53 protein-coding genes and 2 pseudogenes (2 of these 55 cut by a window edge) are annotated in these 57671 nt (G+C 60.6%); 28 read left to right on the top strand and 27 right to left on the bottom strand.

The genetic code is table 11. From position 1 onward, the window contains the following. The 7 genes in view from HHL24_RS05815 to HHL24_RS05790 are tightly spaced (at most 40 nt apart) and all read left to right on the top strand, a layout consistent with a single transcriptional unit that may run on beyond the window. Positions 1-61, top strand: the final stretch of a protein-coding gene (locus HHL24_RS05815) for an ABC transporter substrate-binding protein (protein WP_169484556.1). It extends 1586 nt beyond the left edge of the window; the window shows 61 of its 1647 coding nt (coding positions 1587-1647); the start codon falls outside the window, past its left edge; its stop codon occupies positions 59-61. A gap of 3 nt (positions 62-64) precedes the next feature. After that, a complete protein-coding gene (locus tag HHL24_RS05810; protein WP_329606590.1) occupies positions 65-1642 on the top strand; it encodes an ABC transporter substrate-binding protein in 1578 nt (525 codons plus the stop codon). Continuing rightward, complete coding sequence (locus tag HHL24_RS43860; RefSeq protein ID WP_230417348.1) at positions 1599-1742, top strand: hypothetical protein; 144 nt, start codon at positions 1599-1601, stop codon at positions 1740-1742. The genes HHL24_RS05810 and HHL24_RS43860 overlap by 44 nt, the downstream gene beginning before the upstream one ends. Positions 1743-1782: 40 nt before the next feature. Beyond that, positions 1783-2820 (top strand): ABC transporter permease, encoded by a 1038-nt coding sequence (locus tag HHL24_RS05805; RefSeq protein ID WP_169484555.1) that lies wholly within the window; start codon positions 1783-1785, stop codon positions 2818-2820. Positions 2821-2834: 14 nt separating this feature from the next. After that, a complete protein-coding gene (locus HHL24_RS05800; protein ID WP_169484554.1) occupies positions 2835-3704 on the top strand; it encodes an ABC transporter permease in 870 nt (289 codons plus the stop codon). After that, the gene (locus HHL24_RS05795) at positions 3701-5428 is read left to right on the top strand and encodes a dipeptide ABC transporter ATP-binding protein (protein WP_169484553.1); all 1728 of its coding nucleotides are present in this window, start codon (positions 3701-3703) and stop codon (positions 5426-5428) included. The genes HHL24_RS05800 and HHL24_RS05795 overlap by 4 nt, the downstream gene beginning before the upstream one ends. 30 nt (positions 5429-5458) lie before the next feature. Continuing rightward, a complete protein-coding gene (locus HHL24_RS05790; protein WP_169484552.1) occupies positions 5459-6796 on the top strand; it encodes an LLM class flavin-dependent oxidoreductase in 1338 nt (445 codons plus the stop codon). 70 nt (positions 6797-6866) lie between these two features. Here the strand turns inward: HHL24_RS05790 and HHL24_RS05785 are convergent, their stop codons facing one another. Then, complete coding sequence (locus HHL24_RS05785) at positions 6867-7766, bottom strand: hydroxymethylglutaryl-CoA lyase (protein ID WP_169484551.1); 900 nt, start codon at positions 7764-7766, stop codon at positions 6867-6869. Next, entirely contained in the window at positions 7763-8620 is an 858-nt protein-coding gene (locus HHL24_RS05780; protein ID WP_169484550.1) for a pirin family protein, read from the bottom strand. Before HHL24_RS05780 ends, HHL24_RS05785 begins: the two co-directional genes overlap by 4 nt. A 42-nt stretch (positions 8621-8662) precedes the next feature. Between HHL24_RS05780 and HHL24_RS05775 the strand changes: the two genes are divergently transcribed. Next, a complete protein-coding gene (locus HHL24_RS05775; RefSeq protein ID WP_169484549.1) occupies positions 8663-8932 on the top strand; it encodes a LysR substrate-binding domain-containing protein in 270 nt (89 codons plus the stop codon). Positions 8933-9129: 197 nt separating this feature from the next. On the opposite strand, the gene HHL24_RS05770 is transcribed toward HHL24_RS05775, so the two are convergent. Together HHL24_RS05770 and HHL24_RS05765 are read right to left on the bottom strand one after the other, a co-directional pair. Continuing rightward, positions 9130-9555, bottom strand: a complete 426-nt coding sequence (locus tag HHL24_RS05770; protein WP_169484548.1) for a DoxX family protein — start codon at positions 9553-9555, stop codon at positions 9130-9132. A gap of 51 nt (positions 9556-9606) precedes the next feature. Next, positions 9607-10305 (bottom strand): pirin family protein, encoded by a 699-nt coding sequence (locus HHL24_RS05765; protein WP_169484547.1) that lies wholly within the window; start codon positions 10303-10305, stop codon positions 9607-9609. A gap of 189 nt (positions 10306-10494) precedes the next feature. Here HHL24_RS05765 and HHL24_RS05760 point away from each other — a divergent pair, with 189 nt between their 5' ends. Continuing rightward, complete coding sequence (locus HHL24_RS05760) at positions 10495-11412, top strand: LysR substrate-binding domain-containing protein (protein WP_169484546.1); 918 nt, start codon at positions 10495-10497, stop codon at positions 11410-11412. 42 nt (positions 11413-11454) lie between these two features. Here HHL24_RS05760 and HHL24_RS05755 read toward each other — a convergent pair whose 3' ends face one another. The 4 genes from HHL24_RS05755 to HHL24_RS05740 form a co-directional block, all read right to left on the bottom strand. Then, a complete protein-coding gene (locus tag HHL24_RS05755) occupies positions 11455-12432 on the bottom strand; it encodes an alpha/beta hydrolase (protein ID WP_169484545.1) in 978 nt (325 codons plus the stop codon). Between the two features lie 164 nt (positions 12433-12596). Then, positions 12597-13196 carry an NAD(P)H:quinone oxidoreductase gene (wrbA, locus tag HHL24_RS05750; protein ID WP_169484544.1) on the bottom strand — a complete coding sequence of 200 codons (600 nt, stop codon included), beginning with the start codon at positions 13194-13196 and terminating at the stop codon, positions 12597-12599. A gap of 407 nt (positions 13197-13603) precedes the next feature. Continuing rightward, positions 13604-13888: a DUF4148 domain-containing protein gene (locus HHL24_RS05745; RefSeq protein ID WP_169484543.1), complete on the bottom strand. Its 285-nt coding sequence runs from the start codon at positions 13886-13888 to the stop codon at positions 13604-13606. A gap of 339 nt (positions 13889-14227) precedes the next feature. Further along, positions 14228-15310 (bottom strand): porin, encoded by a 1083-nt coding sequence (locus tag HHL24_RS05740; protein WP_169484542.1) that lies wholly within the window; start codon positions 15308-15310, stop codon positions 14228-14230. 557 nt (positions 15311-15867) lie between these two features. Here HHL24_RS05740 and HHL24_RS05735 point away from each other — a divergent pair. From HHL24_RS05735 to HHL24_RS05710, 6 genes are all read left to right on the top strand, one after another. After that, positions 15868-16329: a bacteriohemerythrin gene (locus HHL24_RS05735; RefSeq protein ID WP_169484541.1), complete on the top strand. Its 462-nt coding sequence runs from the start codon at positions 15868-15870 to the stop codon at positions 16327-16329. 25 nt (positions 16330-16354) lie between these two features. Further along, positions 16355-17347 (top strand): PDR/VanB family oxidoreductase, encoded by a 993-nt coding sequence (locus HHL24_RS05730; RefSeq protein WP_206002741.1) that lies wholly within the window; start codon positions 16355-16357, stop codon positions 17345-17347. A gap of 45 nt (positions 17348-17392) precedes the next feature. Then, positions 17393-18694 (top strand): Rieske 2Fe-2S domain-containing protein, encoded by a 1302-nt coding sequence (locus HHL24_RS05725; RefSeq protein WP_169484540.1) that lies wholly within the window; start codon positions 17393-17395, stop codon positions 18692-18694. Positions 18695-18719: 25 nt separating this feature from the next. Continuing rightward, positions 18720-20012, top strand: a complete 1293-nt coding sequence (locus HHL24_RS05720; protein ID WP_169484539.1) for a Rieske 2Fe-2S domain-containing protein — start codon at positions 18720-18722, stop codon at positions 20010-20012. After that, the gene (locus HHL24_RS05715) at positions 19999-20826 is read left to right on the top strand and encodes an SDR family NAD(P)-dependent oxidoreductase (protein ID WP_169484538.1); all 828 of its coding nucleotides are present in this window, start codon (positions 19999-20001) and stop codon (positions 20824-20826) included. Before HHL24_RS05720 ends, HHL24_RS05715 begins: the two co-directional genes overlap by 14 nt. A gap of 110 nt (positions 20827-20936) precedes the next feature. Then, positions 20937-21662, top strand: a complete 726-nt coding sequence (locus HHL24_RS05710) for a MarR family winged helix-turn-helix transcriptional regulator (protein WP_169484537.1) — start codon at positions 20937-20939, stop codon at positions 21660-21662. Positions 21663-21698: 36 nt separating this feature from the next. On the opposite strand, the pseudogene HHL24_RS43855 reads toward HHL24_RS05710, so the two are convergent. The 4 genes and pseudogenes from HHL24_RS43855 to HHL24_RS05695 form a co-directional block, all read right to left on the bottom strand. Then, positions 21699-21812: pseudogene (locus HHL24_RS43855) on the bottom strand (DUF4148 domain-containing protein); the annotation flags it as partial. After that, entirely contained in the window at positions 21799-22485 is a 687-nt protein-coding gene (locus HHL24_RS05705) for a TetR/AcrR family transcriptional regulator (RefSeq protein ID WP_169484536.1), read from the bottom strand. The gene HHL24_RS05705 and the pseudogene HHL24_RS43855, both read right to left, overlap by 14 nt. 67 nt (positions 22486-22552) lie before the next feature. Next, the gene (locus HHL24_RS05700; RefSeq protein WP_169484535.1) at positions 22553-23563 is read right to left on the bottom strand and encodes a zinc-binding alcohol dehydrogenase family protein; all 1011 of its coding nucleotides are present in this window, start codon (positions 23561-23563) and stop codon (positions 22553-22555) included. 73 nt (positions 23564-23636) lie between these two features. Beyond that, positions 23637-24271: pseudogene (locus HHL24_RS05695) on the bottom strand (aldo/keto reductase). Positions 24272-24650: 379 nt separating this feature from the next. Here HHL24_RS05695 and HHL24_RS05690 point away from each other — a divergent pair. Genes HHL24_RS05690 through HHL24_RS05665 form a run of 6 tightly spaced genes read left to right on the top strand, consistent with a single transcriptional unit; the run spans position 24651 to position 30654 of the window. Then, complete coding sequence (locus HHL24_RS05690; protein ID WP_169484534.1) at positions 24651-25439, top strand: enoyl-CoA hydratase/isomerase family protein; 789 nt, start codon at positions 24651-24653, stop codon at positions 25437-25439. Between the two features lie 34 nt (positions 25440-25473). Beyond that, entirely contained in the window at positions 25474-27135 is a 1662-nt protein-coding gene (locus HHL24_RS05685) for an AMP-binding protein (RefSeq protein WP_206002729.1), read from the top strand. Between the two features lie 58 nt (positions 27136-27193). Continuing rightward, positions 27194-27559, top strand: a complete 366-nt coding sequence (locus tag HHL24_RS05680) for a VOC family protein (protein WP_169484533.1) — start codon at positions 27194-27196, stop codon at positions 27557-27559. Positions 27560-27608: 49 nt separating this feature from the next. Next, positions 27609-28631, top strand: coding sequence for an LLM class flavin-dependent oxidoreductase (locus HHL24_RS05675; RefSeq protein WP_169484532.1), 1023 nt, complete (start codon positions 27609-27611; stop codon positions 28629-28631). Further along, complete coding sequence (locus HHL24_RS05670) at positions 28628-29737, top strand: flavin reductase (protein WP_169484531.1); 1110 nt, start codon at positions 28628-28630, stop codon at positions 29735-29737. The genes HHL24_RS05675 and HHL24_RS05670 overlap by 4 nt, the downstream gene beginning before the upstream one ends. Positions 29738-29787: 50 nt before the next feature. Next, on the top strand, positions 29788-30654 hold the full coding sequence (locus HHL24_RS05665) for an alpha/beta fold hydrolase (RefSeq protein WP_169484530.1): 867 nt from the start codon (positions 29788-29790) through the stop codon (positions 30652-30654). Between the two features lie 59 nt (positions 30655-30713). Here HHL24_RS05665 and HHL24_RS05660 read toward each other — a convergent pair whose 3' ends face one another. Continuing rightward, positions 30714-31490, bottom strand: coding sequence for an IclR family transcriptional regulator (locus HHL24_RS05660; protein ID WP_268966685.1), 777 nt, complete (start codon positions 31488-31490; stop codon positions 30714-30716). Between the two features lie 282 nt (positions 31491-31772). On the opposite strand from HHL24_RS05660, the gene HHL24_RS05655 reads away from it, so the two are divergent. Both HHL24_RS05655 and HHL24_RS05650 read left to right on the top strand, forming a co-directional pair. After that, a complete protein-coding gene (locus tag HHL24_RS05655) occupies positions 31773-32864 on the top strand; it encodes a porin (protein ID WP_169484528.1) in 1092 nt (363 codons plus the stop codon). 245 nt (positions 32865-33109) lie between these two features. Continuing rightward, positions 33110-33949 carry an aldo/keto reductase gene (locus HHL24_RS05650; protein WP_169484527.1) on the top strand — a complete coding sequence of 280 codons (840 nt, stop codon included), beginning with the start codon at positions 33110-33112 and terminating at the stop codon, positions 33947-33949. Between the two features lie 63 nt (positions 33950-34012). Here the strand turns inward: HHL24_RS05650 and HHL24_RS05645 are convergent, their stop codons facing one another. From HHL24_RS05645 to HHL24_RS05615, 7 genes are all read right to left on the bottom strand, one after another. Then, entirely contained in the window at positions 34013-35164 is a 1152-nt protein-coding gene (locus HHL24_RS05645; protein WP_169484526.1) for a porin, read from the bottom strand. Positions 35165-35250: 86 nt separating this feature from the next. Then, positions 35251-36870 carry an FAD-dependent monooxygenase gene (locus tag HHL24_RS05640; RefSeq protein WP_169484525.1) on the bottom strand — a complete coding sequence of 540 codons (1620 nt, stop codon included), beginning with the start codon at positions 36868-36870 and terminating at the stop codon, positions 35251-35253. 545 nt (positions 36871-37415) lie between these two features. Further along, positions 37416-39644: a xanthine dehydrogenase family protein molybdopterin-binding subunit gene (locus HHL24_RS05635; RefSeq protein ID WP_169484524.1), complete on the bottom strand. Its 2229-nt coding sequence runs from the start codon at positions 39642-39644 to the stop codon at positions 37416-37418. Beyond that, complete coding sequence (locus HHL24_RS05630; RefSeq protein WP_169484523.1) at positions 39641-40105, bottom strand: (2Fe-2S)-binding protein; 465 nt, start codon at positions 40103-40105, stop codon at positions 39641-39643. Before HHL24_RS05630 ends, HHL24_RS05635 begins: the two co-directional genes overlap by 4 nt. A gap of 136 nt (positions 40106-40241) precedes the next feature. After that, positions 40242-41615: an MFS transporter gene (locus HHL24_RS05625; protein WP_329606589.1), complete on the bottom strand. Its 1374-nt coding sequence runs from the start codon at positions 41613-41615 to the stop codon at positions 40242-40244. A 22-nt stretch (positions 41616-41637) separates the two neighbouring features. Next, the gene (locus HHL24_RS05620) at positions 41638-43107 is read right to left on the bottom strand and encodes an aldehyde dehydrogenase family protein (RefSeq protein ID WP_169484522.1); all 1470 of its coding nucleotides are present in this window, start codon (positions 43105-43107) and stop codon (positions 41638-41640) included. A gap of 23 nt (positions 43108-43130) precedes the next feature. Next, complete coding sequence (locus HHL24_RS05615) at positions 43131-44102, bottom strand: amidohydrolase family protein (protein WP_169484521.1); 972 nt, start codon at positions 44100-44102, stop codon at positions 43131-43133. Positions 44103-44391: 289 nt separating this feature from the next. On the opposite strand from HHL24_RS05615, the gene HHL24_RS05610 reads away from it, so the two are divergent. Continuing rightward, on the top strand, positions 44392-44850 hold the full coding sequence (locus HHL24_RS05610; protein WP_329606588.1) for a MarR family winged helix-turn-helix transcriptional regulator: 459 nt from the start codon (positions 44392-44394) through the stop codon (positions 44848-44850). A 265-nt stretch (positions 44851-45115) separates the two neighbouring features. On the opposite strand, the gene HHL24_RS05605 is transcribed toward HHL24_RS05610, so the two are convergent. Then, positions 45116-45445, bottom strand: a complete 330-nt coding sequence (locus HHL24_RS05605; protein WP_169484700.1) for an aldehyde dehydrogenase family protein — start codon at positions 45443-45445, stop codon at positions 45116-45118. Positions 45446-45690: 245 nt separating this feature from the next. On the opposite strand from HHL24_RS05605, the gene HHL24_RS05600 reads away from it, so the two are divergent. The 4 genes from HHL24_RS05600 (at position 45691) to HHL24_RS05585 (ending at position 49388) form a co-directional block, all read left to right on the top strand. Beyond that, on the top strand, positions 45691-46614 hold the full coding sequence (locus tag HHL24_RS05600) for an amidohydrolase family protein (RefSeq protein WP_169484519.1): 924 nt from the start codon (positions 45691-45693) through the stop codon (positions 46612-46614). Between the two features lie 33 nt (positions 46615-46647). Beyond that, positions 46648-47532 carry an intradiol ring-cleavage dioxygenase gene (locus HHL24_RS05595; RefSeq protein WP_169484518.1) on the top strand — a complete coding sequence of 295 codons (885 nt, stop codon included), beginning with the start codon at positions 46648-46650 and terminating at the stop codon, positions 47530-47532. A gap of 27 nt (positions 47533-47559) precedes the next feature. Further along, a complete protein-coding gene (locus tag HHL24_RS05590; protein WP_169484517.1) occupies positions 47560-48633 on the top strand; it encodes a maleylacetate reductase in 1074 nt (357 codons plus the stop codon). Between the two features lie 71 nt (positions 48634-48704). Further along, the gene (locus HHL24_RS05585) at positions 48705-49388 is read left to right on the top strand and encodes a TetR/AcrR family transcriptional regulator (protein ID WP_169484516.1); all 684 of its coding nucleotides are present in this window, start codon (positions 48705-48707) and stop codon (positions 49386-49388) included. 105 nt (positions 49389-49493) lie between these two features. On the opposite strand, the gene HHL24_RS05580 is transcribed toward HHL24_RS05585, so the two are convergent. The 6 genes from HHL24_RS05580 to HHL24_RS05555 form a co-directional block, all read right to left on the bottom strand. Next, positions 49494-51248 carry an FAD-dependent oxidoreductase gene (locus HHL24_RS05580; RefSeq protein WP_169484515.1) on the bottom strand — a complete coding sequence of 585 codons (1755 nt, stop codon included), beginning with the start codon at positions 51246-51248 and terminating at the stop codon, positions 49494-49496. 120 nt (positions 51249-51368) lie between these two features. After that, positions 51369-53105 carry an AMP-binding protein gene (locus HHL24_RS05575; protein ID WP_169484514.1) on the bottom strand — a complete coding sequence of 579 codons (1737 nt, stop codon included), beginning with the start codon at positions 53103-53105 and terminating at the stop codon, positions 51369-51371. Between the two features lie 128 nt (positions 53106-53233). Further along, the gene (locus HHL24_RS05570) at positions 53234-54022 is read right to left on the bottom strand and encodes an enoyl-CoA hydratase/isomerase family protein (protein WP_169484513.1); all 789 of its coding nucleotides are present in this window, start codon (positions 54020-54022) and stop codon (positions 53234-53236) included. Positions 54023-54086: 64 nt separating this feature from the next. Next, on the bottom strand, positions 54087-55826 hold the full coding sequence (locus HHL24_RS05565) for a CocE/NonD family hydrolase (protein ID WP_169484512.1): 1740 nt from the start codon (positions 55824-55826) through the stop codon (positions 54087-54089). 278 nt (positions 55827-56104) lie between these two features. Further along, complete coding sequence (locus HHL24_RS05560; protein WP_169484511.1) at positions 56105-57508, bottom strand: MFS transporter; 1404 nt, start codon at positions 57506-57508, stop codon at positions 56105-56107. An 84-nt stretch (positions 57509-57592) separates the two neighbouring features. Further along, positions 57593-57671 carry the end of a porin gene (locus HHL24_RS05555; RefSeq protein ID WP_169484510.1) on the bottom strand. The gene runs 1022 nt beyond the window's last position, so the window shows 79 of its 1101 coding nt (coding positions 1023-1101); its start codon lies beyond the right edge, outside the window; the stop codon is at positions 57593-57595.

Here is a 57671-nt window from a genome sequence, read left to right as displayed (position 1 = left end):
CCGTTTCCGCTCGTTCGCGCAGATGCCCGAGAACCCCTACGACATCTGGCTGAAGAAATAAGCCGTGACACTTCCCGTCATCGAGAAACGAACCCCGGCTAGCCGCCTCGCGCCGACGGCCGGACGCTTCGTACGCCGTGCGCTGCTGGCGGCCGGCGCGCTCGCGGCAGCAACAGCGGCAGGTACCGGCACCGCATTCGCCTTGCCGCCCTCCGGCGGCACGCTGACGTGGGGCGTCGAGACCGAGCCGACGACCTTCAACCCGCAACTGAACGGCCAGGCGAAGGCCGAGCTGATCCTGCGCGCGAGCTTCGAATCGCTGCTCGCGCGCAAGCCCGACGGCAGCTACGTGCCGTGGCTCGCGACCGGTTATCAGGTGTCCGCGGACGGCAAAACCTATACCTTCACGTTGCGCGACGGCGTGAAGTTCACCGACAGCACGGCGTTCGACGCGGCCGCCGTCGTGAAGAACTTCGAGCGGGTGCGCGACCCGTCGTACTGCGCGGGATCGAGCATCTGCGGAATTGCAACACGCCTCGCCGATGCGCGCGCGATCGATCCGCATACGGTACAGCTGACGCTGAGGGAGCCGTATGCGCCGTTCCTGTCATTTGCGGCCGCGCTGAAGCTGATCTCGCCCGCCGCGTATGCGTCGCCGCAACTGAAATCGGGCGGCCATGACGTCGCGGGCACCGGTCCCTTCATCCTCGCGTCGTACCGCAAGGGCCAAGAGGCCGATTTCGTTCGCAATCCAGATTATCGCTGGGCGCCCGCGACGACCGCTCATCAGGGCCCCGCCTACCTGGATCGTGTCGTCTACCGGTTCCTGCCCGAATCGTCGGTACGCACGGGCGCGCTGCTGTCCGGGCAGGTCGACGTGATCGAGGGCATCTCGGGCAACGATGCCGGCCTGATCGAGAAGCAGCCGAACCTGCGCTACCTCCACGCGCTCAACACCGGCTCGCCGTATTCGCTCTATCTGAACGTCACGCAGCCACCGACGAGCGATCCGGTTGTGCGCCGTGCACTCCTGCAGGCGCTCGATCTCAACGCGCTCGTCGCCGCGATTTATAGGGGCAAGCGTACCCGCGCGTGGGGCATCACGTCACCCGTCGATCCGCTGTATGACCGCAGCATCGAACACCGTTACGGCAACGATCCCGCGCTCGCGAACCGGCTGCTCGACCAGGCCGGCTGGCAGGCGCGCGACAGCGCCGGCTACCGGACAAAGGACGGACACCGGCTATCGATCGACGTCGTCCAGGCGCTCGCAACGGTGCGCGACCAGCGCGACGTGCTGCTGCAGGGCGTGCAGGCGCAAGCGCGGCAGCGGCTCGGTGTCGAGCTGAAAATCCGCTACGTCGATGCCGGCACCTACGTGGACGTGCGCAACAGCGGGCGATTCGGCGCGATTCCGAACTCGAACACGGACACCGACGGCATCGACACCGAGAACCACTATCTGCCGGTCGACCGTGGCGGCGTGATCAATTACAGCCGCACCGCCGATCCGCGCCTCGCCGACTGGCTCCACGCGGGCGGCCCGCACGCGCGACGATGCGGCCCGCGGGCGCTTCTACAGCGAGTTGCAGCGCACGGTGATCGTCGACGAAGCCGATGCAATTCCGCTGTACCAGCCTGAGGACCAGATCGCGGCCAACACGCGGGTGCACGGGCTGTCGTTCCGCAGTTTCAAGCAGATGCCGGAAACACCGTACGACGTGTGGCTCGACCCACACTGACGCCGGCCACCCGGTATCGCAAGCAGGAGGTAATCCGACCATGACGCATCCGACCACCCTTTCCGACGCCGGCGCCGGCACACCGTCCGCGTCGCCCATCTCATCCAGCACCTCCTCCACCGCCACACGCGCGTCGCGAAGGTCGTGGCTGCGCTCGCCTGTCGTGACGCGCATCGTCACCGGTGTGCTGGTGCTGTGGGCAGCCGTCACGCTGTCGTTCGCCGCGGTGCAGCTCGCGCCCGGCGACATCGTCAGCCTGCTGATCGGCGAACAGCTGAGCACGCCCGCGATCCAGGCGGCGATCCGTCAGGAGTGGGGGCTCGACGAGCCGCTCTACCTGCAGTATCTGCACTACCTGTGGCGCATCCTGCACGGCGACTTCGGCCGCTCGTACATCCTCAACACCGACGTCGCCCCGCTCGTGATCGGTCAGTTGTGGCCGACGCTGAAGCTGACGGGCGCCGCACTCGTCGTGACGATCGTGTTCGCGGTCGGCCTCGCGGTGCTGAGCGCCGGCCGCCGCTGGGGGAGCCGCGCCGCATCCGGCCTCGAACTGGTGCTCGCGTCGACACCGTCGTTCTGGCTCGGGATCATGCTGCTGTTCGTCTTCAGCTTCACGCTGAAGCTGTTCCCTGTAGCCGGCGATCGCGGCTTTTCGTCGATCGTGCTGCCGGCGCTATCGCTTGGGCTCGCGCAGGGCGCGGTGATCGGCCGCGTGCTGCGCAAGGGCATGGAACGCGCGCTCGACGAACCCTTCGCGCTGACCGTGCGCTCGTGGGGCGTTGGCGACCTCGCGCTGCGCGTGCGGCATGCACTGCGGCACGCGGCGCTGCCTGCTGTCACGCTCGCCGGCTGGCTAGTGGGCGGGCTGCTGAGCGGCGCCGTCATCACCGAGCAGGTGTTCGGCCGGCCGGGCCTCGGCAAGATCACCGTCGACGCGGTGCTCGCGAGAGACATGCCCGTGATTCTCGCGATCGCGATCCTGTCGGCCGCGATCTACGTCGTGCTCAGCACGGCGGTCGACCTGCTCTATCTACTGATTGATCCGCGCCTGCGCGAGCGGCGCACGCGCCGCTGAACCGGAGATCCGTTATGTCCGTCCCTCTCGAACTACCCTACCGGGCACGCGCGGGCTTGCGCGCGGCCGGCTGGGTGTGGCGCCATCCCGGCCTCACGCTGGCAGCGCTGTACCTGATCCTCAACGTCGTCGCGGTGTTCGCGCCCGAGTGGCTCACCCACTACGATCCGCTCGCGGCGGACCCGGTATCCGCGCAGCTCGGCAGCAGCAGCGAGCACTGGCTCGGCACCGACCAGCTCGGCCGCGACATCTACGCGCGGGTCGTCTACGGCGCGCGCTACTCACTGTCGATCAGCGCGGCGGCGATTACCGTCGCGACGCTCGCGGGCACCCTGTTCGGCCTGATCGCCGGGCTCGCGCGAGGCTGGCTCGACGAACTGATCACCCGTTTCCTCGACGTCGTGTCGGCGTTCCCGGACCTGCTGCTCGCGCTCATGCTGATCTCGTTCACCGGCCCTGGGCCGGTCAACCTGCTGTTCGCGCTCGGCGTGGCGTCGGTGCCGCGATTCGCGCGGGTTGTGCGCGCGCAGACCTTCGTGGTCGCCGAATCCGGCTACGTCGAGCAGGCGAAGACGTTCGGCCTCGCGACATGGGTGCTCGTCTGGCGGCACGTGCTGCCGCATGCGATCGCCCAGGTGCCGATCCTGGCAACGATCGGGCTTGGCACCGCGATCATCGGTACGTCGGGCCTCAGCTTCCTCGGGATGGGGCCGCAACCGCCGACCGCCGAATGGGGCTTGATGCTCGCCGAAGGCCGCAACTATTTGTACAACGCCTGGTGGATCGCCGTCTGGCCGGGCGTCGCGATCACGCTCGCCGTCGTCGCCGTGAACGCGCTTGGCGGCTACTGGCAAGCGCGTTTTGAACGCCGGGAGGCCGTATGAACTCCGCAGTCATTTCCGCACTTCCCGCCTCTTCCGTGCGCCCAGCCGCTAGCGTCCGCACGCGCGGCGAGCCCGTCGTCCGGATCGACAGTCTGACCATCGGCTTCCGCGGCCGGCACGCGACGCAGCCTGTTGTCGGCCCGCTCGATTTGACCGTGCACGCGGGCGAATGTGTCGCGCTCGTCGGCGAATCGGGCTCCGGCAAGTCTGTTACGGCACGCAGCCTGGTGGGCTTGAACGGTGCAAACGCCGAATGGCACGCCGAGCGCTTTGAGATCGCCGGCAACGACGCGCGCCGCTATCGCGAGCGCGACTGGCGCGCCATCCGTGGCCGCCAGATCGGCTACGTGCTGCAGGACGCCCTCGTGTCGCTCGATCCGCTGTGGCGGGTCCGCGACCTCGTCGCCGAGGCGCAGCGCGGCGTACCGGCGCGCGAGGTCCGCGAGCGCAGCGCCGAGCTCCTGCGGTCGGTCGGTATCGACGATCCGTCGCGCCGGCTGCCGCAATATCCGCATCAGCTGTCGGGCGGCCTGCGGCAGCGCGTGCTGATCGGCACCGCGATCGCCGGCGGCGCATCGCTGCTGATCGCCGACGAACCGACCACGGCACTCGACATGACCGTCCAGCGGCAAATCCTGGCGCTGCTGCGCGCACGCCGCGATGCCGGCGACGCGCTGCTGCTGATCAGTCACGACCTCGCGGTCGTCGCCGACCTTGCCGACCGCGTGCTCGTGATGCGCGCGGGCCGCGTGGTCGAACAGGGACCGACGCACGAGGTGCTGAGCGCCCCCAAGCATCCGTACACACGACAGTTGCTGGCCGCGATCCCGGGGCCCGCGTCGCGCGGCTTCCGGCTCGCGCCCGACACGCGGTCCACGGACAACCCGGCCGCCGCCGAGCGAATCCCGCTGCCGCACAAACGGATCGTCGCGGAGGACTGGGTGCTGGCCGTCGAATCGGTGTCGAAGCGCTACGGCGCGCAGCCCGATGCGCCCGCCGCGGTCGACGAGGTGTCGTTCACGCTCGCGAAAGGCGAGACACTCGGCATCGTCGGCGAATCCGGCTCGGGTAAGTCGACGGTCGCGCGAATCGTGCTCGGCCTCCTCGCGCCGGACAGCGGACAAGTGACACTCGACGGCCAACCGTGGAGCACCGTGTCCGAATCTGCGCGCCGCCGTCGCCGCGCCGGTCTCCAGTTGATCGCACAGGATCCCTACAGTTCGTTCGACCCACGCTATACGGTCGGCCAGATTATTGGCGAGAGCCTCGACGCCACCGGCGTGCGTGGCGACGCGCGCCGCCGCCGCGTATTGCAGTTGCTCGACGAGGTGCGGCTCGGTGCCGGCTCCTACGACCGCTACCCGCGCGAACTGTCAGGCGGCCAGCGGCAGCGCGTCGCGATCGCGCGCGCGTTCGCGCCGAACCCGGCGCTGCTGGTCGCCGACGAACCCGTCAGCGCGCTTGACGTGTCAATCCAGGCCCAAGTGCTCGATCTGCTCGCCGACCTGCAAGCCGAACACGGCACCGCGATGCTGTTCATCTCGCACGATCTCGGCGTGGTCCACCACGTCGCCGACCGGATCATCGTGATGCGGCACGGCCGCGTCGTCGAAACCGGGCCGGTCGAGCGCGTATTCAACGCGCCCGCACATCCGTACACCGCGTCGCTGCTCGACGCGCTGCCAAGCCTTCCCGAGCGGGTGCCGCACGCGGCACTCGCGTGACGCCCACACCATTTGCCACGTGAGTCCATCATGAGCCAGTCCTCGACCTCCGCGTCAGCGCGCCGAATTCATCTCGGCGCGATCATCCAGGGGCCATCCGGCAACATGTCTGCCTGGCGGCATCCCGACGCCGTCGCCGACGCCAGCATCAATGTGCGCTTCGTCCACGAGCTCGCGCGCCAGGCCGAAGCCGCGAAGTTCGATCTGCTGTTCGTCGCGGATGGCCTGCACATCAACGCGAAATCCATCCCGCACTTTCTGAACCGCTTCGAGCCGCTGACCCTGCTGTCGGCGCTCGCGTCGATCACTGAGCGGATCGGCCTCGTCGGCACGCTGTCCACGTCATACAGCGATCCGTTCACGGTCGCCCGCCAGTTTTCGAGCCTCGACCATCTGAGCGACGGCCGCGCCGGCTGGAACGTCGTCACGTCGCCGCTCGAGGGCTCCGCGAAGAATTTCTCGCGCGACAAACATCCGGAGCACGCGCTGCGCTACCGGATCGCGTCGGAATTCCTGAGCGTCACGAAGGGACTGTGGGATTCGTGGGAGGACGATGCGTTCGTCCGCGACAAGGCGCGCGGCGTGTTCTTCGATCCGGACAAGCTGCATACGCTGAACCACAGCGGCGAGTTCTTCTCGGTCGCCGGGCCGCTCAATATCGGCCGTTCGCGGCAGGGGCGCCCGGTCCTGTTCCAGGCGGGCGCCTCCGAGGACGGCAAGGGCGTGGCGGCCGAGCACGCGGACGCGATCTACACGCGCCAGGAGACGATCCCGCTCGCGCAGGCATTCTATGCGGATGTGCAGAAGCGGCTTGCCGCACAAGGTCGCGCGCCGGACAGCCTGAAAGTGTTCCAGGGAATCAGCGTGATCGTCGCCGATTCGGCCGACGACGCCGAAGCGCGCTATCAGGAGACGGCGCGGCTTGTGACGATCGACAACGCGCTGGACTACCTCGGCCGCTACTTCGATCACCACGACTTCGCGCAGTATCCGCTCGACGCACCGTTCCCGGACCTCGGCGAACTCGGCAGCAACCAGTTCCGCAGCACCACTGACGCGATCAAGCGCGACGCTTACGAGCGCGGGCTGTCGCTGCGCGAGGTCGCGCTCGAAGCGGCGACGCCGCGCCCGAGCTTCGCCGGCACGCCCGAGCAGGTCGCCGACGGGCTGCAGGCGTGGGTTGACGCGCGCGCGACCGACGGCTTCATCGTGCGCGGCGGCACGCCGACTGCGTTCACCGATTTCGCCACCAAGGTCGTACCGATCCTGCAGGAACGCGGCGTCTATCGGCGCGACTACGAAGGCGCGACGCTGCGCGAGCATCTCGGGCTAGACTATCCGGTCAACCAGTTCGCGCGGACGGCCTGAGCCCGCGACGGCCGGGACTCGGCCCTGTGTCGATGCATCGGCTGCTCATGGGGTTTTCTCGTCATTTGAATCAGGAACGCTTGGCGAGGATCGCCCGACCCACTCGGGACCCGTTATCGCGGCCAAGCTGGGCCGAGATCCACGCGCCGCAGTCCACCAGCGCGTCCAGATCCACGCCCGTGTCTGCCCCTATTCCGTGCAGCAGATACACGACGTCCTCCGTCGCGACGTTGCCGGTCGCCCCCTTCGCGTAGGGGCACCCGCCGAGACCCGCGACCGAGCTGTCGAACACCCGGAGCCCGAAGTCGTACGAGGCGTGAATATTTGCGGCGGCCATGCCGTAGGTGTCATGGTAGTGTCCCGCGAGGCTGCTGACGGGGACCTTCGCCGCTACCGCCTCGAGCATGCGCAACACCGGGCCCGGCGTGCCGGAACCAATCGTGTCGCCGAGCGATACTTCGTAGCAGCCCAGTTCGTGCAGGCGTGCGGCAACATGCGCGACCTGTTGCGGCGCGATCGCGCCGTCGTACGGACAGGCCACTACGCAAGACACGTAGCCTCGAACCTTGACACCCAGGCGCTTTGCGGCGTCGAGCACCGGAACGAAGCGGTCAATCGATTCGTCGATCGAGCAATTGATGTTTTTCTGCGAGAACCCTTCCGAGGCGGCAGCGAACACGGCCACTTCAGTCGCGCCCTCGGCCACCGCGGCCTCGAAACCCTTCAGGTTCGGCGTCAGCACCGGGTAGTTCACATCGGGACGACGTTGCAGTCCGCGCATCACCTCGGCCTGGTCCGCCATCTGCGGGACCCACTTGGGCGAGACGAACGACGTGACCTCGATATCGCGTAGACCTGCCGCAGTCAGGCGCTCGATCAGCTCCAGCTTGACCGCAGTCGGGACATTCTGCTTCTCGTTCTGCAGCCCGTCGCGGGGACCCACTTCTACGATACGTACGCGTTCCATCATTTAGCTCCCGCCAGATCGCGACCGATGCGGCGAATCTCGGCCTCGCCCCGCGCAAGCGCGTCTGCGTTCGTATGCACCGAGTAGTGGCCGAGCACCAATGGATAGGGATGCTTGATAGCGGAGCCGATGACGAACGACGTCGCGTCCTCGGCTTGCAGCTCAATGGGCGCCCCGTCGGATTCCTCGAACACGGCGAGTTGCCCTGCCTCGATCGGCTCGGACGCGTTCAGGCGGCCCTTGTCGATTGCCAGCCACGAGACGTTGTGCCCGGCAGGCGGCACATAGCGCCACGACTCTCCCGCGCTCAGTTGAACGTGAAAGTAGTTGATGTCATCAGGCGCGCGGATGTCGCTCGTCGCAGATCCATGGCGACCGAGGATGACGCGGACCGGCCCGTCTCGCTGGACCTGGGATGGCGAGATGTACTGGCTTTCCGCCGGCGAATTCTCCTGCGCGGGCGGAAGCGCGACCCAGAGTTGAAAGAGGCGTACGGCTTCGCCGGGCAATACGTCTCCGTCATGCCAGACACCATTGCCCGCCTTCATCCATTCGAGGCCGCCAGCATGAAGTTCGCCATGCTTGCCGGTCGTATCCTGATAGGAGATTGCGCCATTCAGCACGGTTGTGAGTGTTGCGATACCCGAGTGCGGGTGCATGCCGAACATCGGCTTGCCGGTCGGCACGACCACGGCGTGATCAAGGAACACAAAAGGCTTGAGCAGGTCTCCGAGATCGGAGGGGCTGGCCAGACGAGTAATGCCGCCGTGCGCACGGCCGCCAGTGCGAAAAACGATCCGGCGCGGCGCCAGCGTGGTCTCAGGAATCGGGGTGAGTACGGCTGTGTCGATGTTCATGGGTCTGTCTCGAGAAAACGCGATACGTGTAAAGGTAAGAGCTTGCTGCTTGACACCCGTTCCGCGGCTGACACGATTGAGGGCTTTAAGGCGCGAGCGAGCGCGATGCGAGGCCTTTCTGAAGGCGGCCCTGGGCTGGGGGGGGCTATGCCCCTGCACATGGTCAAGGAAGATCTCGAACGCGGAACCTTGCTGACAATTCGCGTTGAAGGCCTGCCGCGCGATGTGATGATGCCGATGAAGGTTGTTTACCGTAAGGACGCGCCGCCTGGACCGGCGACCCGCGCCTTCATTGCACAACTGGCGAAGTAAGTTGACTACTGCGCTACTGCTCTACTGCAATTTGGCACGCGCGCCGCCGGCGCGCTGCCCGTCGATTAGAGCGTCATAGTCCACGAACGTAGTTTGCGGGTACACGCAATCACGAACAGTGGGACCATCAGAATCGATCGGCGGTCACCAGGCCCTCGTGCCGCCGTCGACCACGATATCGACGCCCGTCACCTTTCTCAGCTCGCGCTCAGCGTTGAGGCACGCGCGGAGCCCACCCGACCGAGTCGAGCATCCAGACTGAACGCGCCGGCACCGAAGTAGGCGATCTGCAGCAGGCCACCCGCCATCATCACGTTCTTGAGAAAGTGAATCATCTGGTTTTGATCTGCGAAGTTGTGGTGAAAGAACATCGCAGTGACCACACAGAACACCGCCATCGCCAGCGACACGGTGCGAGCCCGATAGCCTGAGATCAGCAGCAGGCCGCCGCCCAGCTCGGTCATCACGGCAAGAATGAACGCGAGTGGCGGCACGGGCAGACCCACGGCCGCAATATAGCCAACCGTCGCGCCATATGCTGCGAGCTTGCCCAGCCCGCTCATGACAAACGGTGCCCCAATCAGAATGCGACCCAACAGCGGAAGAAATTTAAAACGTTCCATGACCAACTCCTTAAGTATGAATTTGCGTAGGTGGAATACAAAGAAAGGGAATTAGCCGGCGTCCACCATCACCAGCTCGGAATCTTCAAGAGCAGAAATCTGCGCCGCGGCTACATTCGTGATCGCCACGCCATCTTGCGGCCCAACCGGCTCGCCATTCACTTCGATGCGTCCCGAGGCCACGACGAGATAGGCACGACGCGCCGGATTCAACTCATGCCGAACGCTTTCGCCTGCCTTTAGCATTGCGCCAAGTACACGCGCATTGGCGCGAACGGGAAGTGCACCTTCATCGTCGGCGAACCCGCTGGCAAGGACTACGAATTTTCCTGACCGGTCGCTCTTAGGGAACGGCTTGGTGTCCCACGCGGGGTCACCACCGGCTTGACGAGGCAGCAGCCAGATCTGGTAGACCTTGAGTGGCACCTCACCGGTGTTGAACTCGGTGTGGCGTATGCCCGCGCCGGCGCTCATGACCTGAACATTGCCTGCGTGGATCGTTCCGTCGGATCCCAAGGTGTCTCGATGCCCGAGCGAGCCCTGGCGCACATAGGTGATGATCTCCATGTCACGGTGCCCGTGCATGGGAAAACCGCTGCCAACCGCAATCTCGTCATCGTTCCAGACGATCAGGGGCCCCAACGCTGCATGGTCGGGATTGCCACCAGCGCTAACCGCAAAATGGTATTTCGCGCGCAGCCAACTTTGTTCCGCCCTGTCCAACGACTCCCAACGCCTGTGTGCGAGCATGTCCTTCTCCGTTTCCCATTGCCGCAAATGCGGCGCCTGTCACCCATGCGACCGACCGAATTCGGTGCTGATGCAGGTGATCCAGGCGATGAGAAGAATGCTATATTTGCAACGAACTCGTGCATAGATCCCAGAATGAAAGGCATCATTGCCGTCAATAGAACGATGAGAAGGAAATGAGGGCTGCCCATGAACGCAATCACCGACCTCAATGATCTTCGGCTCTTCGCGGAAGTGGTGGAGCATGGAAGCTACACAGCGGCCGCGCGCAACCTCGGCCTGCAGACGTCGAAACTCAGCCGGCGCATTCGAGCCCTGGAAGAAGAACTAGGCGTGCGCCTGCTCAACCGCACGAGCCGGAGCCTGTCTTTGACGGAAACCGGGCGGCAGTTCCACCAGCATTGCCTCGCGCTAGTGGCGGAATCGAAGGCCGCCAAAGATATCGTGGACCGCACGCGCGCGAGGCCGCAGGGCACCGTCCGCATCGCCTGCCCCGTGGCCTTACTGGAGTCCGGCATCTCCGCGATCATCGCGCGCTACGCAGAGGACAATCCTGATGTCCAGATCCTGCTGGACGCAACCAACCGCCGCGTGGATGTCGTCGAGGAAGGCCTGGACTTTGCCATCCGGGTCAGGCGCCCCCCGCTGGAAAACACCGATCTCGCCGTCCGCCAGTTGGGTTTGTCGATCCACATTCTGGTTGCCAGTCCCGCGTTGGCGGCGCGCCATCCGGCGCCTGGCTCGATCGACTCCGTGAAGGCATGGCCCACCCTCTCCATGGCCAGCAACAGCGAGCGATTTGTCTGGAATCTGGTCGACGTTGAGGGGCGTGTGACATCGTGGGAGCACCAGCCCCGCCTCGCGACCGACGACCTGGCCAGCCTGCGGGTAGCGGCGGTAGCTGGCATCGGCGTGGCGATGCTGCCCAGGGAGTTGGTTGAGGTCGATATTCAGGCCGGCCGCCTGCAGCACCTGCTGCCAGGTCTGACTACCACGCCGGGCCTTGTGCACGCGATCATCCCCACGCGCCGAGGCATGGTGCCGGCCGTCCGTCACTTGCTCGATGCGCTCGTTGCAGGATTCGAAAGTCTGAACCAGCAGCGCTAGCGCGGTCCACCCGCGCTGTGCCCTGCAACGTGTGCCGCGATTTCAGCGCGCAGTATGCGGGCCGGCGCCTGCCAACAGCTTCTCCGCGAGGAACTTGCCGATGGCATCCAGCGCTTGTGTCGACGCCTTCAGCGCGCCGATACTGCCCGCGAATCCATGCGGCATTCCCATCCAGACATCAAGACGGGCATCGGTGCCGGCGGCAACGGCACGCTCGACATATCTGCGCGAATCATCGAGCAATACTTCGTCGTCTCCGACGTGAATGCGCACGGGAGGCAACCCGGAAAGCTGCGCGTGGAGCGGCGAAGCTAGCGGCAGTTTCGGGTCGCCCTCCCCCAAATAGGCACCCACCAGTTCCGCGACTTGCGGGAGGGTGAAATACGGCTCGGCATCCGCGCGCGTCACATAGGTCTCGCCAGAGAGCGTCAAATCGGTGACCGGCGATAGTACCGCCACGCCAACCAGCGCCGCCTTCGCGAAGATGGCGTCGCTGGCGATGCGTGCGGCGAGTACCAGGGCGAGATTACCTCCGGCAGAGTCTCCCGTGACGGCAATCCGGCGAATTCCCCTTTCCTCAAGCCCGCGGTAACACGCCAGCACATCGTCGACGGCCGCTGGAAAAGGATGCTCGGGAGCAAGCCGATAGTCGGGGATAAACGCGCTCGCTCTTGCCCTCGCCGCGATATGGCCGACCAAATGGCGGAATGCTTTGGCCGATCCCAGACTGAACCAGCCGGCGTGCAGATGAAGAATCGCCTCGTCAGATCGAGAATGCGCAGGATGAATCCAGAGCCCCGGGATGCCGCCGACCGTGCCGGACTCGAAGCTCACGTCATCGCGCGGCACAGTGCGCTCCATCATGGCATCGAATGGCTCGCGTGCTTCGATTCCCCTTAATTTGCCTTTCATGGGAAGTGCCATCGCTCGCGCGGCGGTGGTGATCACCCCATCTTCCGGGTCAAGTGGATGGGTTACGACGAAATCCCCCAACGCACTTTCAGTCGTCGGACGTTGCATGGTCATCTCTTTCGAATTGATGGGTTGTCAATGACACCGTCCCTCGGCCGAAATCGAAGGACGGTCTGTGTCGTGGTTAGTTCGGCATCCAGATTAGTGTCGGCCAGGCGGGAATCCGCCTGGCCGTCTCTTTCGCGCGTCGACGGTGCGCATAGGCCTGACGTTCAGCCAAACAGCTTGTTTGCCGTCCTGGCGATCAGTTCGCCCTGGTGGCGAGCGCCGGCGAGTTCGATAGCGCTCGGCTGGCGCTGACCTTGTCCACCGGCGATGGTCGTGGCGCCATAGGGCGCACCGCCGACGATCTCGTCCAGCGTCATCTGCCCTTGGTGGCTGTACGGCAGACCGACGATGGTCATGCCGAAGTGCAGCAGGTTGGTGATAACGGAAAACAAGGTCGTTTCCTGGCCACCGTGCTGGCTGGCGGTCGAAGTGAAGGCGCCGCCCACCTTGCCGTTCAGCGCGCCGCTCATCCACAAGCCGCCAGCTTGATCCAGGAATGTCGCCATCTGCGACGACATACGCCCGAACCGGGTCGGCGTGCCGACCACAATCGCATCGTAGTTGGCGAGCTCGGCGACGGTGGCAACCGGCGCTTGCTGGTCGAGCTTGAAGTAGGCGGCCTTGGCCACTTCCGCCGGCGCGGTCTCCGGCACCCGCTTGACGTCGACCGTGGCGCCCGCCGAGCGCGCACCTTCGGCGACGGCATCCGCCAGCGCTTCGACATGGCCATACGACGAATAATATAGAACCAGAACTTTCGACATTTCGATCTCCTTCCTATATCTGCAGTAATACTGCTATGGGAAATACTGTGTGCCCGGCAAGGCGCACAGTGTTGCTGCGAGGGTCGAACCTGAAATGAAGTGGCAACGCGACGTGAAGGCTACGTCTGAAACGATTCAGCGCATATCTCCTCGGTTGCAACGGATCGTTGCTTTGGGCAGAACGATGAGATTAAATCAAGGCGTCCCAATGGACCAGATGCGCGCACAGCGGCGCAACGTCGATGTCGATACGGTAGTCGTCGATTTGCTGGCTAACGTCTGTGGTCTGTGCTGGACGCATGGCAGACGCACCTAAAGCAAAACGGCCGAGGCTTCCCACCGATACAGGTAGGAAGCCTCGACCGCACAGTGCGCGATTTTCTACAATAACGCCCTTACACCGAATATTACATACCGCCCGCTGCGCCCGAACGAGACGTTCCGTCAGCAGCACCGCCGTATCCCGAGACCGGGGCTTGGACTATGGCGTTCTGCGCCGTCACTTTTGCTTGAGCGGCCTGGATGTTCTCGGGGTAGTGAATCCAGTCATGCGGGTCATAGCCAGCTTGCTCGAGCTGCGCCAGTTCCGCACGCACCTGCGCCCGACTGACCGGCTGACTGGACTGAGCGAACGACGCAACGGGCGCTGCAAAAAGCGCAGCAATAAAAACCATCCTGGTGAACGACTTCATGACGACGGCCTCAACGATTTTTGTTAGTGGCGCTGCAAAGGAGCTTCTCTGCCACGGTTGAACGCAGTCTAAAGGGTAAAGATAACTAGGGTAAGTACCAATCCACCAAACTCTCTGTTGCAAATGCAGCAACAATCGGCCAACACAGGTTCGGCCGTTTTGCCTGGATTTTGCCTGGAGAATGGAATGTGGCCGTCATTGCGACGACATGAGGAGGGGAGTGGAGAGGACCGATGGCGTGGCGGGACCGAAGCGCCAAGGCATCGGCAAGTGAGCCGGCGCGATCCCATTGACCGCGCCGAGATGAGCAAACGAAGGTCGTTTTGGCCTCGTTGCCGGCTAAAACAGGTGCCTGATTCCCACCACCGTGCCTACTGTCGTTCCAGCGACCCCGTACAACGCACCATCAATTGACAAACCGGTATTCATTTTCCCGTGGTTATTCACTACGCCGACCTCCCCATACAGCGACGTAGACTTCGACAGGAAATACTGTGTCCCGATTGCACCCAAAATTGAGTGATTTGATGTGTCGTTTCGATCTGTCGTGAACCAGACTCCGCCGTTAAGATTCAGCGACGGCAATACATAATAGTCAAATCCTCCACCATATACATTGTTGCTGAACGACCCCGCTACCTTGTAGCTGGAGAAGGAGGCCTTGACGGTCAATGAGGAGAACTTGTAGGAAGCGCCCAGCGTGCGACCAAAGAACTCGACCGTTGTGGGTATAGGTGTCTGTGCGGATCCGCCTGCGTTTCCGTTAAAGAAAGCCGCGTCAACCAGCAGGCTTCCGTTTTCGTATTTCAGATCCGCGGAATATTGCCGTCCGGCTGCAAAATCGCCGGCCTGGCCACCGAGCGCATACAGTACGCTGCCCTGAAATCCGCCCATGACAGGACTTGTGTACGACACCGCGTTCGACGTGAATACGCCTGTCGCTGCCACGCTATCAACATAAATAATGGCGCCGCTCGCGAAGGTTGAAGTACCACGCGGATCCAGTCTGAACAATGCGAGAAAGAAAGGTGAATACTGCAGGCCCGCCTTGACCTCGCCGTAATCGGTTTGCAAGCCAACCCACGCCTGGCGGCCAAACAGATTCCCGTTTGAAATGCCGTAGCCTCCGTTCGCGACGCTAATACCGCTCTCGAGCCTGAATTCCGCCTTAACGCCGCCGCCGAGGTCCTCGACTCCCTTCAGACCAAAATTCGACGGCGTGGATCCCGCATCGATCAGAGAGAATTGCTTTCCAGCATTCTGCCCATTCTGACTATTCAAGGTTTTGCTGGTGTATAGCAAACCCGCGTCGACTATGCCGTACAACGTCACACTACTTTGCGAGTGTGCTGAACTTACGGCTAGCATCATGACGACCCCGGACACAATGTTCCGCGGGGCGAAGCGCATTTTCTCGACCATCTGCAATCTCCTCCGATAGCTCGGCTTTGACGTATTTCTGGATGACAATCACCTACAGTTCGCATTCCAAACTATTTATCACTCACTTAAAACCGCGGCACACATCCGACGATCTACGGTTTCCAACGGGATAGTCCGCCGAGCCTCGCTCAGTAGCGACGGCGCACCGCACTACAAATCATCTTCCACGGAAGATACATTTCACTTGCCGCAAACGTCAATCGGATTCACGCCAGGTAGATACCCTGGAACAACGCGCCATCGATTGCGAGCCTCATATTCGGCCGTGTATTGGGGATCATTTAGGCATTGATAACGCGTCAATCGATCAGCAAGAACCGCGCAATCAAGTTCCGAACCAGGAATATTTCTGGCCACTATCCGCGTTTGCCCTAACTCGACGACCGTCGCGTCGAATACTATCTTCCTTGGAAGATGTTTTTATTCACGTGTATGACTGGATGGGAGTACGTCGACAAATGACATCACTACATTGCCGCAGGGTATGTCCCTTTTTGGGTACGGCGCCGTCGCCAGGTCTACGTTTCGGGTGAACCATGGATGAGCCAAAAGACAAGGTTCGTCTTTCGCACAGCTTCGCCTGGCGCGACGACTATGCGCTTGGTCATCAGACTATGGATGAGACACATCAAGAGTTTGTCGAATGCGTGCGCACGCTGCTGACTACGGAAGACGACAAGCTCGCGAACGCGCTCGAAGCCTTTGCTGACCATGCGCATCGCCACTTCAGCGACGAGGACACCGCGATGCGCGACACGGGATACGGGTCGGCGGGCTGCCATATCGACGAGCACGCAGCCGTGCTCCGATCACTCGACGAGGTACGCGCCATGCTGGCCCAGGGACACACTGAAGTCGTTCGCTCTTTTGCGCGAGCCCTGGCGGACTGGTTTCCCGAGCACGTACGCGTGATGGATCAAGGACTCGCGCGTTGGCTAATTCAACGGCGGCTTGGCGCCGCTCCCGTGGCCATCTGGCGTCGTCAACTTGCCACTTAAGCGCTCTCTCATGACCCCTACCCTCATGGAAAACAAATCGATACCAGCGCAGGCACTGCTGCAAGTCCGCGTATCGGCCAAGACATGGTTAGCCGACGACATTGCCGGCTTCGAGCTTGTGCCGTTGTCGGGTGACGAGCTACCTACGTTTGAAGCGGGTGCGCACATCGACGTGCACGTACCCGGTGATATGGTGCGTCAGTACTCGCTGTACGATCCAGTTGGCCTGCAATCGTCGTACAGGATTGGGGTGTTGCGTGATCCCCAGTCACGTGGCGGATCGGTGAAGCTCGTTGATACCGTGCAGGCTGGCGACGTACTCACGATCAGCCCCCCTCGCAACCACTTTGCCCTGCACGACAATCAACGAGACCAGTCGATCCTGTTCGCCGGCGGCATTGGCATCACCCCAATCCTTTGCATGGCGCAACAGTTGGCAAGTGCGGGCCGAGCCTTCGTGTTGCACTATTGCGGCCGCTCGCTTTCGCGCATGGCCCTCATCGACCGCCTGCAGCCCTCCCACTTCGGAGAAGAGCCGCAAGTCCACGTGCATGTCGACGACGGCGCCGCTGAGCAACAACTCGATGCCCGTTCGGCAGTAGGCAGGCCGTCCTCCGATAAACATCTCTACGTTTGCGGCCCGAACGGCTTCATGAATCACATCCTGCAGACTGCGCGGGAACTCGGTTGGGACGAAGGGCACCTGCATCGCGAGTATTTCGGCGCAGAACCGATCGAAACCTCCGGGGACGCACCGTTTGAAATTGAAATCCATCGTAGTGGCGAGGTCATTGTGGTCGCCGCGGATCAAAGCGCGGCGCATGCCTTGCTCGATGCCGGCTTCAGTCTTCCGCTGTCCTGCGAGCAGGGTGTGTGTGGCACCTGCATGACGAAGGTGCTGGCGGGCCAGCCAGATCACCGCGACCTTTATCTGACCGATGACGAGCGCGCCGGCAACGATTGCTTCATGCCGTGCTGTTCGCGCGCAAAGACCTCAAGGCTGGTCCTCGATCTTTGAGGTCCGCACTCACCCTTCACTCAGAATTGAATCGAGGGAATCGACATGTTGAGCAAGCAGGATAACGAATTGATGTGCCATACCGACGCTGGCACTGCGATGGGCAATGCAATGCGTCGTTTTTGGCTCCCGGTGATTCAATCGTCAGATATGCCAGAGCCGAACGGGGAGCCGAAGACGATTGAGCTCTTGGGCGAACGCTATGTGGTGTGGCGTGATCAACAAGGGCGTCCGGGTCTCTATGCGGAGGGTTGTCTGCATCGAGGCGCTTCAATGCAACTGGCACGCGCAGAGGGCGACGGCTTGCGCTGCATTTACCACGGCTGGAAGTTTGCGGTGGACGGAACAGTCCTTGAGACGCCAAACGTCGAGGATCCGAGATTCAAACAGCGCATCAAGGGACGAACCTACCCCGCGCGCGAGGCAGGCGGCATCCTCTGGGCTTACCTGGGGCCGCAGGGTGAAAAGCCGCCGCTCCCACACTGGGCCTTCATGGACCAACCGGACCCTCACCGCATCAATGCCTGCGCGGTTGTGAACGCCAATTATGTTCAGGTGATGGAAGGCCTCGTCGACTCATCACACCTGACTGTGCTCCACAGTTCCGCGCTGGCGAGGACGAACGACTCGAATCTCGACTATGCGAAAAAAACGTCTCACATGCAATTCGACGCGGCACCCAGGATCGAGGCCGACGAGACAGACTTTGGTTTCCATTACGTGGCAATTCGTCAGACCGACGGAAAGCGTATAGCGCGGGTCACGGCGTTCATCGCCCCCTGCTTCATCGCCAACGCGAACGGGGATGTCTGGCTGGCGATCGTGCCGGTCAACGACGAGCGCTGCAATCTTTACCACGTCTGGTGGGATGGCGAAAAGCACATCGGAGAAGAGCCTTTGCGCAGTGAGCAACTCAAATTTGTTGGATTGGATGACCCGTCGCTTCGTAAATATGGAATGACGGCCGACACCTGCGACTCTGCTTCAGCGATGTCCGTCGCGAATGGTTATCGCCAGGACCGGATTCAGCAGCGAGGCGGTCACTTCACTGGCTTCGACAGTATCACGCAAGAGGATGCAGCTTGCAGCGTGTCGAGCGGCGCAATCCGCGACCGCTCGCAAGAGTTGCTGTCAGCAGCGGACATCGCCATTAGCCGTCTTCAGCGCTGCCTGCTCACCTACGCCCGTGCGGCGCGAGACCAGAAGGAGATTGCCGCACTACGAGCGAACGCCGGGAGTGCGATCGGTGTGTCCGGTGAAATCGGCCTTGAAGACGATTGGCGCGTGCTAGTACCCCACCACCGCATCCTTTCAACTGCAGCAGCGCGGGTTGAGCGCGGTGAATAACAAGAGCTACGATAGGAGTTCGACTATGTTGAGCCGTGAAGATAACGATGTCCTTTGCCGCGTTGGCCCCGGCACGCCGGGCGGCACGCTGATGCGACGTTTCTGGCACCCCGTTTGTACATCCGCCCAACTGCCCCATCCCGACTGCGCCCCCCTGCGCGTGCGCCTGCTCGGCGAAGATTACGTTGCATTCCGCGACACGGCAGGCCAGGTAGGATTTTTAGAAGAACTTTGTATGCACCGGGGCGCATCGCTTGCGCTCGGCAGGGTCGAAGAAGGCGGAATCCGGTGCCTCTATCACGGGTGGAAATTTAGTGCGTCAGGTGCCGTACTTGAGACACCCAACCATGCAGACCCCAAGTACGCCGCACGTATGAAGGCGCCGGCGTTTCCCGTGCGGGAAGAAGGCGGCATCGTCTGGGCGTATGTAGGCCCGATCGAGCTCCTGCCGGCATTTTCGCGCTACGCATTCATGGATGCGGAACCGGCCCACCGCGTCGTCCTGCGCATCAATGTTTCCTGCAACTACCTGCAGTTGGTGGAGGGCGGCGAGGACAGCTCGCACGTAGGCGTGCTGCATACCAACATGGCACGTCCTGGCTGGAAGGACAACGATTTCACGCCCAATCCTGACGTAGTCAACCCGGCGGCACTCGCCTCCAAAGACCTGGAGCCGGCACTCAAAATCGAAGAGACCGCGTTCGGATTCCAGTACGTCGCGCTGCGTAAGACCCATAAGCCGGGTGTGCGCAATGCACGTGTCGTGCCGTTCATCGTACCGTATGGCCGTATCATCCCAGCGCCGGCGTTCCTGTTCACAGTCCTAGAGGTGCCGCAGGATGACACGCACACGAGTACCTACATTGTCGTCCACGGAGAGACACCGATAACAGAAGAAAAAATCATCGAGCTTCTGGGATTGAATGATCCTCGGTACTACAACCGCAAGGACTGCACCTTCACGGCTAGCTGGGCGGATACATTTGGCCAGAACCGCGAACTGATGAAAGAGAATTGGACCGGGTTACGCGGCGTCGAGGTGGAGGATGCGACGATCGGGCTTTCCCAGGGACCGCTTTATGACCGCTCCCGTGAGCATCTTGTGCCTGCCGACCAGGCTGTCGTGCGCGTTCGCCGCGTGCTAATGGAGTCGGTTAAGCGCGCGATGGAAGACAAGCAGCCTGCCGCACTCGGGCTCGATCTGCGCGGTGTCAGCGCCTGTGACGCGCAACTCGAAGACGGAGCGAATTGGCAAGACCTGTTACCGTCCCATCGTCAAACCGTCGAAGCCCAGGAGAGTGCCGATGCCCGCCGATAGCGTCAGCAACAATGTTCCAGACTACTTGTCGCTCCTGCGCCTCGATGGTCGAGGTTTTGTGGTGCTGGGTGCGGGCCAGGGCATTGGCGCGCAAACCGTCCACGCACTGACACAGGCCGGAGCACGCATCTTGTGCGTGGACCAGGATAAAAAACTTGCGCGCGATATTGCTGACCAGGCAGGCGGCATCCCGTGCACGGCAGATGCGACGTCACGTTCAGACATGGAGCGCGTGTTTGGCCATGCACGCCATGAGTTCGGCCGCGTGCATGGCATTGTCGACATTATTGGCGTCGCAGGTATCAAGCCGCTCGCCGCCGTAGATGACGCTTCCTGGGCGAGGCAATTCGACATTGTGGTGCGCCACGCCTATCTGGCCATCCAGATAGGTGGCGAGGCGATGAAGAAGGAAGGCGGCGGCACCATGGCATTTGTCGGTTCGCTGGCCGGCGATCGGGCCGTGCCAAACGAGGTGGCCTACGCTTCGTCAAAGGCGGCCTTGCATCATCTTGTGCGGTGCGCAGGAGCCGAATATGCTCCCTACAACGTGCGTATCAACGCCGTGGCCCCTGGCTTTGTCCGCACACCTCGCCTGAACCAGCGCCTGGACGCGGCAACCTGGGCGGCCATCGGCGAGGCGATCCCAATCGGGCGGCCGGCCACACCAGCGGAGATCGCTGGCCACCTATTATTTTTGGTCTCGGACCTAAGCGCTCATATGACGGGCGAAATCGTCGCTGTCGATGGCGGCACTCAGGTGCTCGCCGCCATTCCTCACGTAAGCTTCGCCCCCTCGGCAACCCCGACACCCTGAAACCAGGTATGTCTTCATCTCGAGAACGGATCCGCCCGTCACTGCAGACGATTGCTGTCGCTGAGTTACAATCGGTCGCAATTGCACGATCTTCCCAGGAAGCCGTAAAGATGAGCCCAGCCGCCACCAAGCAAGCCACGTCCGCTCGAACCAAGAAGAAGGCCGGCTCGACCCGTACCGAAGCTGACCGCGCTGAAGCTGGCCGTGCCGAAGCCGGCAGCGCCGAACCCGCCGCAAAGTCACATGCTCCGCGTAGCAGCCTCGTCGACTTCATCAACCTGCAGTGGCAACGCGAATACGGCAATCTGGATCTTTCGAACTTCTTGTTGGCGGTTTACTTTATGCGCCTCGGTACGCTCGTTGAACTTGCGTTTGACAAGATGTGCCAGGAACGTTGGGGGATCAGCGGGTCAGACATGCGTGTCCTATTGGCGCTGCGCCGTAGCGGCCACCCGTATGCCAAGCGGCCGACCGATCTGTATCGCTCTCTACTCGTTACGTCGGGCGCCATAACCAAAAAGATTGACCGGCTCGCGAGCCTTGGCATGGTCGAACGCCAGCCCGATCCCTGTCACGGCGGCGGGTCGATCGTTCTTCTGACAAGGAAGGGCCTCGACGTTGTCGAAAAGGCGATTGTGAAGCTTGCGGAAGAGTCTTCGATCGCACCGGCGATGGCGCACTTTACGGAGGCTGAGCGGGCTAGTGGTACGGAGTTCTGTTTGCGTACGTTGGCCCTGATGGAAGAATTGAACGTCCCGGCAATCGAAGACACCGAAAACATCGCGCCGAAGTCTCGAGCCAAAGCTACGCGACGACCATCCAGCAACAGTCGTTAGTGACGCGGATCTTCGCGCCGCATTGCCGACTTGGCCTTACCGGCTTGCGGCGCCGGCAACAGCGGCCTTTTTCTGTGGGTCCTGCAAGTTCTGCGGGTAGTCAGGATCGTTCACCCCGGGCCGGCAGCCCTCTGCCTCAAGCTTCTTCAATCACATAGCTCTTGATTACGTGGTCGACCAGGATCGGCAGACGCTGAGCGACCCGCTGGGAATCTTCGCTTGATTTGAAACTGGATGTCGCACCTTCCCAAAGCATCATCAACGTATCCGCCAACGCTTCGGCATCCACTGCATGCGCGGCGACGGCCAGTCGCATCAATAGCGCGCGAAACTCCCGGCCAAGATTGGCACGCGATAGCCTGACAGGATGCTCATCGTCAGTGAGCGGTGCCACCAACATCTGAGGTTGCCCACGCTGATAACCACCGGAAGCCCGTTCGACGGCGACATCGATAAAGAGTTCGAGCATGTATTGAACAGGCTCCTCGCCAGATCGATGTCCAGCCTCCCGCCATTGCGCCCGCTCACGATCACAAAGCCAGTCTGCGTAAGCTTGCAAAAATGCCTTACGCGACCCGAAAATCCGATAGACGCGCCTCTTACTGAGCCCGGTTTGATCGGCGAGCCTATCGAGACTCAACGACTCGACAGGCTCGCGATAGAAAAGCGCTACCGCAGCTTCAAGAATGATGTTCCGAAGCTCGTCCGTTGAAGCCTGCGGTTGTCTCCCCTTCTTTCGACGGGTTACGGGCCGCGCGCTCCGGGAAGATTCCGGTTCTGGTTCATTTTGCTGAGAATGCTCATCCACCAGTGCCTTCCACATCGCTCAGTCATCCTCTGTGTTAGCAGCCGCTCTGCGCGACGCTGATTACGCCACGCAGAGGCGACAATCACCATCGAAAGCCTTCCAGCACAGTTTTTCCAATCGCCCTGCCCGTTTCGATCCGCTCGTGGGCCAGGCGAAGATTCGCTGCCGTCAACGGGCCGCCAACATGCGTGAGCGTCGTGTGCAGCACGCCGGCATCGACCAGCTCTGACACTTCCTTCAGCAGGCGGTGCTGGGCATCCATGTCCGCTGTCTGGAAGAGCGAGCGGGTAAACATCATCTCCCACGAAACCGTGATGCTCTTCGGCTTGAACGGCGCAATGCTGTCGTCGAAGTTGTCGATCAGTGTGATATGGCCCTGGGGGTTCATCGCGCGGGCGAGACTGGGAGCACTGCCGGGCGTCGAAGTGATTGCCCCGATATAGTCCACGCCACTAAAGCCGATTGCGTGCAGCGCTTCGTCGATGGGCTTGCTGTGGTCGGCAACGTGCTTCGCGCCGAGCTTGCGTACCCACTCGACACTTTCGGGCCGGGATGCCGTTGCAATCACGGTGAGGCCCGTGAGACGGTTCGCCAACTGGATCAGCATGGAGCCGACGCCACCTGCTCCGTTCAGAACGAGCAACGTGCCGCAAGGTGTGCGCGCGCCGCGCGGCAGCTTCATGCGGTCGAAGAGCATTTCCCACGCGGTTATCGAAGTGAGCGGCAAAGCCGCCGCCTCGGCGAACGACAATGAGGCGGGCTTGGGCCCGACGATCCGCTCGTCGACGAGGTGAAACTCCGAGTTCGTCCCGGGCCGGTCCATCGCGCCCGCATAGAAGACCTCGTCACCCGGTTTGAAGAGCGTGACCTCGCTTCCAACCGCTTCGACGACACCCGCGGCGTCGTAACCCAACACTCGTGAAAGGTTGGTCTCCGAAGGATCTTCCCAACGACGGCGCTTCACATCGACAGGATTCACCGACACTGCCCTCACGGCGACTCGCAAATCATGCGGGCCAGGTTCAGGCATCGGGAGTTCAAGGTCCGTCAAGACTTCGACGCCCCCTTTTTCTGCATAACCAATCGCCTTCATTACGTTCTCCAATGCCGCCTATGCCGAACTCTTCTGGCCAGGCCATGAGATGCGCAGGTCCACCTGCGCGAGTTCAGATCGTGCCGTCCAGTCGTTCGAGCGCGACAGCCGGGAGGACGAGCGAGCCAGCCGCCAGATTCTCGCGCAGATGGTCGAGCGACGACGTACCGGGGATCAGCAGGATGTTGGGCGAGCGCTGCAGCAGCCACGCCAGCGCTACTTGCATCGGCGTGGCGTCCAGGGACGATGCCACTGCAGAGAGCGTCGCAGACTGCAAAGACCCGATCCCTCGACCGGACGGCTATTGTCCTTCATGGTGCGCAGATTCACGACATCGAGGACATCGACGTGCAGATTGCGCAGGTTGTCGTGCACGGCCGCGATGAGTTCGACCGGGCTCTGCGCCGGTTTCACGGAACCATCGCTACCGCGCACGGCGCCGACCTTGGTGACGATCGTGAGGTCGTCACGATACGGATGCAGCGCCTCTCGAATGATCTGATTCGTTACATGAGGACCGTAGAAGTCGCTCGTATCGATATGGTTGATGCCGCTCGCCACTGCCTCACGCAGGACGGCTATTGCGATGTCGCAATCCCTTGGCGGCCCGAACACGCCAGGGCCGGCGAGTTGCATGGCACCGTAGCCCATCCGGCTCACTTGACGGTCCCCGAGCGTGAACGACCCCGGCGTGTTCGTTTTCGTCATGCTGAAACTCCTGTGTTGCATTGGTTCGGCTTCTGCCTGCGTCTGCCTGCAAGCCGACGATGGTTGTCGTAATCGCGAGGCAAATCGAACCCGTCACGGATGCTATATCCACAGCGACAGTTCGCCTATGTCCTGAATCGCAACGCACCATTGCGCGTGCTGGAACGTTAAAGGCCCAGCTTGGCGCCATCAATGAACCCGATCACGGACCTCAATCCCAACCATGCCGTCATCGGCGAATGGGTTGACATACTTCTGTCTGCATCCTAATATACAACTATGCTGTACGCGTTCACTATTGTTGAACGAAGACAGCGCAGCGCCTGGCAGGAGACATCGAGGTTTCAGGATCATCAACATTTATTAAGGATTCCTTTCAATGGAAAGCATCTATTTCGAACGTCGTCAGAACGTAGGTCATATCGTGTTGGCCAATCCTCCCTCGAATCTCATCGCGGCGGATTTCGCCGACTGCCTTGAGAACGCGGTCCGGGAAGCCAGCAAAGCCGATATCCGGTCGCTCCTGATCCGTGCGCAGGGTCCCGATTTCAGCAAAGGTGGCGACGTCCTCGATTTCATCGACAAAGGTTTCGATGATTGGCGGACCTTCATATCGCAGATTCACCATACCTACCGGTCAATCGAAGCCCTGCAGATTCCGACGATTGCCGCAGTGCGCGGCGCGGCATTCGGCGGCGCATTCGAGCTGGCTCTCGCTTGTGACTTCATCGTCGCGGCGGAGAACGCCACCTTCCGATGCATTGAAGCGTCCGTTGGCTCGGCGCCTGTCGCGGGCGGCGTACAGCGCCTCGCAGAAAGAGCGGGGCGGGCGTATGCAGCACGCTACGCGATGCTAAGCGAACCCATGTCCGGCACGACCGCCGGTCAGCTCGGCGTGGCCGCCTTCGTCGTCGGCGAAGATCAGGTCGAGAATGTCGCCGAGGATCTCGCCGCCAAACTTTCCAACGGCCCTACGCGCTCGTACGGCGCCATTCGCGCCCTTCTCAAGGCATGGTCAGGCGGAGGCGTGCCCGGCGCCGACTCGCTGATCCTCGACCTCACCATGGGGCTGCACACCACGGAAGACGCCCGGAAAGGGCGAACTGCACGTGCAGAAGCCGTTATTCGCGGCGAAGAACCGGCTCCGGTCGTTTTTCTCGGCAAATGAGCCGTCAGACAGGCCCATGGCGCGGAAGATACCGATGAACACACTTTCCTATGAGCGCGGAACACGTTTCCCAGCGCTGATCGATAAAACCATTGGCGATTCATTCGACGAGATCGCCAGCAAGATGGGCGAACACGTTGCGGTAGTCAGCCGGCATGAAGGGGTCCGGCTAAGCTACGCCGAACTTCGCGAAAAGTCGGACCGGCTTGCGGCTGCGCTTCTCGAGTCAGGGCTCGAACCGGGCGACCGGATCGGAATCTGGTCCCACACGAACATTGCCTGGCTGCTGCTGCAGATAGCCACCGCAAAGGCCGGGTTGATACTCGTCAACATTAATCCGGCCTATCGGACCTCGGAACTGGAGCATGCTCTCAACCTGGTAGGGTGCAAGGCCATCGTGACGATGGTCCGATACCGCTCGAGCGAGTACTTAAACATGTTGAGGGAGCTGGGCAAAGCCCGGCTCCCGAGCCTCGAGACGATCTGGTGGATAGACGAGGCGGACTGCCCGGACGAAGCTGGCGCGCAACGCTTCTCCGACCTGCTCCGCTTTGGCGATGCAGACAGCGCAGCGCTCGAACGCGTACGCCGCACCGTGCGCCCGGACGATGCCGTCAATATCCAGTTCACCAGCGGGACGACAGGACTTCCCAAGGCCGCTACGCTGAGTCATCGCAACATCCTGAATAACGGTTTCTTCGTGGGCGAGTGCATGAAGCTCACCCACGTGGATCGAGTATGCGTCCCGGTCCCGATGTACCACTGTTTCGGCATGGTCATGGGCAATCTGGCTTGCCTGACCCATGGTTCGACGATCGTCTACCCTGCGGAGCGCTTCGACGCCGAAGCCGTTCTGGAGACCGTAGAGGCAGAAAAATGCACGGCGCTATACGGGGTGCCGACCATGTTCATCGCTGCACTCAATCACCCGCGCTTTGCGGAGTTCGATATGAGCAGCCTGCGCACCGGCATCATGGCCGGCTCGCCGTGCCCTATCGAGATCATGAAGCGGGTTGTCGGCGAAATGCATTTGCCTGAGATCACGATCGCTTACGGCATGACGGAAACGAGTCCTGTGAGCTGCCAAAGCGTGACGGATACCCCGGTCGAGAGGCGGGTATCCACGGTCGGTCAAGTGTTGCCTCACCTCGAAGTCAAGATTATCGACCCGGTCACCGGCCTGACCGTGGAGCGCGGCCAGACCGGCGAACTCTGCACTCGCGGCTACTCGGTCATGCCTGGTTACTGGAACCAGCAAGACCGCACGCGCGAGGCCATCGATGCCGAAGGCTGGATGCACTCGGGCGATCTCGCCACGATGGATGCGGACGGCTACGTCAACATCGTCGGGAGAATCAAGGACATGGTCATCCGCGGCGGAGAAAACCTCTACCCCCGCGAGATCGAAGAGTTTCTGTATACGTGCCCGGGTGTTCTCGACGTGCAGGTGGTCGGCATACCAGACCAGCATTTCGGCGAAGAGCTATGCGCGTGGATCGTCGTCAGGCCGGAGGCGTCTCTGGACGACGCCGCAGTCCGCGACTTCTGCAAGGGCCGCATAGCGCACTACAAGGTTCCCAAATACATCCGCTTTGTCGATTCGTTTCCCACCACCGTGACGGGAAAAATCCAGAAGTACGTAATCCGGCAAATCATGAGCGACGAGCTTGGCCTGAAAGAGCAACAGACAGCGTGACGCTTCTCAGTCAGGCAATCACATCCACTCAGCTATCACCATTCAACGGAGTTCCGCCATGGCAGAAGTCGACATACAAAGCGTCTATCTGGTTGCGAAGGATATGGCCAAGCTGGAAGATTTCTATGCATCGGCGCTGGGGATGCCTGTTCAGTTTCGCGACGAGAACAAGTGGACTCAATTTCGCCTGCAGCGCAGCGCATTTGCACTGAGTTCGGCAGAGGAAGCGGCACAAGGAGCCGTCGGGGCCGTCCCCGTCTTCCAGGTCGCCGGGGAGGCCCAGACCGAGGTGCGGCAGAACATCCTGTCCGCGGGCGGCCAACTACTCGCGCAGCGCGACATGGGCACGCACGGCGTCGTTGCGACCTACAAGGATCCGGAAGAGAACATCTTTCAGGTATTCAGCAAATCTCCGGCGCACTAAGTCGCGCCAAGTCGGAAGATCACTCAATTCGCACCTTACTGGAAAAACCATGAAATTCGGTATATTTGACCAAAACGATCGCAATGGTCTGCCTATTCATAAGCAGTACGAAGACAGAATGCAGATTATCGAGCTCTACGACAGGCTCGGTTTCCATGCCTATCACATGTCGGAACACCATGCGACCACGCTGAGCGCTTGCCCGTCGCAAAGCGTGTTTCTTGCCGCTGCCGCGCAGCGCACCAAAAAACTGCGCCTGTCTCCGCTCGTCTACATTCTCCCGATCCATCACCCCGTGCGTCTTGCCGAAGAAATTTGCATGCTCGACAATCTGAGCGGCGGCCGCCTGGAGTATGGCGTGGGCCGCGGCGCCTCGCCCCACGAAATCGAGGCGCTCGGCATCGATCCGGCCACGGCGCAAGCCCGATACGTCGAGTCGTATGAAATCATCAAGCGGTATCTCAGTTCGGACACCCTCGACTATAAGGGGACGTTCTGGCAGTTCAACGACATGCCGATCGAACTCAAGCCGCTGCAGACACCCCCTCCGACCTGGTACGCGCTGGCGTCGCCGGAGTCGACGGTATGGCCGGCCCAGGAGAAGATGAACATCGTGTGCGCTGGCCCGGTCCAGCGAGTCCGAGCCATCACCGACCGATATCGCGAAGAATTCGCCAAACGCCATCCGTCCGCCGCTGAGCCGCTCATCGGCGTGAATCGCTATATTGTTGTCGCGGAAACGGACCAGGAGGCCATGGAAATTGCCTCGCGAGCATGGTCGGTCTTCTATCCGAACTTTTCCAGGCTCTGGAAGAAGCACGGGACCGAACCGGTCAACCAAAAGCTTCCGCCGACGATCGAGCCGCTCATCGAATCGGGCCTCGCGGTAGTGGGCCGGCCGGAAACCGTTCGTGAAAAGCTGCTGGAGCAGGCGCACGACAGTGGCTTCAACTACCTCATCGGAACCTTCATGTTCGGGGACATGTCCGTTACCGAAGCAAAGACATCGATCGGGCTGTTTCACGAGTCGATCATGCCGGCGTTCAGCGAGGCGCAAAAGGTTCTGTCATGAATGGAAGCATTCTGTTAGACCACGAACGTCCTTCAATCAGGACGTTCGACAAACGTCAGCTAAGAGACGTGCTCGGGTCGTTTGTAACCGGTGTCACCGTGGTCACCACGCGCGATGCCGAGGGAGGCATGCACGGCCTCACGGTCAATTCGTTCTCCTCGGTCTCGTTGGACCCGCCTCTCGTTTTATGGAGTCAGGCGACATCAGCGGGAAGCCATTCGGCTTTCAAGGATGCCGAGCGATTCACGATCAACATCCTGGCCGAGCACCAATACGAACTCGCCAATCACTTTGCGACGCGCTCGTCGGAAAAATTCTCCGGCATCGACTATGACCTCGGCGTCGGTGGGCTGCCGCTACTGCGCGATTGCAGCGCATGGCTGGAATGCAAGGTGGTTTCCCGCTATCCAGGCGGAGACCATGTGATTTTCGTCGGATCGGTGGATTCCATTCGCCAGAGCGCGCGGCGGTCGCTGGCATTCGGTGGCGGGCAGTATCTGGTCGCCGACCCGCACGACCTCGGCCGCGTGCCGGTCGGAACGGAGGGTGCGATGAAATCGCAGCCACATGCGGTCCGGCTGGCCGGCCGCGCCATGTTGCGGCTCGCGCATACGCTGGACAAAACACTTGCGCTGGCAGCGTGGGGCAATCACGGTCCCACGGTAATCGCGTGGCAAGCCGCAACCACGCCGGTGGCCGCCGATCTGCCGCTGGGGCTGGTGCTTCCGGTAACGTCCTCCGCTTCGGGGTTGGCGCTGGCGGCGTTCCTTCCGCCCGAAGCAGTCGATCGATTCGTGAACGCGGAGTTGCGCGATAACGGGCGCCAGGCGTCTGACGAACTGCCCCACACCGCGGAATCACTCGCAAGCGAACTTGAATCCGTAAGGGCTTCGCATGTCGCGACGAGGCGCCCCGGCCCGTTTTATGACGACCGGGTGCTCGCCAACGCCATCAGCGTGCCCATTCTTTCCCCGAGCGGACTGGCCGTGCTGGCACTGACCGCAATCGGCCCCGCAGAGCATTTCGACGCCGCGGCTGACGGCCCTTGTGCGGAAGCCCTCAAGGACGCCGCGCATGAGATCTCCGCTGCATTGAGAGAAGCGTGAGTGGGCATTTTCCCAAGTTAAAGCGACTGATAAATCGGCCAACTCCAATCATGACTGAAACAGATAGCCATCTACTTGAATCTGCGTTGCCCGCCGTCGAACAGGCGCCATTGAATCTCCCCACGCTCGGCGATAAACGGGTCATCGCGTATCGGGCTGCCGGCGACGTGCGCGCGCCAACCATCGTGCTACTGCATGGCATTGGTTCGAGCTCGGCGGGATACCGCGCGCAGTTCGCCGCACTGAGCACGAGCCATCGGGTGATTGCATGGGACGCCCCCGGCTATGGACAAAGCAGCCCCTTTGCGATCCGCATGCCGGCCGCCGCAGACTACGCGGATGTGCTCATGGCCCTGCTGTCCGCGCTCGGCATATCGCGTGCAACCGTGGTAGGCAGTTCATGGGGGAGTGTCATTGCTGCAACGTTCGCGGCGCGGTACCCGTCGGCTACGAACGCCCTCGTATTGAGCGCGCCCAATGTTGCGAGAGGACATCTATCCGGTACAGAGCGCAACGCGGCACGAGAAGTCCTGATACGAAGCGCAGCCGCACAATCGCCCGAGGCGCGCGCCGCTGTGGTCAACGCGCTGGTCGCTCCGAACGCCGGCCCCCTGGTTCGCGCGGTCGTTTCACGGCTGAGAGACGCGGTGACCCCGAAAGGGTGGGAACACGCCGTGGATATGCTCTTCTCCACGTATACGCCATCTGTCGTTTCTTCGATCCAGGCGCCCGTCTCCGTCATTATCGGCAACCTGGACCGCGTGGCGCCAATTGACGACCATGCCAGACCGATTCACGAGGCTGCTCACGATTCGACACTCCACGTACTCGATGCAATCGGCCACATGCCGAAGCTTGAAGCACCGGAGGCATTCAATTCCATCGTGTTGGCAGCGGCCACAGCCGGGACTGACTGACGGAAGGATGGACGCAATGAGGAGGCCGCGGCGCGAGCCGCTGCCCTCGCGCCTCGCTTCTACCCAATTTTGCTGGGGGCCTTTCCGCCCAGTGCAACCGTCGCTCGAGCCGCGCTATCGAGTAGCGCCTTGATCGCTTTACCTTCAACTTCCGTGTTCAGTGTTGCCGACGATCCGATGAGACTGATGGCAAATCGGAGATCTCCGTCCCTGTCCCAGATCGGGGCCGCGACAGACACATAACCCATGTCCCCGCGATGAATCGTTGTGAAGCCACAATTGCGCAATTCAGTGATCGCTTCTTCCCGCAAGGAAGCCGGACTCCATTCCTGTTCCGCGGACAGTTCGCGGCTGATGAGATCGTCGGTTCGCGCAGACTGAAGGCAGGCAATGAACAGCTTGCCCGCAGCGGTTGTAACCAGCGGAATCAGGCCTGTTCTCAGCTCGAGAATACTGCGCGTCTGCCCCTCCTGCTTAAAGAGACTAACCGGTCCATCTTCGGTCCATGCGGTCACGGCCGCGCCACTCAGGGTTGCTTCCCGCAAGGCGATCACTTCCCGACGAACGATATCGAATCCGTCCAGCTGGTTGATCGCGCTCATGCCCAAAGCAAGCGACGCCGGTCCGAGCTTGTAGCACCCCGGTTTTTCGTCCGGCGACGCAAGCCCAGTCCGCACCAGACTGATCATGTAGTTGCTCGTCGCACTCGGCGAAAGTTCGGACAGCGCAGCAATCTCCTTGAGAGGGAGTGCACGCTCGCTGGTCTGCAACGCCGAAAGAATTCGGAACGCAATCTCGACAGACTGAATGCCGCGCCTCGCAGTCACATTGGTCATTCTTCGGCCTTATGGAAGTCACAAAAAATCGCCGCCCCGGGTTTCCACGGACCGTCGTCGTGTTGACACGGCTAGGGGCGGCCCTATAGTGTTCAACATAGATTATCTCATTCATTATTGTTGAATGCAACACCAACAAGCAGAGGCGATTCGGGGCAAGCGAGCGGCGAGAACAAACGTCTGAATTCTTAGCACCTCATTCATCAGTAGTACACATTTTCTACCCTTCCTTTTATTCAAATAACTTCTTCGGAAGAGAAACAACCGGTTCGGAGACAAGGCATGGCAATTTTTGGACGTACGGTGGCAGGCGCAGTCGTCGCGCTTTCTGTGACGAGTGCCGCCAACGCGCAATCCAGCGTGACCTTATATGGCATTGCAGACACTGCGGTACAGTACATTAGCAACGTCGGAGGACACGCTCTATTCCAGGAGGCAAACACGCACTCACCCGACATTTTCGGCTTGAAGGGCGTTGAGGACCTCGGTGGCGGGCTACGCACCATTTTCGATCTTCAGAACGAGTACTTGCTGAACAACGGCCGGCAACTTGTTCCCGGGACGCTATTCAACAGGAAGGCGTACGTTGGACTGCAGTCGGACACCTATGGAACATTGACGCTTGGTCACCAACCCAGCTTCATGTATGACGTTCTGTCCAATTATCAAACGCCTTTCCTGCTCGGCAACATTCTCTCGCTTCACGTGGGCAACCTGGATGAAATCGCCAACTTCTTCCAGTTCAACAATGCGGTGAAATATGTGAGCCCGACCCTTGGCGGGTTCTCCGCCGGGGCGGAATTTGCATTTGGAAATGTGCCCGGCAATTTCAGCGAAAGCAGGGACTACTCTTTCTTTGTCCAGTACAAGGGAGGGTCGCTGAGTCTGGCAGCCACGTACGCGAACGAGAACGATCGTTTTCTGGAACTTTCCAGCTTTATCGGTCTTCCGTCGCTGTTTGGGACCGCACTTCCTCAGGCCGAAGGCGTGGTTGCCAACAAGCTCGTCAATTGGGGACTCGGGGCATCGTACCAGTTGAAAAATGTGCTCCTGCACGCCACGTTTACGCAGTCGCGCCTCACATTGGCGACTGGCCAGGGTAACGCCAACACCGTTGACGCCGGTGCGAACTGGACGATCAAACCCGATGATGTCCTCGCGATTGGCGGATGGGTGGAAAATCTCGACGGCGGAAACTGGAAGACCATTACCCTCTCGAACTCTTACCTCCTCTCGAAAAGAACGACCGTCTACCAGCAGGTGACCTATCAACACGCGTCGGGCGCCAATAGCGTTGCCTCGCTCACGGGCGCCGGCGTGGCATCCGGCCGGTCTACCACTGGTGTCTCGATTGGTATCCAGCACTTCTTTTAGGCATGCAATGTGTGCAATTGATCTGAAGAAATACTGCCTGATATGTATCGTCCACGACGATAGATAAAATCGAAACATATAGGCTTCTTTCCGGACGAGCCATCGCTTACGCTTCCACGAGATCACACGTCGAGGGGCCGTCGAGAGGTCGATTTCTTTCGCCGGCCGCACCATTGAGTCCATTACGTCGTTCGGCTGCCTGCCCCGTTGTACGGGTGTCCCGGCTAGTCAATAAGGAATAGTTCATGCAAACCGTCCATGCAGGTAACGCGGCCATTCCGGCCATAGGTTTTGGCACCTACGGGATGAGCGGCGACGATATCTATCGAACGGTCCCCGCAGCCCTGCGTGCCGGCTTCCGTCATATCGACACCGCGCAAATCTACGGTAACGAGGCCGAGGTCGGCGACAGCGTCGCCGCATCCGGCATCCCGAGAAGCGAAATATTTCTGACGACCAAGGTCTGGGTCAGCAACTACTCCGCAAGACGGTTCGATGCGTCCGTCAACGAGAGCCTGCGCAAGCTCAAGACGGACTACATCGACCTACTCCTGCTGCACTGGCCGGGGGGATCGGATGTGCCGCTCGCCGAACAGATCGGGGAGCTCAATGCGGTCGTGCGCGCCGGCAAGGTCCGGCATATAGGTGTCAGCAATTTTAACCGTGCACTGATGACCGAAGCTATCCGGCTCTCGGCAACTCCGCTGGTCACAAATCAGTTCGAATACCATCCGTATTTGAACCAGTCCTTGCTCATCGAAAGCACGCGTCAGGCTGGGCTTGCCGTGACAGGATATTGCGGCATGGCGGTTGGCCGCGTGTTCTCGGACCCAACGCTCAAGGAGATCGCGGCCCGTCACGACAAGACCCTCGCCCAGATCGTCTTACGGTGGCTTGTTCAACAGCGGGGCATTGTGGCACTTTCGAGAACCACGCGGATCGATCGGCTGGCAGAAAACATCGCGGTATTCGACTTTGAGTTGGATAGTGCGGACATGGCCGCCATACACGCATTGGCGACGACAGGCAGCCGGATTGTCAATCCGCCCGGTCTTGCGCCGCTGTGGGATAGCACGGGCGCTTGAGCACCCTGGTGACCGTGGCGGGTTCAAGCGGCCGATGCAGCACATCGAGCAGCCGCCGGCCATTTAGAACAAGTGGCGAATACCCACCATCGCACCGGTTTGATCCACACCTGGCAGTGGCGTCGAAGCGGGCGGGACCACACCGCCATCAATCGAGAACGCTCCTTTGCGCTGGTTGAACACACGCCCTGCCGTGACGTACACCGAGGTGCGCTTGGACAATAAATACATCGCGCGCGCGGCGATCACGGAGCCCCCGGCGGTGTGGTCACTCACGGTGATACGGCCGAACTGCGCGTCAAGCGCAATATCCGGGCGGGGAAAATAGGAGCCACCGATCCACCAGTAGTTGCTGGTCGCGTCGAAAATGGTCGGTGTCTGCTCTCCGTGATTGATTCGATGTTGGAATCCCGCGCCGATAGTCGAGTTGCCAAACTTCACGTAGCCATCGATGAGGGCGCGTGTATCGGTTTGCGAGCTAAGTGGCAGGGGCGAACCGGTGCCACCCCCACCGTAGTTGCGGTCGATGGCCGCCGCCACGCCCCATTTCCCCGCATCATATTTCACCATGGCTGACATCGCCTTGCAGGCCCGCCAGTCAGTCGGCGATTGACCGGCGCACCCTCCGGCCGGCGCACTATCCACCGCGTCACGTCCGAGCGAATACGTCACGCCCACGGTCAGTCCCGACGACGTGAAGGAATAGGCGATCGAATTGTCAACGCGCGGCTGGGTCAAGTAGGGGTCCAGATCGCCGGCGCCATAGATATTCGGCGCGAGCGTGTCGCCCGTTAGTGCCGCCCAGAAAATTTGCGAATATTGCCGACCGAGGGTCAACGTCCCCCACCGCCCGGCAAGCCCGACATAGGCCTGCCTGCCAAACAGACGTCCCCCTTGATTCAGCGAGCCCTGTGCTGGAGCAAAACCCGACTCCAATACAAAGACCGCACTCAGACCACCACCCATATCCTCTTTGCCACGAAGACCCCACAATGAAGGTAGCGAGGCCGTGAGAGACGGCATGTGCACTGAACTGGACTTCTGAGGACCGATGTTCGTCACATATTCAACGCCGGTATCGATGATCCCATACAGGGTGACAGAACTCTGCGCGTGCGACGCGCTCGGCGCAAATGCCGCAAGAAACGAGAACGCTCCCCCAGCCACCTGGCGCCATGCATGGCCACCTCTTTCCCGATTCAACCGTGAGCTCATTTGTCCGCCTCCAATATTGTTTAGATTTCCTATCCATGCGATACAGCCAAGCTCGGTCAGCGGCGGCTGATCGAACCGGATGCGTGCTACATGGTGCTATGTCCGATCACTCTCGCGGCGAGATCATCGGCGGCCTGCGGAAGTCGATCGCCGCGCCACGCGACATGCATGTCAGGCCGGACGAGGACAAGGTCGCGCTCGTAGACGGCGCGAAGCGCGGAATCCGGGACCACGAGCACATCGAGCGGCGCGCCAAGCGCTTCGAACGCGGCGAGAAGCGGCCTGGCATCGCGCCCACCCACGACGTCGATCAGCGTGTAGCGGTCCGAGCGCAGCCGGTCCTGGATGGCGCTTCCGTCGGTGAGCCACATGTGGGGAAGCCGCGCGCCCGGCCAGGTCGTGGGGAAATACGCACGCAGATCGTGCTGCGGGCCGCCTGGCACATTGTCGATAATGGGTGAATCGACATAGCGATAACCCAGCTCTGCGCCGATCATTTCGTTCGACTTGCGCTGCTGCACGTTCGCCACTTCGACAAGGTGAGCGCGAGCCGCCACCCCTGCGGGCGTATCGTCTCCGATGCTTGGGCGCACCTCCGCCAGCCAGGCGCGATATCCTAGCGACGCGTAGCGCGATGCACCGACGACCCGCTCGCCAATCTGGCGCCGTTCAGCTTCGTAGGAGGCCAGCAATCCCGGTCCGCCCCACCCTTGCAGCGTGGCGGCCAACTTCCAGGCAAGATCGGTGGCGTCGCCAACGCCGGTGTTCATGCCGAGACCGCCAGTAGGAATCACCAGATGCACCGCGTCGCCCGCGAGAAACACCCTTCCCGCTCCATAGCGCTCGGCCAACAGCAGGTTCTGCCGCCACTCCGCGCAATAGAGCATCTCGTAGGGTAGCGGCACGCCGATGATCCGCTCGAACATCCGTCGCATCTCGTCATCGCTCTCGACGGCGGAATGGACCGTCCAGTGACGCGTCGAATCCTGCATGATCATGAAGGTCGGCGGTCCGCCGGCTACCAGATAGTGCCGCCCCCGGCTCGGTCCGTTGCCCATCGGCAGCCGCTCGACCAGTTGCTCACAGTAGAACAGGCCCTGCCTCAGCCGCGCAATGTCGCCCTCGCCCTCCAGACAGATACCCAATTGCTTACGCACGGGACTCGCGCCACCATCGCAACCCACGAGGTAGGCGGCCTTCAATATCCTTCTCGCACCGTCGGCGTCATTGACGGCTACCAGAACGTCGCCGTCCTGCTCGGCGAATTCCAGAAACGTCGTACTGCGCATCACCGTGACCGCTGGCAATTGCTCGGCTACCTCGAGAAGAAGCGGCTCCAGGGTGTATTGCGAAATGAGTTGATAGGGTTCGAGCGGCAGGCTGCCGTCGTGGCTCGCGCGCGTCAGCGCGAGAGCCTCCGCCACCGATGGATAAGGCAAGCGCAGGATCGGCGGCTCCGCCATGGAGCGGATGATCTGGACATCCATGGGAACGTCCTCGGGCATGCCGGCGGCCCGGATACGGTCCGCGAGGCCTAGCCGCCGAAACATCTCCATGGTCCGCGCGTTGCAACGCTCCATCTTCGGCAGAAACTGGGGCTTGGGCTTTTGCTCGACAAGCACACACGCTATGCCGCGCCTGCCAAGGTCGATCGCAAGTGTCAGTCCTACCGGGCCCGCGCCGACAATGATGACTTGAGTTTCCAAAACCGATCTCCGTTTTCTATCCTGTCTACCGGACGTGCTCCGGGGCCGTGTCACAACCTGACTTGCCCTTCAGGTATCTCTCCAAGAGGTCAACGCCTTCTAGCCGGTCAGTTCACGTCGTATGGCCGTCTGATCAGGATCGGAATCTTCCATCCCAAGCGCCACTTATTGCAGATCGACCCAGCGTATAAACCACCATCTCGATTGTTTTTTAATTAGCCATACTAATAAATCTATCGAAAGATCAGATTCGAGTTGATCATAGTCAGCTAGCCCTAGGCTCGATCGATCCGATTCCGTCCCGGCGCATAGTCAGATAAAACACAGATCAAATGCGATCCTGGTGCAGACCGCGGCCGCAAGGGACGGCCCAATCGAATTCGGCTGGAGCGTGTTTATTTGATTTTTCAATCATATTTAAATTTGATTCTAGTTGATTTTTCAAATATACCTACTCATGTAAACCCTCGACCCACCGCTGCGACAGACTGAAATGAACTGGCTCAAAAATGTTCACCTCGCCGCCTGATCTGGGCGAACAAACGTCAAACAAGACGCGCGAGAACCTTGGCCGGCACCATGGGCAAATCGCGCACACGGGCGCCGCTTGCATGGGCCACCGCGTTCGCTAGCGCGGCTGCCGTCGGGCCCAGCGAACATTCGCCTGCGCCAAGGGGAGCCGCATCGGGAGGGTCCAGCAATACGACGTCGATCGGAGGCACCTCGGCGAAGCTCAGGATCGGGTAGTCCTGCCAACTGCGCGTGGTGATTTCGGTGTGACTGAACATGACGCGCTCCTTGAGTGCCCAACTCAGCGCCTGGACGATGCCACCCTCGATCTGATTTTTCACGCCGTCAGGATTGATCACGCGGCCCACGTCAATGGCAGCGGTCACTTTCGTCACACTGATCACGCCAGTGGAGCGGTCAACCTGCACGTCGAGGACGATCGCCGCGTATGCCCCAATGTTTTTGTAGCGTGCATACGCGAAGCCGCGTCCGCGCTGCCCGTCGCCCTTCAACCCGGTCCGCCATCCGGACTGGCCCGCCGCCTGCCGCACCACGGCAAGCGCACGCGGATCACTGAGGTGCGCGAGGCGAAACGCGACCGGATCGGCATTTGCCGCGAGCGCAAGCTCGTCCATGAACGACTCGATCGCAAAGACATTTCCGTAAGCGCCCAACGTGCGCAGCGAACTCGCGCGAATGGGTGCGTCCAGCAGCAGATGGTTCGTCACCCTCTTGCGCGCCAGATCGTAGAGCGGCACCGCATTGCGGTCGCCATTGCCGTATGGCTGTGGAATCGGCACGGGTGCCGACGGCTGAAAGGGCTTGGCGAGGTGCCAGGCGGCCAGCAGATTCACACCACCGGGTTGGCCCGGCCGCATGGCGTGCGAATTGCTCCAAACGTCATAGTTCCAGTCGACAATGCGGCGTTCCCTGGAGAGGGCCGCCTTCACCCGCATCACCATGGCCGGACTGATCGGCGCCCATGCGAATTCGTCATCGCGCATCCATTGAACCTTCACCGGCCGTCCCGCCACCTCGCGTGCAAGCAGCGCCGCATCCAGCGCCACATCGTCAGCACCATTGTGGCCGTAGCAGCCTGAACCCGGCACGTGCACCACGTCGACCGCGTTCATGGGCATTTCAAGCACCGTAGCGAGATTGCCGCGCAGTGGAAACGCACCCTGCGTGTGGGACCAGACGGTCATGTGCCCGTCCTTGAGCTGCGCAACAGAACACGAAGGCCCAATTGACGCGTGTGAAAGGTAGGGGCGAGAGTACGTCACCTCCAGTTGCGTCGCGCTATCAGGCACGGGCGTGTCCTGTCCCGCTTCGCCAATCACGGCATCTGCACTTCGCCAGCGTTGCAAAGCCGGCTCGAGATGGTCGACGTCCGGCAACGCGACATAATCCGCGCTCCACTGCGCCGCCTCCTGCAACGCATGACGCGCGGCTATCGCCTGCTCTTCGCGCTCGGCGACGACACCGAGGAAGTTGCCATTGCGAACCACGGCAATGACACCCGCGAGCGCCCTGACCGATGCGTCGTCGAGCGAAACCAGCTCCGCACCATACCTCGGAGGCCGCACGATACGGCCGAAAAGCATGCCCGGCAGACGCATATCCTGGACGAATGCCGCGCCGCCGGTGAACTTTGCCGGAAAATCGATGCGCGGCACTGACTTGCCGACCAGCTTGTATTCCGACGGACGCTTCGGCGTGACGTCCACCGTCACCTCGCGTGCGAGAAGTTCCCGTTCCTCTCTCACGATCTCCGCGTAGCTCATGCGGCGGCCGTCAGCAGTCAGCACGACACCGTTCTCGACGCGCAGATCCGCCGCCGGTACGTTGAATCGCCAGCACGCCACGCCAACCAGGACCGCCCTCGCCTGGGCCGCGGCAGCGCGTAACGCCGCCCCGCCTTGCTCGACCGACTGGCTACCGAAGGTATAGGTCTCGTTCGGGCTGCGGGCCGTATCCGCAGAAATCATGCGCACGCGATCCAGATCCACATCGAGTTCGTCCGCAGCGATCTGCAAGAGCGCGGTGAGAATACCCTGCCCCAGCTCAGCCTTTCCCGTGAAGATCGTGGCCGTGCCCGCCTCGTCGACGCGAATCCAACCGTCAAGCCGGCGATTGGCACGAAGATCAACCGGGAGGTCGGGCTCGTCCCACGCAAACTCGGAGAATGGCGCCAGCGAGAACGTCGCGACTACCGCGCCAGCCAGCTTGCCGAACGCACGTCGAGAAAGTTTGATGGTGTTCATGCGCGCAACTCCTGCGCTGCGCGCTGAATCGCACGGACGATTCGGTTGTGCGCGCCGCACCGGCATTTCTGGCCGGCCAACTCGCGCCGTATGGTCGCCGGGTCAGGATCGGGAATTCGCTCTAGCAGCGCTTTCGCGGCCATCAACATCCCGCTCGAGCAATAGCCGCACTGTGCGGCCTGCTCTGCGAGGAAGGCCTTCTGCAGCGCATGAAGGTGTTCGCCGTGACCCAGGCCTTCAATGGTGGTCACCTGAGCCGCACCTACCGCGCCAATCGGAAAAACACATGAGGGCGTCGCATCTTTGCCGACCATAACCGTGCATGCGCCACACTGCGCCTCGCCGCAGCCGAACTTTGGACCATTTAACTCAAGATCGTTGCGCAGCACGTAGAGCAGTGGTGTGTCAGCAGCTACGGTCAGAAGATGTCGCTTGCCATTCACCGTAATCGAAATGCCCATGTCATCTTCCTTGAATGCCTATCTCTGATGCCACTCTTTCTGGATCAGTTCACTGCTAAAACCGCCATCGCGCGCGTTAACATTAGCAATACTAATTTAATGATCTAAATACTCTCTCTGGATTTGTCGTGACCCGCTAGCACTCTACGCTGTCGATCCGATTTTTCCTCGAAACACGGCTAAGGAAAACAATCATCACACACGATGCCAGCGCGGGCACCGCGGCCGCGACAAACAAGGCCGTGTTCGACCACTGTAGTTCGACCAGTTGTCCCGCCACGACAGGACCGATAATTGAGCCCGCCCGGCCGATTCCCAGACTCCAGCCAACTCCGGTGGCCCGCAGCGAGGTGGGATAGAGTGTCGCGGTCAACGCATTGACCGCCGGCTGCCCGCCTACAATGCAGATCCCGCTTATCAGCACGACCGCATAGCGCAATCCTGTCGATAGATCAGGGAGACCGACGCATGAGACAGAAATTGTCGCCACCAGAAAGCTGAGCGCCAGGACGCGATAGAAGCCGAAGCGATCCATCAACGGGCCCAGCAGCAGCGCACCGGCAGTGCCACCGATCTGCAATGAGGTACCGATGAGCACAGCCGTCGACACTTCGTGGCCCACTCGCAAGGAAAGCATCGGAAGCCAGTTCGACAAGAAAAAGAGATCAAGCAGGTTCGCGAAGTTGATCCCCCACAGCAACAGCGTCATCGTGCCGCGGCGATGGCGAAAGAGCTCGCCAACCGAGGCCTTGGCTTGCGGCTGCCCATGAACTACAAAGCGGATCCCCGGCCCGAACTTGACGTTCGGCGCGATGCGCCCAAGCCACTGAACAATCCGTTCGGGGCTGCGCTGTTTGAGCACCATCAGCTGGAGCGATTCCGGCAGGTACCTGACCATCGCGACGGCAATGACCAGCGGCAATACACCCCCAACGAGGAACACCGCCCGCCAGCCCATCGACGGAAGCAGCGTGGCGCAGAGAAGCCCTCCAGCGATTGCCCCACCCGTGAAGCCACACGAAACCCATGTCATCAGAGACGCTCGATGTTTCTGTGGACTGTACTCGCTGACCAGTGCGATGGCGTTACCCATCACGCCACCGATACCGAAGCCGGTCAGGAAACGAACGACCAGAAACTCCGGCACACTTTGAACCAGAGTGGTACCGAGCATGCATAGCCCATAGAAGACGGTCGCGCCGATCAGCACGGGCCGGCGCCCCGCGCGATCGGCCGTGGCGCCGAAAACGATGGAGCCCACAAGCATCCCCAGCAGGCCGGCGCCGAACACGGGGCCGAGTTCGGCCGGACTCATGCCCCACGTCCGGACGATCGCAGGTGCGACAAAACCCATTGTCTGCACGTCGAACCCATCCATCACCACCGAGCAGCCGATCATGACCATGATCCATTTCTGGAAGGTGCTCAGTGGCTGGCTATCGATCAGCGCACCAATGTCGACGATCGAAGCAGGTGCCTCTTCCACGCGCTGCTCAGTACTGGGGGTCACGATTCACCTCGCTGTGTTGGATCTAGAACGTATAAGCCGGAAGATCGTCGCGGCTCGTCACCCACTGCCATTCCGTGAACTGGTCGATGTTGGTCAGCGTGCTGTAGTTATGTCCGTTGCCGGACAAACCCAGACCGCCCATGGGTCCAAACACCTCGTGATTAACCGTCTGGTCATTGATGTGGATGATGCCGGCGTGCAGCCGGTCCGCGATCCGCTGAGCCCGGCGCAAATCGGCTGACGCCACCGCCGCAACCAGGCCATACCGGTTCTGATTGGCGAGCGTGACCGCTTCGTCATCGTTCTTGAACACAGTCACTGCGGCGACCGGACCGAAGATCTCTTCCTCAAACGCAGGCATGCCCGGTACGACGTCTACCATGACGGTCGGTTTGTAAAACAGGCCGTCGCGGGATCCACCGGCGAGAACCTTCGCCCCCTTGCTCACAGACTCCGCCACGATGCGATCGACATTTGCGGCCTGCCGTTCGTTGATGATCGGGCCAAGATGGAAATTGCCCTTGAAAGGGTCGCCAACCGATAGCGCTCCGGCTCGCCGGACCAGGCTTTCAATGTACGCGTCAGCAATGCTTTCATGAACGAGATGCCGGCCGGCCGACATGCAGACTTGCCCCTGATGCAAAAACGACCCCCACGCCCCAGCGCTCGCCGCAGCCTCGACATCGACGTCGTCAAGCACGATGTAGGGATTCTTGCCGCCGAGCTCGAGACTCGCTCGCTTGAGCAAGCCACCCGCGACGGCACCGATCGTTTGCCCAACCTGCGTGGACCCCGTGAAGCTGATCATGTTGACAAGCGGATCCCGGACCAGCGCGTCACCGGTGTCCGCGCCACCGGGAAGCACATGGAACAGTCCCTCAGGCAAACCCGCAGCCTCGAATAGCCGCGCATACATGACACCGCCGCAGACCGGCGATTGAGGATCGGGCTTGAGCAGCACGGCGTTGCCGGTGGCCAGCGCCGGTGCGATGGCTCGCGCCGCGAGGATGAACGGGGAATTCCACGGGGTAATGACGCCGACCACGCCCATGGGAATTCTGCGCGCTACGCTATGCCGCCCCTTCACATCGCTTGTCGTGATCATCCCGGTTGGCTGGCTGCCTAACGCCGCAGCTTCGAGAATCTCGCGTATCGCCAACTTCACCTCCAGTTGCCCCTTTGGCCGTATCGACCCGGTCTCGCGGACAATCTGAACGGCGATCTGCTCTTTGTGGACCTCCAGCAAACGCGCAACCTCGCGCAGCACATCGCCTCGCTGAGGCCCCGGTGTCGCAGCCCACGCGCGTTGCGCATCCGCCGCGATCGCAGCGGCGGCTGACACGTCGGCCGCCGACGCGCAACCAATCGATCCCATTTCCGCACCGGTCGCTTTCTCGGTCACCGGGATCGTGCCCGCGTCACCGGTTTTCCAACCGCCGCTAAAGATTTTGTTACGCCACACGTCTGCGGACGCCAATTCAGTGACAGACATCAGATTTCCCCCTATTCCTCAGGTCATTCAAGTCCGAATAGACGCCGGGCATTCTCACGTCCAATCTTCACGCGATCAGTTTCGCTGATCGAGCACGTGTCGAACCACTGGGACGCCTCGTCATGCGTTTCAAATGGGTAGTCAACCGAATACATGATTCGGTCACTGCCCACCTCCAGCATCGCGGACTGAAGCGTCTGCGTTCTGAAATTGCCGCTCGTCGTGAGGTAGACATTCTCCTGGAGATATTCGCCCACGCTGCGCTTGCACGGCACGCCGCGTGGCGCCTTGTTGAGAATGTGGTCGATGCGCCAGATGCTGTACGGAATCCCCTCGCCGAGATGACCAAGAATCATCTGCAAGCTGGGATTGCGGTCGAAGAGACCGGACGTCATCAGTCTCAGGGCGTGAATACTCGTTTCAACCGCGAACGCCCAAGTCGCGGCGGTCAGCCATGGAAAACCGTCGTAGATCGGTTCACGGGACGGCAACGGATCCCGAGGATGCATATAAAACGGCTTGCCGAGCGCCGCCGCGCTCGCCCAGAAATCGACGTACTGCGGGGCGTCGTAGTACACGACATTTTCCGCATCGCCCACCTGCGAAAAGCCATTCACCATGAAGCCGTGAAATCCCAGATCCTTCACGGTACGTTCGAGCTCACGTGCCGCAGCTTCGGGGTCCTGCATCGGCAACGCGGCGAACCCGCCCAGGCGAGTTGGATGCCGGGAAACATGGTCAGCGAGAACATCATTGGCGCGCCTCGCGACATCAATCGCCTGTTTGGCGTCCGGGATCCCCTGGATGCCCGGCGAGTTGAGCGACAGGATCGAATATTCGGTCCCGCCCTGCTCCATCCGCTCGAGTCTTTGCTGCTCAATGTCCATCAGATTGGACTTCAGCATCTCCCAAACGGGGGCAGGCGCATAGATTTTCGACTGCTCGATGGTGAGGTCTATCGCAAAGTGTTCTTCAAGTGCAATCTTGTTTCTCATTGATCCGCTCCAATTCAACGCATCGCAACCTCATCTGCAAACAAGGAAGATGAGGGGCATCACATAGGTTTGTCCCCGGTCGTCACATATTTGATTTTTCAATTATATGCGATGCACTGTACTTGATTTTTCAAGTATATGTGCTCCGTGTAAACCCTTGCCGATTGACGACCGTGAACAGTCCCACACTGCCCGAAAAACTGCTTCAATTCACGCTCACTATCGGGTAGCATATAATTGACTTTTCAAGTATATGCATTCACCTCAATCCTCAGTTTTGGCGACGATCGTGAACACTTCCAAGCGACCAGAAGAACTGGAAAAAGCGATTCCCTTCCTGATGGCGCGTGCCACCAGTCGAATGGGAAACGCCTTCTCGAAGGCACTTAAACCGTTTGGCCTGAACCTCAGCGAGTGGCGGGTCTGTGCCTCGCTTCTGTATGTTCCGGGTCAGACTTTGTCTGAGCTTTCTCTCCATGCATCGTCCGATATTTCGGCGCTCTCCAGAATCATCGATCGTCTCGAGGGGCAGGAGTTGGTGCGGCGGGAGAAGAGTGCGACAGATGGACGGTCGATCAGGGTCGTCCTGACGGAAAAAGGGGAAGAACTTGCGCTGCGCATCGTCCCTGTCGCAAAGCGACACGAGTCGGTAGCGCTCTCTGGCTTCACCGCCGCCGACGTCAAGGTGTTGCGCTCCATGCTGCTCAAGTTGTTCGAAAACGCAGGCGCGCTTGACGATCTGCCTTAACCGAAGTCCGGGCAGGGAATGAAGTCATGAAGGTGGCGCTGTGCGTGCTGAGCACAGCGCAATAGTCGCGCGAGCGGGACGAACCCGCAAGGCGGTAAAGCGCGAGCAGAGTATTGCGTTGCAGCCGTCCCGCCAGGTTGCGGTCTGATAGACCTAACGACTGCCATCGGCAAGCAGGGTCGCTTGCACGCCACACGGCCGTGCCAGCGAAGCCGATCTTCCGCTCGCCGCAGACCGTGCGTGTACCCGTTGACCGGCGTTGCCCCTAGAACGGGTACGGCGTCTGGGTGCTGCGCGAATTGATCCAGATGACGTCGCTGAAGTCGGCCAGACTGTCGGGGCCGGTGCGTCCCCAGCCGCTGTCGCGCACGCCGCCCATCGGCGCGTGGATCTCGTCATTGACCGTCGCCGTATTGACGTTGACGATCCCGCACTGGATCTTTGGAGCGAGTTCGAAGGCCCGGTAAGTGTCGCCGGACAGAATGGACGAACTCAGGCCGTACATAGTCCGGTTGGCGGCGGCCACCGCCTCCTCCGGCGTATCCACGGCCTCGACCACGACCACTGGCCCGAAGGTCTCCTCCGGGCGACTAATGCATCGGCCGGCTCACGCGTGCATCTCCTGAATTGCAAAGCATCATTGCACTGGATAGAACGTCAAGGCCTCGCTCAAACCAGGCCGGCGGATAGGACCTTGTATCAACTTGACCAGGCGCACGTGGACGGCTGGATCGCTCACTAAACTTTGCAAACGTAAAAAATAACGACTAAGATGAGTCTAAGCCGAGGAGGCAATGCCGCCTCCCGATGCAAAAGATTTCTTCATAGGAGACGACGGCCATGCCGAAGCGAAAGATTGATACGCACCAACATTTTCTGCCGAAGCTCTACGTGGACGCAGTTGGACTGGACTTGCTGAATGCGGCAATGCCGGGCGGCGTGGCCCCCACCTGGTCCGTCGAGACTGCCCTCGCGATGATGGATGAAAACGGAATCGACGAGGGCATCCTGTCCATCTCCTCCGGCCCCACCCTTCCGGATGCGGCTACGCTGCTAAGAAAATGCAACGACCACGCAGCGGAGCTCAGATCCCGGCACACGGGACGGTTCGGCTCTTTTGCGAGCTTGCCGCTGCCAGACATCGATGCTTCGCTGAAGGAAGTCAGCTACTGTCTTGACGAGTTAAAGGTTGATGGTTTCATTGCTTTTACGAACTACAACGGACTGTATCTGGGGGACGAGCATTTCACGCCGCTGTGGGAAGAATTGAACCGGCGCGGGACCGTGGTTTTCGTTCACCCCAACCAGCCGCCTCACGAAGTGCCGACGGTCGCTCCGGCGTCCGTGCTCGAGTTTCCCTTCGAGACGACACGCACAGCCACCAGCCTGATCATGTCAGGTGCGACGAATCGCTTCAGGAACATCCGGTTCATCCTTTCGCATGCCGGGGGGACGCTGCCGTTTCTCGTACCTCGCATCGCCCTCTCGATTTCGATGATGCCCGCGGTGGCCGAACGCGTGGGCGACACGTTGGCGGCGGTCAGATCCTTCTACTTCGACACGGCACTTTCCGCCGGCAATGCGCCCCTCAGTGCGCTGGCGCAAGTAGCAGACCCCGTTCACATTCTCTTCGGAACAGACTTCCCGTTTGCACCGAGAGCCGCAATTCGGCAGTTCGGGAACGTGCTCGACAACATCCAGATTCCCGGCATCGAGATGGACAAGGTGTACGGGGACAATGCAGCCCGTTTGCTTGCGCGCTAACTGTACTGGCCACGCGGAGTTCAAGGAAAGACGATGCGCAATATCAACGAAGACACCATCACCCAAGCGGTGCTCGAGGCGATGGCCGGCTGCACTAACGACAGGCTGCGCACTGTGATGACCAGCCTTGTCCAGCATTTGCATTCGTTCGCAAGAGACGTGAAGTTAACCGAGAATGAATGGCGGTACGCGATCGACTTCCTCACCGATGTCGGCCATATTACTGACGAAAAACGCCAGGAGTTCGTCCTCCTGTCGGATACGCTCGGTCTGTCGATGCTGGTTACGACACAGAACAACCGCAAGCCAGTCGAATGCACGGAGGCCACTGTTCTTGGCCCCTTCTTTGTTACGGGTGCCCCCGAATACAGGAACGGTGACGACATTTCCAACGGGGCAGCGGGCCTCCCCTGCTTTGTTACCGGCAGCGTTCGGGGCCTTTCGGGAGAACCTGTAGCCGGGGCGTCGCTCGAGGTCTGGCAATCCGATGAAGACGGATACTACGACGTGCAGTATGGGGACCCTCAGGATGCAAACGTAGCGTACCAAGCCCGCGGTCGTTTGCAGACGCTGCCTGACGGACGCTTTCATTTCCGCTCGATTCTCGCCGAGGCCTATCCGATTCCGCACGACGGACCGGTTGGCCGAATGCTTGATGCGCTCGGGCGCCATCCGTGGCGCCCGGCTCATCTGCACTTCTGGATCAAGGCGCCAGGGTACGAGCCCTTGATTACCCACGTGTTCCGGAACGGGGACCAGTACCTCGACTCGGACGCCGTATTCGGCGTACGCTCAACTTTGATCGTTGACTGGGCCCAGCACCCGCCGGGTGTCGCGCCAGACGGCACCGCGATGGACACCGCGTTTAATACGCTCAACTACGACTTCGTTCTCAACCCTTCGGAGCACGGGTCATGAACGGGCACATTCTCGTCGGGACCCGCGATGTCAACATCTGAATTCGTCTATAACGGGCGCGGCACGCGTGTCGTCTTTGGCAGTGGCTCGCGCACCCACATCGAACGTGAATTGCACACGCTGCAGGTACACCGCGCTCTGATTCTGTGTAGTCAGGAGCAGCGCGCATTGGGTGTATCGGTTGCCGACCAATTGGGTGCGCGTGCAGTGGGCGTCTTTGATCAAGCTGCCATGCACGTGCCGGTTGAGCTCGTCGCGCAAGCACGCACGGTTGCCACGTCGCTGGATGCCGACTGCGTCATCGCCGTGGGCGGCGGTTCCGCAATCGGCCTCGCGAAGGGGCTTGCCCTTGAGACGAGCCTGCCCATTCTCGCTGTGCCGACCACCTACGCCGGCAGCGAGATGACACCGATATTCGGCTTGACCGAATCGGGCCTGAAACGGACAGGCACTGATTTGCGCGTACTACCCAAAACGGTCGTCTACGATCCAGACCTGACTCTGACTTTGCCGGTCAGCATGTCCGTGACAAGCGGCATCAACGCCATCGCACACGCTGCAGAAGGTTTGTATTCACGTGATGCCAATCCGCTTACCAGCCTCATGGCCGAAGAAGGCATCGCGGCGCTCGCGCGCAGCTTACCCCAAATCGTCGCACAGCCGAGCGATCCATCCGCACGCGGCGATGCGCTCTATGGTGCCTGGCTCTGCGGCACAGTGCTTGGAAGCGTTGGCATGGCGTTGCATCATAAACTCTGCCATACGCTCGGCGGCAGTTTCAATCTGCCGCATGCGCCCACCCATACCATTGTGCTGCCGCACGCCTTGGCGTATAACGCCGGCGCTGTGCCCGATGCGATGAGACGGATTGCGCGGGCGCTTGGGCACGACAGCGCTGCACAGGGGCTATACGAACTCGCTCGCGCTAACGGTGCGCCGGTCGCACTGAAGGAGATCGGCATGCTCGAGGAACAACTCGACCAGGCCGCCGACATTGCATGCAACAATGCCTACTGGAATCCCCGTCCGCTAGAACGCGGCGCTATTCGCGCCTTGCTGCAGCGGGCATTTGACGGTAGCGCACCACACGATGGGTTGTAGAACGAGTTTCGTCCAGATCCAATGATCTGGAAACCTAACATTCACTTCAACGTGTCGCAACGTACTCGCAAATGGCGTCAGGAACCCGACTTGATGCAAGCAATGTCCGGGCACGTCGCCCGGCGGAGCTAAAGCGTATTGAGCAGCAGCGTGCTCAGGAAACGCGTTCGGCCATTTTGCATGCGGCGCTTACCGAATTTTCATCAAAGGGTTTCGAGGTCGCGAGTATTCGTAGCATTGCAGACCGAATCGGGATGCAGCATCCGCTCATTACCTACCACTTTCGCTCCAAAGAAATTCTGTGGCAGGCGGTAGCCGAATATGTATTCGAACGTGTCCGGCAAGAACGCGATGCAAGTCTGTTCAGCCTCGGTCCGGCTCGCGCGGTCGATCGGCTCAAGCTGGCATATAGAGCGCTATTTCGCTTCACTGTAGCGTTTCCCGAGTTTCACCGCTTCATACTTCAGGAATCGCTAGGTTCCAGCTCGCGGCTGCAATGGCTCGCCGATGCTTTCTTAAAACCGTTGATCGGCTGGTTGGTGCCGCAAATCCGGGCCGCCCAACAAGAACAGGCGTTACCCAACGTCGAGCCGATTGTTTTCCACTATATGTTGATTAGTCTGACGTCGACGCTTTCGGGCTTCGGTCCGGAATTCTCGGCGACCAGTGATCTCTCACCGTCCGATCCGGCACTGGCCGAAGACTATTGGCGCACCGTAGAGCAACTCGTGTTTGGCGCATTGGCATCACGCTAGAAGGTCTGCCAGCCACGAGCAAGACTAACGGTACGTGAATTGTGCAGGCGTCTCGCCGTTGATCCGTCATTACACCGATCCCGGCGAAACGCCCGCGTTCAGCATTTACTTCGAGAGCACCTGGTTCAATACCCGGCGAAGCTCGGCTGCCGGATCATTCGGCAACGCGAGGCTGCGCCACGCCACATGATGATCCGGGCGGGTCAATACGCAACCACTGTCGCCGATTTCGCGCACGCGAGCCCAGTCGCCAGTGTGGTCCGCATAGGACTGCCGCGGACCAATAACGTGCACGTCGACCTTCACCCCCAGCTCCTCACCGACTCTCGAGGCAGCCTCAACCCATGCTTCGCCGCCAAGACCGGTGAACAGTACGAATCGCCCATGTCCTGCGAGATCGAGCGTGGAGTGTTGCCGTCCACGGGCATCGAAAATCCAGGCATGCGGCAGACGCGCGCCGGGCCATGTCGTCGCCTGGTAGTACAGCTCACGGTCACGCGTGAACGCCGGTTCTGTTTGTCCATCGGTCACCGCAGCGCTCGAGTGATAGCGTTGATTCATCTCCACGCCCTGGGCGTCCAGTTCATATCGCTTGAACGCCAACGCCTCCCGAATTTCGTCCCGCTGTTTTTCGGCAGCCGCCGTGGATCCGCTTCGAGCATGCATATTCGCTTGCAGGACTTCCCCGTCATTCGATTTGTCAATGCCAAGCGCGCTATAGAGCGGGGCAAATTCGGCAATCGACTGGTTGGCGCGGGTCACGATCTGCTTGGCGATCGGTGCACGCTCAGCCGAATAGGTGTCCAGAAGCGCTTCACCCGCCTGTCCCTTGATGACTGCCGCGAGCTTCCACGTGAGGTTAAACGCGTCCTGAATCGATGTGTTGGAGCCCAACCCGCCAGACGGCGGGTGTCGATGGGTCGCATCGCCCATGCAAAACACTCTCCCGTCCTGCATGCGGGTTGCATACATGTTGTTCACGGTCCAGGTATTCGCGCCCAACAGTTCGATCTCGAGATCCGGTTTGCCCACCAGTTGCCGCGCGATCGTGGTGGCCTTCGCCTCGTCCACAACCGGCGCAGGTTCGTTGATGTCATAGCCCCAAACAATCAACCACTCGTTCCAAGGCCGCACCATCCGGATCAGGCCCATCCCGATACCGCCCACTTCTGCGCCGGGTTGCATGATGGGGTACAACACCGCAGGGCGGTGTGCAACGAATTCAGACAGGTCCGCGCGGAACCAGATGTTCATCGACCCCCGCACACCCATCTGCCCTTCGAAAGGCAAACCCGCGTCCTTTGCGACCTTGGAGTTGCCTCCGTCTGCGCCGATAAGGTACTTTGACCTGACCGTGAACTCCTCCCCCGACAGTCGGTCACGGCAGCGCGTGAGAACACCCTCGTCGGTCTGCGCATGACTCAGATATTCCGTGCTCATCCGTGCCTCGGTACCGCGTGCGCAAGCGGTCTTGAAAAGCAGTGGCTCCATGAACGTCTGCGGCAAATCGTTCATCTTTGTCGGACTCGACAATTGCCGTTCCGCTCTTGACAACGGATGCAGCCCCCAACTGGGCACCCTGCCAATTTCCTCACCGGTGAGACTTTCGCAGAAAACCGTCCCACCCATCAAATCCTGATCGGTCGAGTACAGGTAAGCCTCCTGCTCCACTTGCTGGCCGAGGTCGCGAAGGACCTCCATGGTGCGCAGGTTTGTGATGTGCGCTCGCGGCGTGTTGGCCAACCACCGATATTGGTTGATGACCATGTTTTTGACACCGTACGTCGAAAGCAGCGCGGCGCTAGCGGACCCGGCTGGCCCCGTTCCGACGATGAGTACATCCGTGGTTATTTCATACATTCGACACCTCCAATTGGCAAACTTCCGCATTTCGCCATTGGCATCTATTTCGGATACCTAAGTCATGGCGAGTTTACGAGTCTCGATTTTTTACGATACCGCCCAATTCTCACCAACCTGTCAGGCGGTCTTGTGCCCGGTCAGATTGAGATAGCGGATCATCTCCTCACGCATGGCGAACTTCTGTACTTTGCCGGTAACAGTCATCGGCAATTCATTAACGAAGCGAATATACTTTGGCACCTTGTAGTGAGCGATCTGTCCTCGGCAAAAGTCTCTGATGTCCTCCTCAGTCGCACCGTCACCTTTCCGAAGCACGATCCAGGCGCACAACTCCTCGCCGTTCTTCTCATCCGGCACGCCAAACACCTGCACATTCTGTATTTTTGGATGCCTGAAGAGGTATTCCTCAACCTCGCGGGGATAGATGTTCTCTCCCCCTCGAATCACCATGTCCTTCAGCCTCCCGACGATGTTGCAATATCCATCGGCGTCGATTGTTGCGAGATCGCCTGTATGCATCCATCCGTCAACGATGCTTTCGCGCGTCTTCGAATCGTCTTCCCAGTACCCCAGCATCACCGAGTACCCTCTTGTACAGAGTTCACCCGTCTCACCGACCGATACCGTACGACCATCGAAATCAACGATCTTTACCTCGAGATGAGGCTGAATCCGCCCGACCGTTGTCGTGCGCTTATCTAGCGGATCCGTGGTTGCGCTCTGAAACGACACAGGACTGGTCTCTGTCATTCCATACGCAATGGTGACCTCTCGCATATGCATCTGGGTCACGACCTGATTCATTGTCTCGACAGGACAGGGCGATCCAGCCATGATGCCGGTCCGCAGACTGCTCAGGTCAAACGATGAAAAGTCCGCATGCCCCAGTTCAGCGATAAACATGGTCGGCACCCCGTGAAGTGCGGTGCAACGCTCTTCCGCGACCGCCGCGAGGGTCGCGCCGGCGTCGAATCCTTCGCCGGGAAAGACCATCTGCGCGCCAACCGACACGCACACCAGTACACCGAGCACCATGCCAAAACAGTGGTACAGCGGGACAGGAATACACAGTGAATCGGCTTCGGACAGCTTCATCGCCATGCCAACAAAACGCGCGTTGTTGACAATGTTTCGGTGTGTCAGCGTTGCGCCCTTCGGGCTACCGGTTGTGCCGCTCGTGAACTGGATATTGATCGGGTCATGAGGAGAAAGTGTTTGTTCGACGGTATCGACAACCTCACGCCCTTTGTCTCGAAGCATCCCCTGTCCGCGCTGCATGACCGAGTGGAATGACATGACGCCCGATACGCGCCAATTACCCACGGAAATCACCGTACGAAGGTCGGGCAGACGTGCGACGCTCACCTCGTCCGGCTGCTGCGACGCTAGCTCAGGCGCGATGTCGAGCAACATCGAAATGTAGTTCGACGTTTTGAAACTCTCAGCGGTGACGAGCGCTTTGCAGCGTACTTTTCGTAGCGCGTACTCGAGTTCGGCTACACGATAGGCGGGGTTGATGTTGACCAATACAGCGCCGATGCGCGCTGTCGCGAACTGCGTGAGCAACCATTCGAACCGGTTGGGAGACCAGATGCCGACGCGATCCCCCTTACCGATTCCCAATGACAGGAAACCTGCGGCGAGTTGATCGACATGCACGTCAAATTCCTTCCATGTCCATCGTACAAGTTGCTCCCGGAATACCACAGCTTGCTGATCAGGAAACCGGCGTGCTGTTTCCCTTAGAAACTGGCCAACTGTCGACTCACTCAACGGAACGTCCGTCGAACCCCTTACGTAGGCGACGCCATCGGCAGGCACATCGAGCGCCAGGGAACCGGGTAAAGTGTGCATGAAGCCATCCTCCATCGTTGCTGCGCGTTTCTGCCGAAAAGTCCGTCGAATCCAGGTTATGTCGCGATTGCGATGTCGCGGAACGTCGCTGGTGAGGTCGAGCCTGACTACACGGGGGAGCGCCGGGGCTATTTCCCGTGAAAAACCATCTCGCCGGGCTCCTGGTCACGGTCGAACGCCTCGGCCGTGTTGGCGAAACCTCGCGTAGCGTCCTCCGTGTTGTACAAGTCCATGCAAACATCCAGCATGGCGGCATCCGCACCGGGGATGCCACCGCTTGACCAGACCTTGAGCAGGGTGCGCGTAGCCGCGTACGAAAGCGTCGGACCATCGGAGAGCCGCGTAATCAGCTCGGCAGCAACACGTTCGAGCGCATCCGGTTCAGCCACGTGCGTGACAATCCCGAGGTCTCGGGCCACGCTGCCGGGAATCGCATCACCCAGCATCGCGAAACGGGACGCGTTGCTACGCCCCACTCGCTCGACCAGCCGCTGCAGCGCGCCCGCAATGGGAAGCATCGCCGTCGTGACCTCGACGCAGCGGAACACTGCGTCGGTTGCCGCCACAATGAAGTCACAGTTCAACGCGAGTTCGAAGCCGCCGCCAAAAGCCAGACCCTGCACCACCGCCACCGTCGGGACGCGGAGCGCTTCGATTGCACGATACGAAGTGTTGATTTCCGCGACGAAGGTGCGGAACCAGTTCAGGTCTTTGCCTGGCCATTCGCGAACCTCTCCACCGAGACTGAAGTTGGGCCCCTCGGCCCGGACGACCAGTACCCGGATGTCGCTTTCGCTGGCATCGTGAACCGCCTCCCGGAGACACTCTGCAAACTGCGCGTCGAGCCGGTTGTAGGGCGGATTCGCCAGGACGATATACCCAACCTTCCCGTCGCGCTCAAAACGTATGCTTTTCATCGCCTAACCTCACTAATCAATCAAATTCACCGGGCGTCTGTGACGCTCAGAAATGTTTCGTCGCTCAGGCGTTCTGTCCATTAATCGGAATCAATGGGAGAAGCAGATGCGAGGGGCGATCGGCGTCCCGGTAAATCTTGTGAGTGACCGTATTGCTACTGGTTACGTGATACGGAATGTATTCGACGTCGGTCATCGCGCCCGTTCCCGTCGGCGCGTCCATGCTGCAGATCTCGATACAGATCCGATGGCCGGCCTTGAACTGGTTTGCCGTTGCGAGCACCTGGATTTCATACTTGACGATTTCGCCAGGTGTGACCGGCGTGATCGACTCTTTCGTCAGTTTGTGAAACGGCTCCGCAGGCGTGGATCGGTCGGGATCCGTTGCGCGGTATGACGCTTTCAGCCAGCCGCGGGTCAGTTCACGCTCCGGCAAGGTCTCTGGAACCGCGCGTTCGCCGACGCGTGCAGTAACCACCGATACGTCGGGACCCACGTCCTTGAGTACGACAATCCAGTTCGTGTCTGTCTGGTCAATCTCAGCGTAGAGCGTCAGCGAAATGGGGCCCGCCACCAACACGTCCTGCGCAAGCGGCTCAGTCATGTAGCGCAAGCGCTCAACCTTAGATGTCTTTTTCAGCGGCATTTGCGTAAAGACATCGGGCTCCCGATGTGCGTTGCCAACTTCCGCCGAAGGTCGAGGGGCGTCTGTCGAAAGCTGCTCCCAGCCTGCAAGAAAGTACTTCGCCCATTGCGTCTCAGGCAAAGGCCAGTCACTACCCGTGCGCCATTCGTTGGCGCCCATGACCCAGTAACGGACCGGGGGTTCATCCATGATGCCCGTGTCGATACCCTTGAGCCAGTAGTCGTACCAGCGGATAACTTCGTCGTGGTACTGATGGAATGGCCGCTCCAGATGCGCAGGGCCCGTAAAGATCAGCTTGCGCGGCTGCTTGACATTGCTGAAGTAATGCTGGGCGCCAAGCCAGTGCAATTTGTACGTATAGGCGTAGGCACCGGAACCCGTGTAGAACGGCACCTTGATCGACTTGAAAATTTCCTCGGCTCGTGCGACGGTCCCTTCCGGCTCCCAAGGGTTCGTCATGATGTGGTACATCACTCCCGTGCGTTGCCCTTTCTGCGTCAGGATGTTGTACAGGTTGATGTACATCTTGTAGTCGGGATTGCGCATGGCTGCGCGCCAGAGTTCCTCTTGCGCATCGGGTAACGTACCCGGCGCACCGCGCGGCTCATGCACCGTACTGAAAACGTCGAGCAGGTACGGGAATGTGTGAATGACGCCACCGGGATTGAAGTCCCGAAACCCGAACATACCGCCGTATGCACTGCAAGCGTCGTACGGAAAGATTGCCTTGAGCGCGGGGTGTCCCTGCGCCGCCGCACGCCATTGCTCACCGGCAAAACCCGAGATCCCCACCATGCCGACCTTGCCGTCGGACCACGGCTGCTGCGTGATCCATTCGATCATGTCGTAATGGTCGGTATTCTCTTCGCCATAGTGGCCTTCCGACTTGGCCGAGCCGCGCGGTTGCGCAATCACGTGCACATACCCATTGGCGATGAAGCGGCGCGTGTCCCCGGCTTCTATCGGTCCGAACCAGAGCGGCGCCTGCGCGGGCTGTGGGGGCAGGACATCCGCAATATCCGGACCCTGAAGATCCTTGTTGTGCAGCGCTGAAGCGTACAGCACGGGATACTTGTCAACCGCATCCGGTCGATAGACGTCTACCGCAAGACGAGTTCCGTCCCGCATCGTGACGACGATGTCGCGCTCTTCAATCATGTCTCCTCCTTCGTTGGCCTGTTCGGCGTCAACAGCCAGCCCTTTCAAGGCTGAAAATGTCCTTAACCCACTGACATGCGTTTCGCGTTCGCTCTTCAAAGCCGCACGATCAGGCAGGTTCCGTAATTCACTATACTTCACGATCGTAAAGTATGCAAGACGAACTCTACACACAAGATGAAAATTCGAATCCCAAGGGAGTTGCGAGCCTTCGTCGTCTGTGCCGGCGCTGGGAAGCAACGGGAGTCAGTTCTCGGGTTGCTGCTAGCGCCGTACCGTCACCGCGTGGTGCTGCTCTGCAACGGAGGATCATCCGCCGATGCCGTACTGACGCTCACCCCTTGGTCGTCCCGCATTCGTCGTTGTGCAGCAAGCACCCGGGCCATGACGGTCATGCAACCACAAGCCATCAGGAGCGGTATCGACAACAACGCGCAGGTGAGCAGATAGGGAAAGCCCGATATGACGATCAGCCCAATCAACGACGAACCGACAATGGACCCCAGCCGTCCGAGTGCAACGTTCCAGCCACCCCCGGACGCACGAAGCGCAGTGGGATAGAAGATGCCCGGAATGGTGTTGATACAGATCAGCGGACCTCCGACAGCCATGCCGGACAAGAAGACCACGCCCGCGTGCCACTGAGTGGCTTCTGACATGCCCAAAGCGATGACAAGCAGCGAGCCTGCGCCGAATGCCACGGAAACGACCGACGCCACGTTATAGCGACGGACAAGGATCGCGAAAAGAACCGCGCCGCCAAGCGCACCGAACTGGAACAGTGACGATAGTTGCGAGGCGTCGTGCATCGATAGTCCCAGTTGCTTCAGGTGCGTCGGCAACCAGCTTCCAATCAGGAAGAACGCCAGATAACCCGCAAACTCGGTAAACCACGTCAACAGGGTGCCAAGCCGGTATTCGCTACCCAACAGCGCCCGGCCTCCGTTGACCGATTTGCGCGTTTCCGCGCTGAATAAATGCACGCCAGAGCAGTCTAAAGACGGAAACACTTTGGCAAGGATCCGTTGCGCCTCTTCATTGGATCGTCGACTGGCCACAACGTAGAGCGGCGACTCGGGTACCTGCCACGCGAATAAGGCAACGACGCCAAGCGGCAAAAGACCACTCAGTACAAGCATGCCTCGCCAACCCAACGCCCCGATAGCCGAGGACGTCACGACCCCAGCGGCCGCCGCACCGAAAAGAAATCCACAATAAGTCGATGCGAGCATTGCTGAGCGTGAACGGTCGGGGCTATATTCCGCGACGATCGCTGACGTAGCGGGCATCGCGGCACCGATACCGAGACCGGTTATGAAACGCCAGGCAACCAGCTGAAATATCGACTGTGCTTCGCTCGACATCACCCCTGCGATCCCAAACCAGGCGATCGCCACGATGCTCACCGTTCGGCGCCCGACACGGTCGGCCAGCGTTCCTCCAACGATCGAACCAACCAGTAGTCCGGTTAATCCAAAGGCCACCAGAGGCGAAAGCGCCGCACTCGAGAGCTGCCAGTGCTGACTGATCGCAGGCGCGATGAAGCTGATCACAATCGTGTCGAAACCCTCGATTGCAGTCGCTGCGAAGCAGATGGCGAACACCAGCCACTGCCTTCGCCCGATGGGCATATCGTTAAAAATCTTGCGCACATCCCACTGGGCATTGCCTACGCTTTCCATGACCTTTCCTTGGTGATCGTCCGCCGGGGTCAAGTGTCAACCTGACCTCACCTGTCCCTCGACAGCATCGGCATCAGAGGTTCGTTAAAAACGGTGGCGAATGCCGACTCGCAACAGACCTTGGGTTTGTCCGCCCGATGGTGAAGGAATCAACGTGATCTGT

Origin of the sequence: Paraburkholderia polaris, from assembly GCF_012927345.1 — a bacterium.
GTDB classification, from domain to species: Bacteria; Pseudomonadota; Gammaproteobacteria; order Burkholderiales; family Burkholderiaceae; genus Paraburkholderia; species Paraburkholderia polaris.
This window is presented reverse-complemented; position numbering and strand designations above follow the sequence as displayed.

What these genes read in the sequence shown, in the direction of transcription:
- HHL24_RS05660 (WP_268966685.1), bottom strand. Translation starts at nt 31,490, where the DNA reads ATGACCAATGTGACTGCGAGGCGCGGCATTCAGTCTGTCGAGATTGCG.
- HHL24_RS05600 (WP_169484519.1), top strand. Translation starts at nt 45,691, where the DNA reads ATGCCGAAGCGAAAGATTGATACGCACCAACATTTTCTGCCGAAGCTC.
- HHL24_RS05700 (WP_169484535.1), bottom strand. Translation starts at nt 23,563, where the DNA reads ATGAAGGCGATTGGTTATGCAGAAAAAGGGGGCGTCGAAGTCTTGACG.
- HHL24_RS05560 (WP_169484511.1), bottom strand. Translation starts at nt 57,508, where the DNA reads ATGGAAAGCGTAGGCAATGCCCAGTGGGATGTGCGCAAGATTTTTAAC.
- HHL24_RS05705 (WP_169484536.1), bottom strand. Translation starts at nt 22,485, where the DNA reads ATGTGGAAGGCACTGGTGGATGAGCATTCTCAGCAAAATGAACCAGAA.
- HHL24_RS05685 (WP_206002729.1), top strand. Translation starts at nt 25,474, where the DNA reads ATGAACACACTTTCCTATGAGCGCGGAACACGTTTCCCAGCGCTGATC.
- HHL24_RS05645 (WP_169484526.1), bottom strand. Translation starts at nt 35,164, where the DNA reads ATGAGCTCACGGTTGAATCGGGAAAGAGGTGGCCATGCATGGCGCCAG.
- HHL24_RS05745 (WP_169484543.1), bottom strand. Translation starts at nt 13,888, where the DNA reads ATGAAGTCGTTCACCAGGATGGTTTTTATTGCTGCGCTTTTTGCAGCG.
- HHL24_RS05615 (WP_169484521.1), bottom strand. Translation starts at nt 44,102, where the DNA reads ATGAGAAACAAGATTGCACTTGAAGAACACTTTGCGATAGACCTCACC.
- HHL24_RS05780 (WP_169484550.1), bottom strand. Translation starts at nt 8,620, where the DNA reads ATGAACATCGACACAGCCGTACTCACCCCGATTCCTGAGACCACGCTG.
- HHL24_RS05575 (WP_169484514.1), bottom strand. Translation starts at nt 53,105, where the DNA reads ATGCACACTTTACCCGGTTCCCTGGCGCTCGATGTGCCTGCCGATGGC.
- HHL24_RS05595 (WP_169484518.1), top strand. Translation starts at nt 46,648, where the DNA reads ATGCGCAATATCAACGAAGACACCATCACCCAAGCGGTGCTCGAGGCG.
- HHL24_RS05805 (WP_169484555.1), top strand. Translation starts at nt 1,783, where the DNA reads ATGACGCATCCGACCACCCTTTCCGACGCCGGCGCCGGCACACCGTCC.
- HHL24_RS05675 (WP_169484532.1), top strand. Translation starts at nt 27,609, where the DNA reads ATGAAATTCGGTATATTTGACCAAAACGATCGCAATGGTCTGCCTATT.
- HHL24_RS05585 (WP_169484516.1), top strand. Translation starts at nt 48,705, where the DNA reads ATGGCGTCAGGAACCCGACTTGATGCAAGCAATGTCCGGGCACGTCGC.
- HHL24_RS05795 (WP_169484553.1), top strand. Translation starts at nt 3,701, where the DNA reads ATGAACTCCGCAGTCATTTCCGCACTTCCCGCCTCTTCCGTGCGCCCA.
- HHL24_RS05715 (WP_169484538.1), top strand. Translation starts at nt 19,999, where the DNA reads ATGCCCGCCGATAGCGTCAGCAACAATGTTCCAGACTACTTGTCGCTC.
- HHL24_RS05770 (WP_169484548.1), bottom strand. Translation starts at nt 9,555, where the DNA reads ATGGAACGTTTTAAATTTCTTCCGCTGTTGGGTCGCATTCTGATTGGG.
- HHL24_RS05620 (WP_169484522.1), bottom strand. Translation starts at nt 43,107, where the DNA reads ATGTCTGTCACTGAATTGGCGTCCGCAGACGTGTGGCGTAACAAAATC.
- HHL24_RS05730 (WP_206002741.1), top strand. Translation starts at nt 16,355, where the DNA reads ATGGAAAACAAATCGATACCAGCGCAGGCACTGCTGCAAGTCCGCGTA.
- HHL24_RS05565 (WP_169484512.1), bottom strand. Translation starts at nt 55,826, where the DNA reads ATGATTGAAGAGCGCGACATCGTCGTCACGATGCGGGACGGAACTCGT.
- HHL24_RS05785 (WP_169484551.1), bottom strand. Translation starts at nt 7,766, where the DNA reads ATGATGGAACGCGTACGTATCGTAGAAGTGGGTCCCCGCGACGGGCTG.
- HHL24_RS05590 (WP_169484517.1), top strand. Translation starts at nt 47,560, where the DNA reads ATGTCAACATCTGAATTCGTCTATAACGGGCGCGGCACGCGTGTCGTC.
- HHL24_RS05630 (WP_169484523.1), bottom strand. Translation starts at nt 40,105, where the DNA reads ATGGGCATTTCGATTACGGTGAATGGCAAGCGACATCTTCTGACCGTA.
- HHL24_RS05690 (WP_169484534.1), top strand. Translation starts at nt 24,651, where the DNA reads ATGGAAAGCATCTATTTCGAACGTCGTCAGAACGTAGGTCATATCGTG.
- HHL24_RS05665 (WP_169484530.1), top strand. Translation starts at nt 29,788, where the DNA reads ATGACTGAAACAGATAGCCATCTACTTGAATCTGCGTTGCCCGCCGTC.
- HHL24_RS05800 (WP_169484554.1), top strand. Translation starts at nt 2,835, where the DNA reads ATGTCCGTCCCTCTCGAACTACCCTACCGGGCACGCGCGGGCTTGCGC.
- HHL24_RS05680 (WP_169484533.1), top strand. Translation starts at nt 27,194, where the DNA reads ATGGCAGAAGTCGACATACAAAGCGTCTATCTGGTTGCGAAGGATATG.
- HHL24_RS05635 (WP_169484524.1), bottom strand. Translation starts at nt 39,644, where the DNA reads ATGAACACCATCAAACTTTCTCGACGTGCGTTCGGCAAGCTGGCTGGC.
- HHL24_RS05580 (WP_169484515.1), bottom strand. Translation starts at nt 51,248, where the DNA reads ATGTATGAAATAACCACGGATGTACTCATCGTCGGAACGGGGCCAGCC.
- HHL24_RS05570 (WP_169484513.1), bottom strand. Translation starts at nt 54,022, where the DNA reads ATGAAAAGCATACGTTTTGAGCGCGACGGGAAGGTTGGGTATATCGTC.
- HHL24_RS05735 (WP_169484541.1), top strand. Translation starts at nt 15,868, where the DNA reads ATGGATGAGCCAAAAGACAAGGTTCGTCTTTCGCACAGCTTCGCCTGG.
- HHL24_RS05650 (WP_169484527.1), top strand. Translation starts at nt 33,110, where the DNA reads ATGCAAACCGTCCATGCAGGTAACGCGGCCATTCCGGCCATAGGTTTT.
- HHL24_RS05655 (WP_169484528.1), top strand. Translation starts at nt 31,773, where the DNA reads ATGGCAATTTTTGGACGTACGGTGGCAGGCGCAGTCGTCGCGCTTTCT.
- HHL24_RS05765 (WP_169484547.1), bottom strand. Translation starts at nt 10,305, where the DNA reads ATGCTCGCACACAGGCGTTGGGAGTCGTTGGACAGGGCGGAACAAAGT.
- wrbA (WP_169484544.1), bottom strand. Translation starts at nt 13,196, where the DNA reads ATGTCGAAAGTTCTGGTTCTATATTATTCGTCGTATGGCCATGTCGAA.
- HHL24_RS05740 (WP_169484542.1), bottom strand. Translation starts at nt 15,310, where the DNA reads ATGGTCGAGAAAATGCGCTTCGCCCCGCGGAACATTGTGTCCGGGGTC.
- HHL24_RS05760 (WP_169484546.1), top strand. Translation starts at nt 10,495, where the DNA reads ATGAACGCAATCACCGACCTCAATGATCTTCGGCTCTTCGCGGAAGTG.
- HHL24_RS05790 (WP_169484552.1), top strand. Translation starts at nt 5,459, where the DNA reads ATGAGCCAGTCCTCGACCTCCGCGTCAGCGCGCCGAATTCATCTCGGC.
- HHL24_RS05725 (WP_169484540.1), top strand. Translation starts at nt 17,393, where the DNA reads ATGTTGAGCAAGCAGGATAACGAATTGATGTGCCATACCGACGCTGGC.
- HHL24_RS05755 (WP_169484545.1), bottom strand. Translation starts at nt 12,432, where the DNA reads ATGCAACGTCCGACGACTGAAAGTGCGTTGGGGGATTTCGTCGTAACC.
- HHL24_RS05720 (WP_169484539.1), top strand. Translation starts at nt 18,720, where the DNA reads ATGTTGAGCCGTGAAGATAACGATGTCCTTTGCCGCGTTGGCCCCGGC.
- HHL24_RS05670 (WP_169484531.1), top strand. Translation starts at nt 28,628, where the DNA reads ATGAATGGAAGCATTCTGTTAGACCACGAACGTCCTTCAATCAGGACG.
- HHL24_RS05710 (WP_169484537.1), top strand. Translation starts at nt 20,937, where the DNA reads ATGAGCCCAGCCGCCACCAAGCAAGCCACGTCCGCTCGAACCAAGAAG.